General features: G+C 43.6%; 34 protein-coding genes, 2 pseudogenes and 4 riboswitches. Of the genes and pseudogenes, 3 read left to right on the top strand and 33 right to left on the bottom strand.

Annotated elements, in window-relative coordinates; genetic code table 11:
• The 20 genes and pseudogenes from JL57_RS16075 to JL57_RS16175 form a co-directional block, all read right to left on the bottom strand.
• The coding region (locus JL57_RS16075; protein WP_034143032.1) for a DNRLRE domain-containing protein at positions 1-3932 on the bottom strand (3932 nt) is incomplete at its 3' end.
• Positions 3933-4098: 166 nt separating this feature from the next.
• Positions 4099-9699 (bottom strand): S8 family serine peptidase, encoded by a 5601-nt coding sequence (locus JL57_RS34635; protein WP_291300167.1) that lies wholly within the window; start codon positions 9697-9699, stop codon positions 4099-4101.
• Between the two features lie 344 nt (positions 9700-10043).
• On the bottom strand, positions 10044-10481 hold the full coding sequence (locus JL57_RS16085) for a hypothetical protein (protein ID WP_291300168.1): 438 nt from the start codon (positions 10479-10481) through the stop codon (positions 10044-10046).
• A gap of 93 nt (positions 10482-10574) precedes the next feature.
• Positions 10575-11276, bottom strand: coding sequence for an ECF transporter S component (locus tag JL57_RS16090; RefSeq protein ID WP_291300169.1), 702 nt, complete (start codon positions 11274-11276; stop codon positions 10575-10577).
• Positions 11258-12931: an ABC transporter ATP-binding protein gene (locus JL57_RS16095; protein ID WP_034143033.1), complete on the bottom strand. Its 1674-nt coding sequence runs from the start codon at positions 12929-12931 to the stop codon at positions 11258-11260. The genes JL57_RS16090 and JL57_RS16095 overlap by 19 nt, the downstream gene beginning before the upstream one ends.
• Entirely contained in the window at positions 12904-13791 is an 888-nt protein-coding gene (locus JL57_RS16100; protein ID WP_034143062.1) for an energy-coupling factor transporter transmembrane component T, read from the bottom strand. Before JL57_RS16100 ends, JL57_RS16095 begins: the two co-directional genes overlap by 28 nt.
• Before the next feature lie 53 nt (positions 13792-13844).
• The gene (locus JL57_RS16105) at positions 13845-14609 is read right to left on the bottom strand and encodes a DUF4430 domain-containing protein (protein ID WP_034143034.1); all 765 of its coding nucleotides are present in this window, start codon (positions 14607-14609) and stop codon (positions 13845-13847) included.
• A gap of 189 nt (positions 14610-14798) precedes the next feature.
• A complete protein-coding gene (locus JL57_RS34640; protein ID WP_291300170.1) occupies positions 14799-19064 on the bottom strand; it encodes a X2-like carbohydrate binding domain-containing protein in 4266 nt (1421 codons plus the stop codon).
• 155 nt (positions 19065-19219) lie between these two features.
• A riboswitch (cobalamin riboswitch) is annotated at positions 19220-19405 on the bottom strand.
• A gap of 4 nt (positions 19406-19409) precedes the next feature.
• On the bottom strand, positions 19410-19610 hold the full coding sequence (locus JL57_RS16120; protein ID WP_034143035.1) for a hypothetical protein: 201 nt from the start codon (positions 19608-19610) through the stop codon (positions 19410-19412).
• Between the two features lie 136 nt (positions 19611-19746).
• Positions 19747-19936, bottom strand: a riboswitch (cobalamin riboswitch).
• A 214-nt stretch (positions 19937-20150) separates the two neighbouring features.
• Entirely contained in the window at positions 20151-20825 is a 675-nt protein-coding gene (locus JL57_RS16125; protein WP_034143036.1) for an anaerobic ribonucleoside-triphosphate reductase activating protein, read from the bottom strand.
• Positions 20822-22468 (bottom strand): annotated as a pseudogene (locus JL57_RS16130) (ribonucleoside triphosphate reductase); the annotation flags it as partial. The gene JL57_RS16125 and the pseudogene JL57_RS16130, both read right to left, overlap by 4 nt.
• Positions 22469-22564: 96 nt before the next feature.
• A riboswitch (cobalamin riboswitch) is annotated at positions 22565-22752 on the bottom strand.
• 116 nt (positions 22753-22868) lie between these two features.
• On the bottom strand, positions 22869-23228 hold the full coding sequence (locus tag JL57_RS16135; protein ID WP_291300171.1) for a hypothetical protein: 360 nt from the start codon (positions 23226-23228) through the stop codon (positions 22869-22871).
• Between the two features lie 111 nt (positions 23229-23339).
• Entirely contained in the window at positions 23340-23870 is a 531-nt protein-coding gene (locus JL57_RS16140) for a cob(I)yrinic acid a,c-diamide adenosyltransferase (protein WP_034143037.1), read from the bottom strand.
• Positions 23871-23900: 30 nt separating this feature from the next.
• A complete protein-coding gene (locus tag JL57_RS16145; RefSeq protein ID WP_034143038.1) occupies positions 23901-24968 on the bottom strand; it encodes a DMT family transporter in 1068 nt (355 codons plus the stop codon).
• Positions 24969-25002: 34 nt separating this feature from the next.
• On the bottom strand, positions 25003-25728 hold the full coding sequence (locus tag JL57_RS16150) for a precorrin-6A/cobalt-precorrin-6A reductase (RefSeq protein ID WP_034143039.1): 726 nt from the start codon (positions 25726-25728) through the stop codon (positions 25003-25005).
• A 26-nt stretch (positions 25729-25754) separates the two neighbouring features.
• Positions 25755-26609, bottom strand: coding sequence for an energy-coupling factor ABC transporter ATP-binding protein (locus JL57_RS16155; protein ID WP_034143040.1), 855 nt, complete (start codon positions 26607-26609; stop codon positions 25755-25757).
• Positions 26610-26614: 5 nt separating this feature from the next.
• A complete protein-coding gene (cbiQ, locus tag JL57_RS16160) occupies positions 26615-27385 on the bottom strand; it encodes a cobalt ECF transporter T component CbiQ (protein WP_034143041.1) in 771 nt (256 codons plus the stop codon).
• Positions 27382-27678: an energy-coupling factor ABC transporter substrate-binding protein gene (locus JL57_RS16165; RefSeq protein WP_034143042.1), complete on the bottom strand. Its 297-nt coding sequence runs from the start codon at positions 27676-27678 to the stop codon at positions 27382-27384. The genes cbiQ and JL57_RS16165 overlap by 4 nt, the downstream gene beginning before the upstream one ends.
• Complete coding sequence (locus tag JL57_RS16170; protein WP_291300172.1) at positions 27675-28460, bottom strand: energy-coupling factor ABC transporter permease; 786 nt, start codon at positions 28458-28460, stop codon at positions 27675-27677. Before JL57_RS16170 ends, JL57_RS16165 begins: the two co-directional genes overlap by 4 nt.
• Before the next feature lie 373 nt (positions 28461-28833).
• Positions 28834-29015: riboswitch (cobalamin riboswitch) on the bottom strand.
• Between the two features lie 91 nt (positions 29016-29106).
• Positions 29107-30771 carry a ribonuclease J gene (locus JL57_RS16175; RefSeq protein WP_034143043.1) on the bottom strand — a complete coding sequence of 555 codons (1665 nt, stop codon included), beginning with the start codon at positions 30769-30771 and terminating at the stop codon, positions 29107-29109.
• A gap of 337 nt (positions 30772-31108) precedes the next feature.
• Between JL57_RS16175 and JL57_RS34645 the strand changes: the two genes are divergently transcribed.
• The gene (locus tag JL57_RS34645) at positions 31109-31246 is read left to right on the top strand and encodes a DUF1540 domain-containing protein (RefSeq protein WP_291300173.1); all 138 of its coding nucleotides are present in this window, start codon (positions 31109-31111) and stop codon (positions 31244-31246) included.
• Positions 31247-31411: 165 nt separating this feature from the next.
• Complete coding sequence (locus JL57_RS16180) at positions 31412-31930, top strand: DUF6125 family protein (RefSeq protein WP_034143044.1); 519 nt, start codon at positions 31412-31414, stop codon at positions 31928-31930.
• 144 nt (positions 31931-32074) lie between these two features.
• Here JL57_RS16180 and dapA read toward each other — a convergent pair whose 3' ends face one another.
• The 13 genes from dapA to JL57_RS16245 form a co-directional block, all read right to left on the bottom strand.
• Complete coding sequence (dapA, locus tag JL57_RS16185; RefSeq protein WP_034143045.1) at positions 32075-33031, bottom strand: 4-hydroxy-tetrahydrodipicolinate synthase; 957 nt, start codon at positions 33029-33031, stop codon at positions 32075-32077.
• A gap of 89 nt (positions 33032-33120) precedes the next feature.
• Positions 33121-34347 carry an aspartate kinase gene (dapG, locus tag JL57_RS16190; RefSeq protein WP_034143046.1) on the bottom strand — a complete coding sequence of 409 codons (1227 nt, stop codon included), beginning with the start codon at positions 34345-34347 and terminating at the stop codon, positions 33121-33123.
• Positions 34348-34575: 228 nt separating this feature from the next.
• Positions 34576-35565: an aspartate-semialdehyde dehydrogenase gene (locus JL57_RS16195; protein WP_034143047.1), complete on the bottom strand. Its 990-nt coding sequence runs from the start codon at positions 35563-35565 to the stop codon at positions 34576-34578.
• 278 nt (positions 35566-35843) lie between these two features.
• The gene (locus JL57_RS16200; RefSeq protein ID WP_034143048.1) at positions 35844-36434 is read right to left on the bottom strand and encodes a dipicolinate synthase subunit B; all 591 of its coding nucleotides are present in this window, start codon (positions 36432-36434) and stop codon (positions 35844-35846) included.
• Between the two features lie 4 nt (positions 36435-36438).
• Positions 36439-37356 (bottom strand): dipicolinate synthase subunit DpsA, encoded by a 918-nt coding sequence (dpsA, locus tag JL57_RS16205; protein WP_034143049.1) that lies wholly within the window; start codon positions 37354-37356, stop codon positions 36439-36441.
• Between the two features lie 84 nt (positions 37357-37440).
• On the bottom strand, positions 37441-38244 hold the full coding sequence (gene dapB / locus JL57_RS16210) for a 4-hydroxy-tetrahydrodipicolinate reductase (protein WP_034143050.1): 804 nt from the start codon (positions 38242-38244) through the stop codon (positions 37441-37443).
• 111 nt (positions 38245-38355) lie between these two features.
• Complete coding sequence (locus JL57_RS16215; protein ID WP_034143051.1) at positions 38356-38625, bottom strand: YlmC/YmxH family sporulation protein; 270 nt, start codon at positions 38623-38625, stop codon at positions 38356-38358.
• Positions 38626-38637: 12 nt separating this feature from the next.
• The gene (locus JL57_RS16220; RefSeq protein WP_034143052.1) at positions 38638-38943 is read right to left on the bottom strand and encodes a hypothetical protein; all 306 of its coding nucleotides are present in this window, start codon (positions 38941-38943) and stop codon (positions 38638-38640) included.
• A 115-nt stretch (positions 38944-39058) separates the two neighbouring features.
• Complete coding sequence (gene dut / locus JL57_RS16225; RefSeq protein WP_034143053.1) at positions 39059-39511, bottom strand: dUTP diphosphatase; 453 nt, start codon at positions 39509-39511, stop codon at positions 39059-39061.
• A 70-nt stretch (positions 39512-39581) separates the two neighbouring features.
• Positions 39582-40850, bottom strand: coding sequence for a pitrilysin family protein (locus JL57_RS16230; RefSeq protein ID WP_034143054.1), 1269 nt, complete (start codon positions 40848-40850; stop codon positions 39582-39584).
• A 5-nt stretch (positions 40851-40855) separates the two neighbouring features.
• Entirely contained in the window at positions 40856-42034 is a 1179-nt protein-coding gene (locus JL57_RS16235; protein ID WP_034143055.1) for a D-alanyl-D-alanine carboxypeptidase family protein, read from the bottom strand.
• A 25-nt stretch (positions 42035-42059) separates the two neighbouring features.
• Positions 42060-42812 (bottom strand): polysaccharide deacetylase family protein, encoded by a 753-nt coding sequence (locus JL57_RS16240; protein WP_034143056.1) that lies wholly within the window; start codon positions 42810-42812, stop codon positions 42060-42062.
• A 67-nt stretch (positions 42813-42879) separates the two neighbouring features.
• Positions 42880-45033, bottom strand: a complete 2154-nt coding sequence (locus JL57_RS16245; protein ID WP_034143057.1) for a polyribonucleotide nucleotidyltransferase — start codon at positions 45031-45033, stop codon at positions 42880-42882.
• Between the two features lie 492 nt (positions 45034-45525).
• Between JL57_RS16245 and JL57_RS16250 the strand changes: the two are divergent.
• Positions 45526-45659 (top strand): annotated as a pseudogene (locus tag JL57_RS16250) (IS110 family transposase); the annotation flags it as partial.

The raw sequence follows: 45659 nt of genomic DNA on the forward strand, positions 1-45659 counted from the left end.
GGATCGGTGACATGCGTCAAATTGCCACTTGTATCATATTGCATACCCACTGATTGACCCAAGGCATTGGTTACGGCAAGGGGATAATTGCCTGAGGGATCATATTGAATCTCTGTGCTGTTTTTTCCTTCCTGTAAACGGAGGCTGTCAAACCAGACATAACCGTTCTGGTTATCATATTTGCATTTGATGGTTATCCCTGAGGCTGCTTTGGTCAGGTGGATATTTCCTACTATTTGTTCCCAGGCATGAACCCCTTTATTAGAGCCAAAATCAAATGTTTCAGTGGTGCTGTCGGCATATTCTACTATGGCCCTAAGTCCGTAAAAACCGCCATTTGGCTCAGCTAAAAATGCCTGGGACCATCCTGATAAGGTGAGATCGCTATTGGCCGACAGGAATAGGTTAACGTGCTGGGATAGATAAATATCCGGATAGGTTCCGTCATTTATTAATCTGACACTGGAATTCCCGGAAAAACCGGTCTGACTTATTTCATGAGGGGCAAATACCGTCCAGTCATCGGGTGCTCCATCGGCGTTGGCATCTCTTTCAAAGCTGCTGTTACTTAAATAATTATAGGCGCTTTGGTTGGCTCCCTCTTCCAGCTGAATTCCATCGAAGCAGGCGGTACCTGATGCAGCGTCCATGGCTAGCGCTGGTTTTATCTTTGCGGTCCCTACCGGAACCTGGTCCGGTGTCAGAACAAGGTTTAGTCTCGTCCAGTCATTGGCCGTTTTAAGCTGAGGGCTTTTCACTTCGCCCAGAAAACTGCCGCTGCTGTTATAACACTTTATTTTGAGATGTGCCGCATTTGTAGAAAGATTGGTTGTCTTTATATATCCGCTTAAAGTATATGTTTTGGCCGGATCATAGGTAAAAGCGCTATTGTTATTGGTATATTCTATCCAGCCGCTGGGATTGGTTATCTCTAATGATTTTTTGCCAAATTTATATGAACTGACGGAAATAACTTTGGTGGCACTGTTTCCAGCTTGCATGGCTAGATCCCAATTTGTAAAACCTTCTTCAAAGCTGGAATTGGTTACAAGATTATCTGTCCCGGATAGCTTGTCTGTTTCCCGTGTAATATTTCCATATTGATCATAAGCGAACGTATTTCCTTGTTTTAAGCCATCTATGGTGTGAGTGATATTACCGTTACCATCGGATACTGACTGTGCCGTACTCTCACCAGATGAAACTGTATGATTTGTCCCTCCATATTCTATCGAGGTGCTTTCATTAAGAGGGTTGGTTACCGAATCGACTCTTCCGAATTCATCATAATGTAATCCATAGGAAACTGTACCGCCCGCTGCAACTGTATTGGGATTTGCTACTGACTCAAGTTCATCTTTATCTGTATTATAATTTATGAGAGTACGATAGTTTAAATTATCCGGGTCCTGGGCAACCTTGACTAAATTACCCATATCATCATATTCATAGGCTATTTTTCGACCATTGGCATCCGTAACTGTTGTCCGTTTATTGGCCGGATCGTAGGCTATCACAGAGGTTGCTGTGGTTGGTGTACCGTTAACGGTGATTGTCCTGGTTACCGCAGTTGCTCTGTCTTGGTCGTCATAACCGTAGCTAATGTAATTGCCCCTGGGATAAGTAATCTTGGTTAAATTATGATCTGCATTATATTCATAGGCAAGAATCTTGTTCTCTTGATCGAGACACGAGACTAAACGGTTATTCCCGTCATATGTGTAGTGCACCGTCTTACCGGCAGGATCCGTTGCCTGTTCTATGTTTCCGTTGGCATTATAGGAAAAGGTAATAGCCCGCCCGGACGGATCGCTAATGCTTTCCAGTTTTCCTGTACCGGTATTGTAGTTATAGGTTGTCAGATTATTGTTTTTATCTGTAATGCTGATTATTTTTCCTGAAGAATTAAAAGTAATTTTCGTACCACTAATTTGAGTGATCGTGTAAGTACCGTTACTTTCTTTTATTATCCTTTCCTGCTTGGCCCCACCCCCTGTAGCAGCTCCCGGAGTAGTTTCGGAAATATAGCTATTATCTATCAAAGTACCTATCCAAGGTAAAAAAACACGTTCTGTCCCGTTGGCATCGTAAAGAAAAATGGCTTCCCCTTCAACATCTTCCACTCTGACCTCAAGATTGGATGTCCAACCTTTTCCAAAAAGCCCTTCACGATTGGAACGACTATTATAGGTCCTGGTTATATTAACCGGTTCTCCCCGGCCTGGAACAAACATATCTACTGCCTGTTCCAGTAAATTTCCGTTGTATACATTCGTTGATTCATCAGTGAAACCCCAATTATTGGCATAACCCAAAGAATCCAGATCGTAAAAAACCGTTAGCCAAGGTCTTTCCGCTATAGAGTATTCTTCACTGGAGTGGAAAATAGCTACCCCCGTATTATTATCGTCACCGGTCAGGGCCAATCCATAATTAGGTTGTGTCCCTTGATACCAGTCTCTAAACAGTGGCGTAATATTCACACTATAAACACCGTTTTGGTATGTATCTAACTGGTAGTTATTGCCCCAAAAATCTTCAAATTCATAAATTCCCCATTGTCCGCCTTGTAGTTGTGCCGCAGCTTCAACCGAACCATAGGCCGGTTTGGTATTCCAGGTAACCTGGTCATCATCCCAGGCAGAATTAATTCTGTGCAGATTAATATTTCCTAAACTTTGATTATAACCCCAACTATAGTAATCCGAGGCTAATGCGTTAAAATTCGCATATAATATTCTTGCTCCGGAAGGCAAGACAGGTAAATTAAATTTAAGGTAGGATTCACAATCATCGTTAACACAAAATGGCGTATGAAAAAGATATTGTAATTCTTCATCAAATGTGACCTTATTACATCCTGCTTCTAACGAATAACTAGTGTAGTATTGGTTAAAATTAACATCCTCCATATATCCTGATCTTACATAAGTATCTTCCGGCAGAGAATTAAAATAGTATAAAATCGGATCAATAACTACAGGATATGCTCTTTTTTCATCCTTGAGCCAGTCTTCGTCCGCTATTACATCTACATAACTTTTACCGTTTTCTTGTCTTAATTCTAATGCCAAATTTTTGGATATATTATTTTTGGAGTCTTTCATGAAGGGAGCTTGAAAACTTGCGATTAATTTATCTGTTCCTTCTTTTTTTATTAAGATAGTATTTGGGTTATCTGCTTTTTCCAAATATAGATTCTCTGTATTTACCTCAAATGAAAAGGTATTGTTATCTGTATATTTATGAATAGTAATATCTTCTTTTAACATGCTCTCTTTTACTGTATAAGAGAAATCTACATCAGAAAAAATTCCCTCATAATTCAGTTTATTATCTGTTTCAGACTTAATATTTTTAATTGCTGAAACTTGTTTTGCCTTCTCCGGTTTTTGAGAAGCTTTCTTTTCCAGATCTTCTTTCTCAACTGTTTGGGATTCAATGGCTTTATCTTTAATTTTAGTTTTATCTTTTTCGAACTCTTTTTTTACATATTTTGTTTCAACCGGACTAATATCAATAGCATTTTTCCCTTTTTGAAAACGGATGAAATCCTTCCCCCCGGAAAGCTCAGAAAAATATAATTTGAATTCGTTTGCTTTATTCTCATACTTAAATCCGTTTTTCTGGGTTTCTACCAATTCATTATCTATTTCCTGCCAGCTTTTGTTTTCATCCAAATAATGGATCGGGCCTTGATAGATTTGGCTGGTAAACGTTCTCCCATCTTCATTAAGATAAGATTTGGAATTCCTGGTTCTTTGGGATGTAATTTCTTGTTTAATTTTCGTTTTCGCCTGACTTGTATCAGTTTTTGCTTCTGCAGTATTACCTGGAAATGGGAGTACCAAATTTATTAGTACCAGGACCATTATTAGGAAAAATGATATTATTCTTTTATATATGTTGCTTTTTTTACTAGAGAATATCATAATAAGCCTCCTGACTTTATAATTAAATAAATTAAATTAAATAACTAAACAATAAATATCGTTATCTTTTGAAAAACCGGGGTCATTAAGTAAATCCCAGATTATTTCTTGGCTAATACTTACTAAGCGATTACTTTACTGCTTGGCAAGTATTATTTAAGATTTATCAAGGAGACGAATACCTTTTCTGAATCAAGTTTCCATTATTGTCATATATGAAATCCAAGATAATTGTATTTTCTAATTGGCCATTGATATCTTTATAATAAATAATACTACTTTTCGTACATAAACTTACAATTAACAGTGTGCTCCAATCACCTGCACCACTGGCGTCCTTTGCCCTATACCTGTAGGTATGAGTTGTATTCGGCAACAAGCCGCTGTGCACATACATAGTATTTGTACCATTATTAATTACCGTACCATCTGCTTCAATATCATAGCCGGAGGCATTATCTACTGCGGGCCAGGTCAGGGTTATTGTTGTAGATGTAGCTGTTGCTGTTAGATTCTGAGCATCCAGGGTTGAACCTAAAACCCAGACTGGGTAACATTTGTACAATGGATCACCCAACCCAAGGGCACCATTGCTGTTAGAGCCCCATATCCAGACAGTGCCATCATTTTTCAAGGCGATTGTGCGGCAACTTCCACCTGCAATAGCCATAACTCCTGTCATTCCAGACACCTGTACAGGGGTAGACTTATCTGTTTTTGTACCGTCTCCCAGTTGACCCACGTTGTTATATCCCCATGTCCAGATAGTACCATTATTCTTTAATGCTATGGTGTGATAATCTCCACCTGCAATTGCCGTAACCCCTGTTAATCCTGACACCTGTACCGGGGTTAGCCTAGTTATAGTTGTTCCGTCCCCCAGCCGGCCATTGCCGTTACAACCCCAGGTCCAAACCGTACCATCATTCTTTAACGCTATTGAGTGGGAATTGCCACCTGCCATAGCTGTAACTCCCGTTAATCCTGATACCTGTACCGGGGTAGACTTGCTTATAGTCGATCCATCTCCTAGCTGGCCGAAATAGTTATATCCCCATGACCAGACCGTGCCATTATTTTTCAACGCTATTGTGTGGTAGTCCCCACCGACAATTGCCGTAACTCCGGTCAAGCCAGTCACCTGTACCGGGGTTAGCCTGTTCGTTGTCGTTCCATCTCCCAGTTGGCCATTACTGTTATATCCCCATGTCCAGACTGTGCCATCATTCTTCAAGGCGATTGTATGATAATTTCTTGCTGCAATTGCCGTTACTCCCGTCAATCCGGGTACCTGCACCGGGGTAGACTTCTTTGTTGTCGTTCCGTCTCCCAGTTGTCCAAAACCGTTATATCCCCATGTCCAGACCGTACCGTCATTTTTCAATGCTATTGTTTGAGAATTTCCACCTGCAATTGTTATCACGCCTGTTAATCCAGTCACCTGTACTAGGGTGGACTTGCTTGTTATCGTTCCGTCTCCCAGTTGTCCATAAGAGTTATCTCCCCATGTCCATACCGTGCCATCATTCTTCAGGGCGATTGTGTGACCATTTCCACCCGCAATTGCCGTTACTCCTGTCAATCCAGGTACCTGTACAGGATTAGATTTGTTTGTAGTCTTTCCGTCCCCCAGCTGGCCATTACCGTTATACCCCCATGTCCATACCGTGCAATCATTCTTCAGGGCTACTGTGTGACCATAGCCTCCTGCAATTGCCGTCACTCCCGTTAAGCCTGGCACCTGTACCGGGGTTACCTTTTGTGTAGTCGTTCCGTCTCCCAGTTGACCATAATAGTTATATCCCCATGTCCAGACAGTGCCATCATTCTTCAAGGCTACTGTGTGACCATAGCCTCCTGCAATTACCGTCACTCCCGTTAAGCCTGGCACCTGTACCGGGGTTACCTTTTGTGTAGTCGTTCCGTCTCCCAGTTGGCCATAATAGTTATCTCCCCATGTCCAGACAGTGCCATCATTTTTCAACGCTATTGTGTGACTATATCTACTTGTAATTGCCGTAATTCCCGTTAAGCCTGGCACCTGCACCGGGGTAGACTTGTTTGTTGTCGTTCCATCTCCCAACTGGCCATTACTGTTATATCCCCATGTCCAGACCGTGTCATCATTCTTCAACGCTATGGTATGACCATATCCACCTGCAATTGACGTCACACCTGTTAATCCTAGCACCTGTACCGGGGTAGTTTTGTTGGTAGTCGTTCCGTCTCCCAGTTGGCCATTATTGTTGTATCCCCATGTCCTGACCGCACCATCATTCTTCAAGGCGATTGTATGATAATTTCCTGCTGCAATTGCCGTTACTCCCGTCAATCCGGGTACCTGCACCGGGGTAGTTCTGTTTGTATACGTTCCGTCTCCCAACTGGCCATATCCGTTAGAACCCCAGGTCCAGACCGTGCCGTCATTCATTAAGGCTATTGTGTGTGAACCTCCACCGGCTATGGCTGTGATTCCCGTTAATCCAGGCACCTGTACTGGGCTAGACTTATCTATAGTCGTTCCATCTCCCAGTTGACCATAACTGTTAGAACCCCAAGTCCATATTGTACTATCATTCTTTAAAGCGATGGTGTGACTAAATCCACTTGCAATTTTAATAAAGCTACCCGTCGTACCCGGCAATGTAGCTGTTTGACTTTTTCCCAAAACCCATGCCGGTGATTCTCTATAGCCTTTAACATTGTTGCCTAGCTGGCTATACCAGTTATATCCCCAGGTCCTTACCGTATCATCATTCTTTAACGCTATTGAATGAGCATATCCGCTTGCAATTGCTGTCACTCCTGTCAAGCCAGACACTTGTACCGGGGTAGTTCTGTTTGTTGTAGTTCCGTCCCCCAGCTGACCATAATAGTTATATCCCCAGGTCCTTACCGTACCATCATTTTTTAGTGCTATAGTATGATAATATCCTCCTGCAATTGCTGTCGCTCCTGTCAAGCCAGACACCTGTACTGGAGTAGATCTGTTCGTTGTCGTTCCGTCTCCCAGCTGACCAAAAGTGTTATCTCCCCATGCCCAGACCGTACCATCATTCTTCAATGCTATGGTATGATAATATCCTCCGGCAATTGCAGTAACTCCCATTAATCCAGGTACCTGTACCGGGGTTGATTTTTTTATAGTCGTTCCGTCCCCCAGCTGGCCATTACTGTTACTTCCCCAGGTCCAGACCGTGCCATCATTCTTCAATGCTATTGTATGATAATATCCTCCGGCAATTGCTATCATTCCTGTCAATCCAATTGCGTTCACCGGGGTAGTCCTATTTGTGGTTGTGCCATCCCCCAACTGACCATAATAGTTATATCCCCACGTCCGGACCGTGCCATCATTCTTCAACGCTATAGTATGATAAGATCCTCCTGCAATTGACGTCACACCTGTTAATCCTAGCACCTGTACAGGGTTAGTTTTGTTGGTAGTTGTTCCGTCTCCCAGCTGGCCATAATAGTTATATCCCCATGTCCAGACCGTGCCATCACTTTTCAACGCTACTGTGTGTAACCTTCCACCTGCAATTGCCGTAATAATAACTCCGTTTAAGCCAGACACCTGTACCGGGGTAGTTCTGTTTGTTGTCGTTCCGTCCCCCAGCTGGCCATAATTGTTATATCCCCATGTCCATACCGTGCCATCATTTTTTAAAGCTATTGAGTGACTATATCCCCCTGCGATTGCTGTCACTCCTGTTAAACCAGGTACTTGTATCGGGAATATACTGTTATTATAGGAGCCATTACCAAGCTGACCATAACTGTTATTCCCCCAAGTCCAAACCGTTCCATCGTTTTTTAAAGCCAGTGTATGATCACTACCGCAAGCAACGCTGGTAAACTGTCCGGTTGCTGCAGCTGCGGCATATAAACTATAATCTTCTTCCGAGATTTCCGTTGTTTCGTTGACATTGGGAACATAATCTCCCTGTATCTCAATAACCTCGTCAGGGTAGATCTCATTTAGGGCATTGGAGCAATTGATTTTTCGCCCTTGAGAGGTTTTTTGGGCAAGTGTAGACAATCTATCGGAAGAATTTATGATCCTCTGTTTTAGATCACTGATATTTGAATCGCCAAATTTACTGATCAGTAGGGCAGCTTCCCCTGAGACAAAGGCAGCCGCCATGGAGGTTCCACTGTTGGCTCCATAGGTATTGCCGGGTGTTGTGCTGATAATATTTTCTCCTGGCGCTGCTACATCGACAGCTGTTTCGCCGTAATTGGAAAAGCTGGATAAGTTGCCTGTATTGTTTATTGAGGCTACTGTTATTATATTGGGACAGTCGAAGGCTGCCGGATATACCGGGGTATTATCGATGTTTGAACCGCTGTTGCCAGCTGCACAAACAAACAGCATATTGGAACCTTCGATGGCTTCTTTAAGTGCCGGGTTGTCATTGCTTGAGCCCCAACTGCAGTTTGCTACCTTGGCACCCATTTCCTCTGCGTAGTTGATGGCATTGATGATATTGCTGGTATAGGCTTTGCCATTTTCGAACACCTTCAATGGCAGTATTTTAGCCGCTGGTGCAACTCCGGCGATTCCTTGCGAGTTATCTTTAACTGCCGCTATGATTCCGGCTACCTGTGTTCCATGCACCTCGTCACTGCTCAGACTCTCTTGATGAACCAGATTATTGTCTGCAGAGAAGTTCCAGCCGCTAACATCGTCTATATAGCCATTTCCGTCGTCATCGATTCCATTGCCGGGTATTTCCGTACTGTTGGCCCAGATGTTCCCTGCCAGATCTTCATGGGTAATATCTATGCCGGTGTCTAAGACTGCTACCAAGACCCCAGCACCTTCGGATAGATGCCAGGCTGGGACTACCCCGGCATCTACCTGATAGCCGGTTTGAGTTTGACCTTTGTCTTCGAAGAGAATATCTGCCATATCTTTAGGTAGTGAATTTTTAAACATTTCCAGGTAGGTTGGGTTTGTTATTATGTAATCATTTAGGAGATTGTACAGGGTTTCTTCATTGATTGGTTCCTGCTGGAGATTACTATGGGTTATATTATCCAGTATGCTTCTGTATTGTGGATCCTCAATTGGTAGATTTTGTAGTACATGTACTAACATTTCTAGTTTTATTGGATCACCAATCAGACTGATTAATAAATCCTTGTTAAATTCCGTATCATTTTTATTGGATGGGTCATCTTGTAAGAGTTGCTTTCCGGTTGCTACCAGCGAACTATTACTTAATCCCCACTGGCTTTCAAAGCAGGGATCGTTGGAGGATATTTCCAATTCATAGTCCGGTTGGATATATTCGATATTACTATCGGCCTCTTTTTGTTTGAGCAAGGCGCTGAAATCTTCTTTTTTTAGTTTTTCCGAAGTTATATAAACGTCTAATTTATTGTTCTTCGTAAGTTTTCTTTCTTTGAGATTTCCTTTTACTTTATTGACTAATTCTTCTTTTTGGTTTTCGCTTTTGTATTTAACGATGAAACGATCTGTTTTTTGATCTTCCAATGAATTATTTGGATCAGTTTTGCTAGAACTAGGATTATCTAGTATTTCATTAACACTTTTGGAATCAGATTCTTTCTGTTGATCCGGATCGGCTATTTGTTTATTAAGCGTTTGAATCAAGGGCATAGAGTTAGAACTGTTATGTTCTGTTGTTGCTGCTTCTGCCTTAGGAAGAAAAGGCGAATAGCAGAGTATGGATGAAATGAGCATACTTGAGATTACAGACCCGGCGATAATCTTTCTCAAAAACTTCTTAATAATCAAAATATTTACCCCCTTCATAAAATAAGATAAATTCAACTGCAAAATCCTGCATAATTTCCACAAAAAGGCATAGTTAGTGCATACCTTTTTAATATTATCATAATAATAATGGATGTTTTAGTTAAAATTGCCTAGTAGGCTTAAGTCCTGTTTGTCCGATAAAAAATTTGCGTCGACCCATTTGTCGGATAATGACGGACTCGAAGACCGGCATTGGTTACCTGGGCATGGCATTATTGATTGGGTTATGGTAGCCCAACACTTTCCAACTGGTTATCGAGGGTGTTTGACGCTAGAAGCTTATCCGACGACTGAGGAACGCGAGGAGTCTCCTGAGATCTTTCTTAAAAGAGCCCTTCAAGAAGTAAAAAATCTGCGCGATCTATTAGATATAAAAGGCTTACCCAGATAGCGAGGATGCACATATTGCCATTGTCTTCATACATCTCACCCCCGAGTGTTCTAATCATACGTGTGCCATTTATCGTCTTAGCCTCAGGTACACCGAAAAAGGAATTGGTTAACTGAGTAAGTACAGTAATTACTCGATTTTTTCTCACAATGAGCACGACCTGATGACCCTCTTGTGTAGGATCTGGGGCTAAATAGTACTTAGTGCATCTTTTCATTTTGTTCAATATACAAGCTACCTCATTAGCTTCCTCAAACGAAACCTCGTGTGCAGTTTGTAACCACTCCTCCATAAAGCGGTTAACTATGAGTGGGTCTAACCCGAGTCTGCAGATAACACCTTCTAGACTATGAACAGTGGCTGTAATCATGACATTTCACTCCCATCCACTATGTTATTTACACATATGTACTCTTTAAAAATGCACTTTCGAGTGAGCTCTCACAGCTCCCTTAGCATATGCTCATTCCATCAAGCCAAATTTAACTTTTATCCTCTCTAGCTTTTTTAGCCAAGGTTTCGCCAACACAAGAAGGAAGATTAGGGTTGATACTGCATGTGTAAAATCAAACCAGAAACTTGATATGAACGCTGCTACTATAGCCTGCCAGGTAATAGGGTTGATAAATCCGATAATATACCAGAGATTCATGACCCAGCCAAAGGCAAACCCGGATAAGAGTCCATAGGCGGATAAGCTGAATTTCCGTTTGAGGAAACCTGCATTCCCCAATATCCCTGCGCCAAAACCGATCATCCCCCAACAAAACATTTGCATCGGGGTCCATGGACCTTGTCCGAAAAATAAATTTGAGGCTACTGCCGCTGTAGCACCTGTTAAGAACCCTGCCTCAGGTCCGAACGCCAGAGCTGTTATGATGATAATAGCGGAGGTTGGCTTGAAATTGGGAATCGGGGCAAATACAACCCGCCCTAAGGCCGCCAAAGCAGCCATTACAGCAATAACCACCAATTCTCTGGCCTCTGGCCGACGCTTTTCAAACCTTAGGAAGAACGGAACCATCGCAACGATTATAAATATCAGACTTAATAAACCGTAGTTCTTATCCCCACTTAACGAAGATAGCACCATCAATAACGGTAATAAAATGATCAACATGATTCTGATTATTTTTGTATACCTGCTTAGACGCTTATCTTGCACAGTTCAATCACATCCTCACAAGTCACGGCATCGGGGAAGATGCCTCTTGCCATCCGATTGGCAGCTGTCGTATAAAAATTGTTTCCTGCAAAAAACTCATTAGGTTTTCCTTCTGATACAATATCCCCGTCAAACATCATGGCACATTGATCTGCATACTCCGCAGCAAATTCGATATCATGAGTCACTATAACCATCGCAACCTCTTTACTGCATAACCTTTTTAGGATTATCCCTAATTCCTCCTTAGACTCGGCATCCAGCCCCTTGGTCGGCTCGTCTAATAACACTATTATGGGTTCCAATAGTAACAACTTAGCGAGGGCCACCTTTTGCTGCTCTCCACAACTTAAATCATACGGATGTCGTTCAAAGAATTGAGTGATTCTCAATTCTTTGGCAATCCTGTCAATTTCAGTTCTTATACTATCATTATCCAGTCTAAGTATAGTTGCCGCCTCTTTCAGATCCCCTAGGACGGTATCACAAACAAATAACGCTCTCGGATTTTGAGGTAAGAGAGCTATATTGTTGCGATAAAGCTCTTTCGCTTGGAAAGTTTCTATTCTTTTACCGCTAATTTCAACCTTTCCTCGATACTGTTTTAGTAATCCTGAAATCACGCCGAGCATGGTCGTTTTACCGGTTCCGTTGCCCCCTAACACACAGAGTATTTCCCCCGAGTAGGCCTTAAGCGAAAATCCCCGCAAAATGTCATTTCCGTCCTTCGCATACTTAAACCATATTTCTTCGGCTTTGATGACAGGCTTTTGCTTTTGAGCTTGATCATTCACTGGATCATTGAAGACCCTCCCGACTGGGGTCATAAATTCATCGAGCCATTTTCTCCCGTCCCTCACGCTTAAAGGACAATCATTGCCCAACCTTATCTCGCTATAAATTCGAATTGCAGAAGGCAATCCTTTAAAGATCGTCTGTTGAGCCTTCCTATCCGCTAAGAGTTTGGCGGTTTGCTCCGGTGTATCAAAACAAACTATTTTCCCTTTTTCCATGACCACAATTCTATCCGCCATTAGGAATACTTCTTCTAGTCGATGTTCTGTCAAAATGACGGTTACCGCTAAGTCTCGATTGATTTTGGCGATCGTTGCTAGGAAGTCTTGAGCCGCAATCGGATCTAGCTGGGCCGTCGGTTCATCTAAGATTAGTAGCTTGGGTTGCATGGCCATCACCGAGGCTAGGTTTAAGAGCTGTTTTTGGCCGCCGGACAATTCATCCACCGATTTTCTAAACCAGCCATCGATACCAAAGAAGCTCGCCATTTCGGCCACCTTACGACGAATTTCGGACGTGCTTAGCCCTAAATTTTCAAGACCAAAGGCCAATTCATGCCAAACGGTATCTGTCACTAACTGAGTTTCAGGATCTTGCATCACAAATCCAATTTCAGAGGCTGCGATTTTTCGATCTAATTTTTCAATTTCTAGACCTCTATAGAGTACCGTACCCCTCTTACGACCATGCGGCGTAATCTCACGTTTTATATGCCGTAAAAGGGTGCTCTTGCCACAGCCTGACACCCCACAGACTAAAATAAGCTCGCCTTCCTTAATCTCTAAGTTCACACTTTGGAGTGCTCTTGCCTCGGTCTTAGGATAGGAAAAGCTCAAATTTTTGATTTGTAAAAACGCCATTTGTAGCTCTCCTTTACTTCGATAATAATCGGTAAAAACGCTAACACAGCAAATACTAGGTATAGGACGATAGCCGGGGTTGATAAATCCATAGGCCTGATTGACGGATAAAATTGCATCGTCCCGTATCCTGCGAAATATCCCGCAAAGCATATGCCCCCTAGTACGCTAATCACGCCTAATACTAAACCATCCCGCTTATCAAAGTTAAAAAGTGAAAATGTCGTTCGATTTTTCAGCCCATATCCTCTAGCCTTCATGGAATCCGCCGTTTCAATCGCATCCTCCATAGACCAGCTCAGCAGTATGGATATGACTCTCATTCCTTTTTTTACTCTCTCGATTAGATTTCCTGTACTATGATCTATCCCTATCGTGTGTTGAGCATTCGATATTGTCTTCAGTTGATATTTTAGTTTAGAAGTCATTCGAATCGTCATTGTAATCAGCAAGGCCACCGCCGGAATCATCTTGGCAAACAAATACAAAAACTTATCCGAGGTAATGACTTTATTGTAACAAGAGAACCAGGCCATAATGGCGATCAGAGACGCCGCCGAACATATTCCAAAAAAGATGGCCTCTAACGTAATGGGATTGTCCATGAAGTAAAACAACATTGTTCTTCCTCTATGATTGAATAAGGGGTTAATGATGGCGATTAATAAGAACATGGGGAGATAGAATAAGAGACTTAGCTTCACGCCCCTTCGCCCATTCAAAATTAAGGAGAAAATAAGGGCTGAAGTTAAGGTTAAGCCCAAAAAAATCGGATGCATAAAAAGCATCGTAAATGCTAAGATAATTGCAAAAAATACAAAGTTCACTGATGGATGAAACGCTGAGAATGCTCTGTTCAAGGCTGTCTCCCCCTTATTTCCGTAACCACTTTCGTCCTTCTTCACTCCCCCGGTCACTTATTCCCTATATCTCTACCCATATCACAGGTATAGTTCCATTCAATGACGTCACCATTTTTGAGCTTAGCTTCATTACACCCATAGCTTGCATTCACTTCGTTGACACTATACATCCACCCGCTTAAAGGTCCGCCGTCAAACTCATAAAGATTATTAATCCCTTTTATATAGGGTGTTCCCTTGGAACCTTCATACTGCATCTGAATTTTATTTTCGCGAACAACCAACTTCAAGGCATCAAACACAGTTTCTCCCTCTTTAAACTCAACTGTTGTGGCAGGCAAAATGATCCCATTAGCCGGAACGACATCTTTGAATTTTTCCTGCTTGTCGAGACCTTTAGCTACTGCAGTAGCACAGTTAATGGCGATAGTTACTGCTTTCTTATCTGAGTTTTCAGGTTTGACAGGAATCGGAACTTGAATTGCCGGTGTTTGCGAGGAAGGATTAGCTTCAATAAGCGTCGTGGATGCCGCGGCGACTTTGGTGGTATTTCCTTGACTTAGGTCGTTCTCGGTTGTTTTGGACACATCTGAGTTAAGGGGTTCAACTTGGGATTTACCGCTATCTGTTGAATAATTTTTGTTGTCTGATCCAAGAGCGGTATCGTTTAATTTGGTTTCTTCAATATTGCTTGATACCTTCGTCACGCTGTCATTAGACGACCCTGATGCAGCGTTCTTATCTGCACCGCAGCCCGTCAAAAGAAGGGCCACTATTAACAGAACCACGGAAAGAAACGATGCTATCTTTTTCAAATTCTATTCCTTCCTTCAAACACTTTTTGTCTATGAGGGTCCGTATGGATCAGAGATTATCTAATCGTTAACAGCCCCTCCCTCTACTGAACAAAATTATCTCTCAGACAAAGCCCCTCGCAATAGAGTGAGCATGAGCATGGTTCAGTCTCCTGCATTAACAGAAGAGGTCTGAACAGTCAGGCTCTACTAGGGGCGAAAATCATATAAGGAATTCTTTCCATCCTTAAATCTTACATAAGATGCTAAGGCAAGCAATGCTTGCTGGGACGCAGTGTTATCCGATTTCCCCATTAAAAGATGTTTAAAACCACCGTCCGTAGAGCTAAATCGAAGCAAGGCACTCAAGAGGGTCTTGTTATTTTTAATAAACAACGAGTTGGTATCAATATCAATCCCTAAAGACGACAATGCAATAATTGTTTGACTAACGCTTTCACTGCTGTCGATGCCCCCGGATTTGAATCCTCCCTCTGAGTCCTGCTGCGCGGCTAAACAAGCTATCGCCTTCTTCACAACCGCCTGCACTTCCGGATGGCTGTCTGTGTAGTAAGGGGCTAAGGCCTGAAGAGCCATCGCCGTAATATCTGGATCACTATCCCCGGCTCCGTCCAGGGAAAATCCGCCATCCGTTAGCTGCTTGTTTAAAATGATTTTTAGCAATTTTTCCGGCGTCCATAGAGCCGTCGACGGTAAATCGTAATCACTGCTGTTCAGGGCAATCAGGGCAAAAATCGGTCCATTGATGCCCTGTGCTTCAACATCAGAATAGTTAGCTATCTCAGCAATCAAGTCCTTACCACCGAAATTGCGAGGATCTCCTTTGGCAGCTCCTACAGCCAAGCTTATTCTGGCCAAGTTAGTCACTTTCCGTGTGACGGAGTTCCAATCTTGGGCAAGGTACTTCTCGTTTTCTGCCAGATAATAAGACAAGCCGTCGTAGCGTTCCAGACGCCCCAGTCCGACAGTGGGCCAATTATAGACCGTGGGATCAAGGATTTCACCCGAAGCCTTTTGAGTGAAGGCGGCTTGGATATAGGCCTTTTCCCAGCCTGCCAAACTTTTGATTGTTTCATTCACCTGCTGGCGTGTTGAAACGCCTACCTGGGACTGGACTGGGTTCGTAACGATCGTTCGCAGCTGGTTTTCTTGATCCGTGCTGATAATCCCTTCTCCTCCAACAATGACCAGGTCGGAGATTGTGTCTTTGTGGACGGTTAGGAAACTTGAAGCGGCTTCCGGTATGGTAGTATCCACCATAATAACCGGGGAAAAAGAATGCGCAGCCAAATTCCCAGCGGTTAAGGCATCAGCAAAATTTAGACCTGTCACTACATACACCCGGTTCGTATTAAGACTTAACCCCTGAGCGATGGCGGTTGCTGTCGAATAATGGTCGCTTCCAGCGTAGCGTACCACTCCCGGTAAACTCTGAGTGATTTCTTCCGGTATGACGTAACTGCCGCCCACCACAATTGTGGAGGTGACTTTTTGCGCAGTCAGAGCCTGAACTGTGGCTGCTGGGAGAACCGTTCTTTCTGTGAAAAGAATAGGAATTCCCTTGTAGGCAGCATAACTGGATACAGCGAGAGCATCGGCATAGCTATTTTCACCACCGTTGGCAATGATCGCCTTCCCTGTCGTACCCAAGGCAGTGGCAATAACAGCAGCCGTGCTATAACTGTCCGGCCCACCGTAGCGCAGCACATTGTCCGCTCCGTAGACTTTTTCCAGCTCAGCTTGAATAGCCTGGGAAATGACGGCTGTACCTCCTATTAAGGTAATTTTTTTCGGTGCTAGCTTCTGTATTTCTTCCAGTGTCGACGGGGTAAGCGTTTCTTTCTCCGTTAACAGGATGGGAGCGTTGAGCTTAAAGGCTAGGGGAACCGCAGCTAGGGCATCGAAAAATGCGTAGGCGTTAACCAATACCACATTGTCTGCTCCGGCTTTCCAGCCCTGTGTTGCTACCGTGTTGGCTGTATGGAACCGGTCAAGACCGGCTAAACGCTTAGGAACACTAGAGCCATCTGCCATTACTGCAAACGTGGAGAAGTGATACGTCGGCACGGACAGGGTCTTGGTGACCGGGTTATAAACGCCACCCAATTTAACCCAATCAGTTTTGACCGTATCCCACCAATAGATGGCCAGTTGTTGGCTCGTGATCCCGCTGGGAAGATCTCCTAACGCGATAGGGAAACTAATGTTAACGGGAGCATTAAACTGAATAGGCTCTTCCTGAACCGTTCCTGAAGGGTTTTTAATGCCAAACTGGCGCTGGTACTTAAGAGGATCGATTACTATGGCACCTGTATCGGCCTTAGGTGGAGTCATCACGTTGCCGATTTCAACTGTGAAGTTAACCGGCGCACTCTGATTACTTAGTGCTCCCGTAGGTATGATTAGTTGAACTCCGTCCACGGTCTTCAGTGCCACCTGTTCAGTAGCCGTCGGACTGACAGAGGGAGTGGTGTCTAGCAGTCTAGCATCGGACTTCTGCTGTGCCGTGGCATTATTCAATCCTGCTAATACTTCTTGGTTACTTAGGCCGGTTGAGCCGGTTGAAGCAGCCGGGGTGGCAGGGCTAGTAACGGTTGTAGTTCCTGTACTGCTGTCACCTACGTCTTTGCCCAGATTGGTTGTATAGCGCCATGCCACTACATCACCATTTTTTAAAGAAATTGAAGCAGCACCTACACTTGGATAAACACCATTTATTGAATACATCCAACCGCTTGTAGCACCATCATCCCCTGCATTTAGCCCATTGATCCCGCTGACATAAAAGGAAGAACCTGATCCGGTAACCGTCACCTGACCCTGACCTAGCTCCCTTATCAGAACGGAATAAGCCGTATCCCCACTTACTAATGACATAGTAGCTGATGAGAGAATAGTTTGTCCGTTCTTTCCGACAACCTCTAAAGTAATATTACTTTGGGCAGGCTGCTGCGTAGAAGACGAAGTAGTATCAGAAATCGTGATCTGCAAAGCCTGAGAATTGCCGGCACTGAAAATGAAATTCAGTGTTGTTGTTCCTGTCGCCTGGTTGGCAAGGTAGTTTTTACCAATGGTTACAGTACTGCCGTCGTTCGCAACCGTATAGTCGCTCCCTGCCGTCAGCGTAGTCTCGCCATTGGTTATACTGTTTAAAGTATTTCCGTTAAGAGTCATTGTTATTGGCACATCGGCTTGATTCGCAGTCTTTTTGTCAAAAACAGCCGTCACTGGCGTGATTGTACTGTCACTTGTTTCTTGAGGACTGCTTTCTTGCAGCCTCTGCCAGACCGATTCATGGGCATTTATATCCCCCAACGCAATCAAGGACTGATACGTTGCCATATCATCGGTTACTCCTGGACTATAGGGAGAGTAAAATGACCCGTCGTCTAACTGAAACCTGAGCAGATCATCCAGCATAGTTTTCCCATTCTTTTTCCAGCCATCCGCTACGGGATCTTCACCGATAGCTACTAAACCCGAAATTACAGTAGCAACACTGTTAGGATTATCGATTCCCCAGGAAGCAAATCCTCCTGTATTCTCTTGTATCCCCTTAAGATAAGCCTTGGCTTTAACAATAGAATCTGTAACACCAGTCAGCGTTTGATGATTGGCCAGAGCCAGCAGGGCCATCCCCGTTTGGTCAGGATCACTGGTGTTGTAATCAGTCGAGTAGAAAAAAGCGCCATCCGAATTTTGATACGTCAATAAATTTAAGACCGCTTTTTCTTGGTCATATTCTGTTTTAGCAGCATCCAGAGCTACCATAGCCCAGATTTGGTCGCCTGAAGTTAGACCATAGGAACCGGGGAAAGCACCTGTACTACTATTCTGCGTCGCCTTTAGTTCAGACAAGAGGTTACGTCCGTTGAGAGTATTGCTCGGATCTCCCCCCTTGGCCAGTGTTCCCAAAATATTTCCATAAAGACTGGTTTGACTGGTGTCCCAACTGGTTTTTTGTGTATTCCCGGCGCCCCAGAGTCCTGCCATATCCCACCAGGTAGTGGCATTACTATAATTTTTGCTTTGATAATAGTTAAGCACTTTTGTTAAAGCCGGTGTAGAGTCAGAAACAGTTATCTGCAAAGCCTGAGGATTGCCTGCACTGAAAATAAAATTCAGAGTGGTTGTTCCTATCGCCTGTTGGGCCAAATATCCTTTACCAATGGTAATACTACTGCCGGTTGTTACTGTATAGTCGTTCCCTACCGTCAGCGGAGTTCCACCATTGGTTATACTGATTAAATTATTACCATTAAGAGTCGTCGTTATTTGCACATCGGCTTGATGAGCAGAATTCTTGTCAAAAACAGCTGTCACAGGCATTATAGTACTGTTCTGATCTAATGCCGCATAAACCGGTTTAGCCAAAGGCATTTGCATAACCAACATGGAAATCGTCATTACAACTATCAGTAGCCATGAATATAATTTTTGAAATTCTCTTTTCATTTCTATTCTTCCCCTCTATATACCTATCTAACATATCCCCTTGGTCACTTTGAACATCAAAAAGCCTCTTAACCGATTGGTCAAGAGGCTAAAAATACTGATAATCATAGATTGATGCCAGCACTTTAACAACTTCCCCTATCGCTCGTAGAGTCGTTGGTGTCTAAAATACAGGCAGGTCTTCTGACTCTGGATCATCAATGTTTCGCACCTTCCCAGACTAAACCAGTGGCCTTTACGAAACATCTCCCCATCACAGCGGCGGGACCGTGCAGGAATTACACCTGCTTCCTTTTTAACCGAAGCACTCATACTCCGATACCTGAATTCCAATGTTATTCGATTTTACTCAATCGTCAATAAGTTCACCCATTGGCTTTGCCGTCGGGATAATTCTTCGAGTTCATCTTCAATATCAATAAACTTCACTAGCCACTGAATCCTCTGCTCCTTTTCCGAATTATACCTCCCCAAGATTTCCCCTCGCGCATCAAGCAACGCTTGCCTGTGCTCTTCCATCTCCTTATTCTTCTCTCGGTCTCTCACCCGTCAGGCCTCCTTCAAGAGAAACAAAAAAAGCCTCTACAGAATACCTGTAAAGGGATATAGTGACTCCGGTTAGCCGGATAATATACGCTGACTTCCCGACATAAACGACACCTCCCCTATCTTCCGTAGGTTCCTGTGTTGATCTGAAATGAGCAGGTTTCCTGGCTTTAGTTCATCATTACCCCACGTCTTCCCAGATAAAATCCAGTGACACTTTGTGAGGCAACTCCCTATGACAGTGGCGAGACCGCGTCAGATTTTAACTGACTTCCCTTTTAAATTCTTTTCCTTAGAAAAAAATCACTCATTACCTAATATTGAATTGTTTTCATTATAACCTTAATTCTAAATTCTTGTAAACCCTTTCAGTACATAAATTTACAATTATTAGCACTGATTGTCAAACTAACTGATGTATTCACTGGGTATTTCTATCCCCTATCTGACATAGTCATATCAAGGATGGGGGTGGGTGAGTGATAATATTGACTCAATTCCTCCTTCGAAAAATAAAAGAACCTCATTTCTTAATCGACTTCAAAACCCTCGAAAAGAGAGAGGCAAATTCTTTTCAGTCCAATGAGTTAATCTCTTCAAATCCTGCTTGTTCCTTGATACTTTTTTCAGATCCGTGCTTCTGCAGCTCTGCACCACATAGTTTGCAGCTATTTCAAAATCTAAAATAATGCTCGGTATATCATCTGCTTCAAGTTCAGGGCAAAGTGTTGTTCTGAACTCATGCTCAAGTCCACTATTTTTAATGATTTCCATACTTTCCCGAATTGACGATAACTCCAACTGGCTTGTCCCTGTAATATGCTCATATTTGCTGAGCGGAGCCTTTAAGTCCATGGCGATAAAATCCAGCAGCTTATCATCAATCAACGCTCTCAAACTATCTGGATTTGTTCCGTTTGTGTCAAGCTTTACGAGCAAACTCATTGCTTTCAATTCTTCGATAAAAACGTGAAGATTCTTTTGCAACGTCGGTTCTCCTCCGCTTACAACCACTGCATCGATCATTCCTTTTCTTTTAGAAAGCCATTCGAAAATTTCTTCAGGCAGAATAGCGTTTGAAGTGTCGTTAGTGTCTAGTAGGCTGACGTTGTGACAATAACCACATCTTAAATTGCAGCCCTGGGTAAAAACCACAGACGCTATCTTCCCTGGATAATCCACAAATGACGTCTTCACAAATCCTGCAATATTCACGCTACCACCTCTGGCATCATGAATTTTTTTCTCTGAGTGTACTCTTCTTTCTTGCCAAGATTATAGTTCTTGACCGGTCTAAGGTATCCTGTCACTCTGGACCACACTTCGGTTTCAGCACCACACTCAGGGCAACTGAAATGTTCCCCGCTGATGTATCCGTGAGAGTCGCAGATACTGAAGGTTGGAGTAATCGAGATATAGGGGATTTTGTGTTTGCTAAATATTTTTTGAATGAGCCGCTTGCAAACCTCAATATCTTCAACCGCTTCGCCGAGATAGAGGTGCTGGACCGTCCCTCCTGTGTAAAGAGACTGCAATTCGTCCTGTAGCTCTAAAACCTCAAAAATATCATCCGTATAACCTACCGGAAGTTGGGTTGAGTTTGAATAATAAGGAACCTCATCGCCAGCAGTAATAATTGAGTCATACCTTTTAGTATCCAACATGGCCAGACGGTAGGAGGTTCCTTCTGCAGGTGTCGCCTCTAAATTGTAGACGTTTCCTGTCTCCTGTTGAAATTTAACCAGCAGCTCCCTCAAATAGTTCATGACACGCACCGAAAACTCGCGACCTTCTTCCGTTTCAATCCCTTTTCCCATGAAATTGAGTAAGGCCTCATTCATGCCGACAATACCAATCGTACTGAAATGATTGTGCCAATAGTGCCCAGTCCGCTCCTTAGAATGTCTCAAATAATAACATGAATAGGGATACAGTCCCTTTTCGGACTGCTGCTCAATAATTTTACGCTTAATTTCCAAGGCCGTGCGCCCGATTTCAGCCATTTGTTTCAGACGTTCCATAAATTCCTGTTTTGTCTGGGACAGATAGGCTAATCTGGGTAGGTTAATGGTGAATACACCAATCGATCCTGTGAGAGGATTGCTTCCAAACAACCCCCCACCTCTTTTTCTAAGTTCGCCGGTATCCAGCCTTAACCTACAACACATAGATACTGCATCTTCGGGAGACAGATCAGAGTTTACATAATTCGCGAAATAAGGAATTCCATACTTACAAGTAATTCTCATAAAGGCATCCGCTACAGGACTCTCCCAATCAAAGTCTTTAGTAATATTTAGGGTTGGAATTGGGAAGGTAAACACTCTTCCCTTAGAATCTCCTTCCAGCATCACTTCGCAGAAAGCCAAGTTGAACATATCCAGCTCTTCCTGAAAATCTCCATGTTTAGCCTCAGTATAGGTTCCGCCAATAATGACCTGCTCATCTCTCAACGTGGAAGGCACCTTGATGTCAAATGTAAGGTTAGAAAAGGGACACTGAAATCCAACCCGGGTTGGAACATTGATGTTGAAAACAAATTCTTGCAAACACTGTTTGACTTGAGTAAATGTCAATTGGTCCTTCCTAATAAACGGCGCACAAAAAGTGTCAAAGCTTGACCAAGCCTGTGCTCCGGCAGTTTCCCCTTGGGTTGTAAAGGTAGAATTTACGATTTGCCCAAGAAACGATCGTAAATGTTTGGCTGGACCGCTTTCCACCTTGCCAGGTACTCCTCCGAATCCGTCCAAAAGGAGCTGTCTCAAATCCCAGCCTGCACAATAGGGTCCAAAAAAGCCCAGGTCATGGATGTGGCAGTCGCCGCTTTCATGCGCCTCTTGTACTTCCCGAGGGTAGAGTCAATTTAAAAAGCCCCTCGACGCTGAGCGCCAAGAGGCTGTGTATATCCCTGAATACAACACTTACTTATAGAACCCCCCTATCGCTCGTAGAGTTATAGTTCATTAAACAAAGGCAGGTCTTCTGACTTTGGTTCATTAATGCTTCACGCCTTCCCGGTATCTACCAGTGGCCTATAGTATGAAACATCTCCCCATTACAGTGGCGGGACCGTGCAGGACTTTTACCTGCTTCCCTTTTAAGCTGTACTCTTAGTACTTGCACCTTTATTTTCCAATATTCAATTGCTATCATGTTATCGTATATTAACCTAATATGTCAACCATGAAGATATTATTTTATACCCAAGTTTGACGCAATATTTTTCCATCTCTAGGCGTAACTATATTGTAACAGGACCTATGCACTTAATGCTAGGCCTTGGAAAATTGGATAACCTTTACCCCAAAATATACGGATTTCATCCGGGTAAAATTCATCAAAAAGCCTTGCAAATCTATGCACAGTTATGTCAAACTGGATATGGACCTGTTGAATCCCTTTCCGGGCTTTCAGCTGGATCTCGCAACGAGTGTGGTAAAGGCTGCTGACCATTTCGCCGTGGGTGAAGCCTTCTCCATCACTCGTTTTTCCTTTATTTTCATACCACTGAGCATAATTAAGTAAGGTTTCTGTCGTGAAAATCAGCTCTAAATTGGCGTGCTGGTGAATCTCAGCTGTAGAATGATAATCGCCTAAGTCGGCTAGAACCTTATCCATGTTTCCTGATTCCACTCCTTCTACAACGCATTCACGATTTCTGGGCTAAGAAAAATCGCTTGCTCTTCTATTAAATTGTTAAATTAAACATATTACAAAAGCAATACATGGTTAATACTCTATTCCCACTCGCGCCAATATGCCCTTTTCCATGGGATGTTTACGGGCAGTTATTTCCGAGACATAATCCGCTAACTCGATCAGCTTTAATGGGGCATCCCTCCCTGTCAGAACGAGTTCCAATTTTAGTGGCTTGATCTTAACAAGCTCGATTACTTCCTCCAGAGGCAGGAACCCGTAATTCACAGCGGCCATAATCTCGTCCATGATGATCAAATCCCATTCCCCGCTCATGACGGCCTCAAAAGTATAGTTCAGACCAATCCGCATTTCCCCTTTTAGTCCTCCCATTTCTTCTTCTGTCATTCCCCAAGTGAATTTATCGTTTTCTTTATATTGAAAGAGTTGAAAGCACGGACCTAAGCTGGCGATGACCTTCATTTCTCCCGTAATCCATCCTTTTAAAAATTGAACCATGAGGACCTTAAGTCCCTGTCCATACGCCCTGATCCCCAATCCGACTGCTGCCGTCGTCTTCCCTTTCCCTGCACCAGTATAAATATGGATGAGCCCTAGTTGCATGCTTATTTCTCCCTCATTGAATATTTTCTATTAGTGAATATGCCGGTGATGAATATCCGGGGTATGCGGATGTCTATGCTCTGTTGTTTTGTGCAGATGAATGTGCGAATGATATCCACTCTTTGGTAACTTGTCACCCTGACGAAAATGTGCATGATGCAGATCATTATGGCAATGTCGGTGTTCGTGCTCATACTCTGTATGTCTGTGTAAATGAATATGTCCCTCTTTTAACAGCAATACAGCGCCAAAAATCATAACAGGCAAAGATACAATAAACTGAATCCCCTGGGCTTCTCTGAATAAGAAAACGGATAAGATAGCGCCCAGGAAAGGCGCAATACCAAACAAAGCACTCGTTCGTGCTGAGCCTAGTTCTCTCATCGCCCGAATAAAAAGGACAATACTAAACCCATAACTTAAACAACCTAAGATCATAGCTCCAACTACATAGATCAAATGCGGAAAGGGTTGACCTATAATCAAGGCCAATACTAAGGAAAACGCTCCCGAGCTTAGCCCTTTGATCGTTACGATTGAAAGCGGATCTTTGGCCGAGACATTGCGCGTAAAATTGTTGTCTACCCCCCATAAAACGCAAGCTGCAAGTACCCCTAGCGAGCTAAGAGAAAAACCCCATTGACCGGAAGTATTCCAGGAAAGCAATATGCTGGCAATGGTTATTAAGAGAACTGCACTCCAGATACGCTTGCCAATATTCTCTTTAAATACAACTCCCGCTATGATGGTTGTAGCTACTCCTTCAAAATTTAATAAAAGCGAGGCGGTAGAAGCAGATGCATTCTTGAGCGAAAACATCAGAACTATCGGGGCCGCAATTCCGCCGGCCAGTATTGCACCAATAATCCAAGGCATATCACTTCTCACGATCCTAGCTTCATTACTATAACGCTGATCGGCTTTTTGCAGATATCGCCAGAGAAACAGTCCGATTCCACTTCCTAAGTACAAAAGCGCTGCCATAGGAACAGGAGCAATTTCCCCTAAAAGAAGCTTAGATATAGGAGCACTTACCCCAAAAAGGATGGCGGCCGCTATGGCCTGTACTATTGGAAAAGCAATTGTTCTATCGTTCATTTACCAGCACCTCCGGCAACAGCTGTTAACTGTTTTACTTTGGAATATTTGCATCTACCCAATCCAGCAGTTCATTGACACTATTCACAGTCAATCCGGTATTAGCCTTGGTTCGTTTGACAAGGACAGTCTCTAACCCTAATTCTAAGGCTGCCGAGATTTTCGTATCTGTCCCACCGGCGGACCCACTGTCTCGGGTCAAAAGAATATCTGCTCCATAGAATTTAAAAAATACTCTGTTCACCTCTTTGGAAAATTGCCCTTGCATAGCAACGATATCCCTGGGCGGAATGCCCATATCCTGGCATTTTTGGACCAAACGTCCTTCCGGTAGAACCCTGACAACTAAACGAGCCAATCGGGCAAAGGGGCTTCGCACAATGCTTTCCAGTTGGTGACTTCCTGTCGTGACGAAAACCGTTACAGGCTGCCCTTTCTCTTGATGCAAAGCACCTACGCGTTGTTCCAATTGGAGCAACCCTTCCTCCCAACTAAAGACTGGATAAATTAACGGGCTGGCAGGAATTATTGTCTCAGGTCTTTCTAACCTAAGATAAGGAATGCCCCGCTGTTCACACCATTGGCGCAAAGGGGCAAACTTCACACTGCTGGAAGGAGGGCTGGCATCAATGACTAATGAAGGCGATTGGAAACATATCTTTTCGCTCCATGATTGTATTCTCATTAGCTCAAGCCGTTTGAGCTTGAGACATTCACTAATCTCACGCGCCGCTGCTGTTTCTCCTAAAAGTAAAATCATTGCTAACCTCCATAGAGCTATACGTTCTAAGCGCTTTGCTGACCGCTCTTAGCTGGAATATTCTGAAATAAATCTTCTTTTGTTTTTGGTAAAGGGGTAGATGGAGGCAGCCATCCTTTTTTCACCAACTCACCATGCATTTCTATCAGCCATGGAATCGTCAAATCAGCTCGTTCCACAATCTCCGGGCGCATAAATAGTTCGCCTGGTACTCCATGCGCAATGACCTCTCCACGGCACATTATTGCTAACCTATCTGACCAGCTATAGGCTAAATCGACATCATGGGTCGATAGAATAATCGTTTTACCCTCAATGCTCAATTTTTCCAGAAGCTGCATGAACTCCTGGGAGTGACGAGGATCCATACCGGCGGTTGGCTCATCAAATATAATGACTTCCGGCTCCATTGCCAATACTCCCGCGATAGAAACCCGTTTTTTCTGTCCGTAACTTAATAAGTGAGTCGGTTTATCTTCCAGTTCTGTAGTCTCAGTATCTATCAAGGCTTGTTTAACTCTCTCTGTCACTACTTCTTCTGAAAGTCCGAGATTGAGAGGGCCAAAGGAGATATCCTGCCAAACGCTGGCGGAAAATAACTGACTATCTGGATCTTGAAAGACAATTCCCACTTTCTTGCGTAATTCGATCAGCGCCTTGTTTTTATAGGAAATATCTTGTCCCTGGTATTTTATTGAACCTGAACTAGGACGATAGATTCCATTAAAATGCATAAACAAAGTGGATTTTCCAGCTCCGTTTGATCCCAGAATAGCTAACCTTTCTCCCTTTCGAACTTGTAAATTCACTTTACGCAAAGCATTTGTACCATCCGGATAAGAATACTCTAAATCAACGGCTTCAAGTATGAACTCTGACAAACATATTACCTCCAAAGCAAATTCAATAAGATTAAAGGGATCTCGAGACCAGTTATTATGAGATAATTTTTGAGGCTAACGGGACGTTTCTTGGTAAGCACATTAATCTCTCCCGTGTAACATCGCGCTGCCATGGCATTGAAAAGTTCTTGGGATTTCACAAAAACTTTTCCAAAAAGAGCAGAGAAGAGCCGACTCATAGAACGGAAAGAACTTTTCTTGGAGACATAACCTGAACGAGAAAACTGGGCACGGCGAATCGTGGTGGCTGTTTCCATAAAGACAAAGATAAAGCGATAAATTAGCACCATTAATTCGGTAATTATAAAAGGAACTTTCATCTTGTGGAGTACTGCAATAAGTTCAGTGAGAGGAGTGGTCAAGGCTATAAAGTAGAGACATGATACAGCCCCTAACGATCTTAGAAAGAGATTAACTGCTGTGATCAGATCTGGGTAACGCATTCCTATGGTTAAACCATTAACCGTTTGAGCTAGCCAAAATCCAGCAGGATTGGTCGAAACTGAAAATGCAATCGTTAATACGCTTATCAGAAGAAACGAAAGAGGAACAAGCATAAGCTTTACAAAAACTCGGGCGGGGATGCCTGCTTTGATGACTATCCCCCCCGCCATTAAAGCTAAGACGATTAGAGGGGTGATTACCGCGGGAGCGGTTAGACACACTACCATGGTAATCATCGCAAAAAGTAGCTTTTCCGTGGGATGAACGGTTTTTAGATTATTGCTGTAGGCGAAACTATCTATGGCAATCACGCTTGATCCCTCTTATTTGCACTGTGTTTACCCTTCGAATAACCTAAATAATAAAAGACGAATCCGCTTCCGAGGGCAGCCTGCAAGGCAAACAAGAACGATTCAACTTCTCCGCTGGGTGGTTCCCAAAATGATTCAAACCAAGGTGTATAATCGGCGTTAAGCGCGCTGATCGCTTCTGATGCCTGAGCATCAGCACCAGCGAATTCAGCATCACGCGCAATATAAAGTGGGAAAAAAGCCAAAACAGCTACAAATACCAGAATTATCATGTTCTTAGAAAAGAGTTTCATGCTTTCACCCCCCGTTTAATGGAAGATAACGTTTTGCCAGTAAAGGCAGTTAAAATCTGTAACTCTTTTTGACTATAAGCTGTAAGGATATTAAATACCATTACCGTAAGTAAACCTTCGCTAATGGCTAAAGGCACCTGAGTGAACGCAAAAATGCCCATGAATTTGAGTATGGCAGCCGTTACTCCGCCTGAAGCCGCGGGAAAAGCTAGCCCCAACTGAATGGAGGTTGTAACGTAGGTCATTAGATTTCCCAAAGTTGCCGCCATAAAAATTGAGAGCCATTGGGGAGCCCCCAGCTTTTTTAAGCCTTTGTAAATTCCATAAGAGACAAAAGGGCCAACAATACCCATAGAAAACGTGTTTGCTCCTAAGGTTGTTATTCCTCCATGAGCCAGCAAAAGGGCTTGGAAGATTAAGACGATCATTCCTAAAACGGTCATAGCCGTAGGACCAAACAGAATGGTGCCTAAACCCACTCCCGTAGGATGCGAAGAGCTACCGGTTACTGACGGAATTTTCAAGGCCGACAAAACAAAAGCAAATGCACCTGCCATACCGAGCAGCATTTTTAGATTAGGGTAGAGTGTCACCGTTTTTTTAATGGAACGCACCCCTGCAATAACAAAAGGAATCATGGCGATCCACCAGAAGGCTGCCCAGTTAAAGGGTAAGAATCCTTCCATGATATGCATAGCATAAGCATTATCTGGAAAAAGGATGTATACAGACATAATGTAGGCTATTAATAAACCGAAATTCTTCATAGTGCGAAGACCCATAGTATTAACAACTCCTTTTCATACTATATGTTAAAAACCTAAATCTACTGTTTATCTACTTAACTATCTTAGATAATCTTTATCCACTAACTCCTATAGTTTTTCTCCATCACTTCCTATCTAAAAAAATAAAGAGACAACCTCACATCACTAATCTTATAAAGACAGCAATGTATCGGTTGTCTCGGACGGTGCGTTCTCTTCCACTTTCAAGTCGCATTCGCATTTTTGAAAGCAGATCCCGCTTGAACAAGACAGTTACCCTGCAGGTCAGTTTCCCTCGGGAAACCTTTTATGTACACTTAATCATATATAAAAGCCCTCCATAAAATGAAGGGCTGAAATAACAAAATTCCTGCCACCCATCCATCGTGGGTAAAGCATGTGAGCAATCAGGTTTCCTGGCTCAGGTTCCTCGTTTACTGCCTCCTTCCCAAGTTTCCTCAGTGGATTGTGGCAGAAACTCCCCGTTACAGTGGCGGGACCGCGCCGGATTCACACCGGCTTCCCTGTTTTGATTCTTCTGCTAAGAAAAATCACTTGCTCAACTATTTAACTTTGAAATAAATTTAACACGAAAAATCATCACAGTCAACAGAATCTTACCTTCACATGAACGTGAAGGGGAAGGCTCTTAAACGATCTACTATTCAACTTCTTGGATAATCGGCAAAATCACAGGTCTCCGACGAGTTTTCTCGTAAAAATGTTTACTCAAAGTATCTCGAATTTGGTTCTTTAAGACCGCCCATTCTGTGACGCGATTCTCCCGACACCTCGCCATTGTCTGCCGTATTTTTTGTTTAGCCTCGTCTAACATGGTCTCGGACTCCCGGACATACACAAACCCCCGGGTCACAACATCCGGTCCTGCCACGATGGCCCCGCTTGCACGGCTGATTGTTAAGACGACGATTAGAATACCATCTTGGGAGAGTTGTTTTCGATCCCTAAGCACAATGTTGCCGACGTCTCCAATCCCCAATCCATCGATCAACACCTTACCTGCCATAACCTTGCCACCTAGTGCAGCACCATGGCGGGTAAACTCAACGACTCCACCGTTTTCAGTGATAAAAATATTTTCCCGTGGAATACCCAGTTGTTCCGCTAGTTGAGCATGTTTGATCAACATGCGATATTCTCCGTGCACGGGCATAAAATATTGTGGTCGAACCATACTCAGCATTAATTTTTGCTCTTCTTGACTTGCGTGACCGGATACGTGCATTCCTTCTGCCGATTCATAGATAACATTGGCACCCAGCTTGAAAAGCTGATCCACTGTTTTGGCCACAGATTTCTCATTACCCGGAATTGGGCTCGCTGAGATAATCACCGTGTCTCCTGGTTGAATGGCCACATGCCGATGATCATGGTTTGCCATGCGGGTCAGTGCAGACATCGGTTCACCTTGACTCCCTGTAGTCAAGATACAGGCTTGATTCCCTGGTAAACTGATAATTTCGTCGATATCCATAAGGGTTCCCTCTGGAATATCCAGATATCCGAGTTCCTCGGCAATCCCTACAATATTCACCATACTTCGCCCTACAACCGCTACCTTACGGTTGGTATTAACAGCCGCTGTGATAGCCTGTTGAAGACGATAGACATTCGAAGCAAAGCTAGCAAGGATCACTCTATCCTTAGCATTACGAAACGCTTCATTAATCATTTCCCCCACATGACTTTCGGACGGCGTAAATCCAGCTCTTTCCACATTCGTACTGTCTGATAAAAGGCATAAAACCCCCTTATCACCGAGTTCCGAGAATTTATGAATATCTAGGATTTCCCCGGATACTGGAGTATGGTCGAGTTTAAAATCCCCGGTCACAATAATAGTTCCTAAGGGCGAATGAATAGCAATTGCTACTGCATCTGGGATGCTATGGTTGACACGAATGAACTCAATTCGAAACACTCCCAGCTTAATCACATCGCGGGGTTGTACAACAGTAGCATTAATATTGTTCAAATTATTCTCTTTCATCTTGGACTGAATAATCCCTAAGGTCAAGCGAGTTCCAAATAAGGGTACATTTAAGTCCTTCAACATATAGGGTAAGGCACCGATATGATCTTCGTGTCCGTGTGTAAGCAAAACTCCCAGCAGCATTTCTTTGTTTTCAACCAAATATGAGTAGTCAGGTATCACAATATCAATACCGGGCATGTCATCGTCAGGGAATGCTAATCCGGCATCAACAAGCACCATTTGATTATCATAGCGGATCACTGTCATGTTCTTTCCGATTTCTCCAAGTCCGCCCAATGGAATAATTTGTAACTTATGCTCTTTCGGCAAATAAATCCCTCCTGTTTAATTCTATCTCTCGCATTGTGCCTAAAAAGCTAAGGCATCCCCGTGATTTCTTTCGAAGCCCCAAAATAAAGACAACAAAAAGACGCGAAATAACATAACGAACACAATGACGCCCAAGCATTCGCCAGTATTTCGATTATCATCTATGAAACTAGCCGCACAATAAAGATAATATATTATAGCGCGAAAAACGAGGGCTGGCAAGTTACTTCAATTTCACTTAAAACATCTACATTCCTCTATCTGACAGATACTACGTATAAATTTCTAGAATTCGGGAACTATAGAAACAATGCTGTCTAGAAAGGTGGATAAAATCATGACCAATGTTGTTTGTTCTGCAATCAAATGTAGCCATAACGAGGATGGACACTGTCAGCTGGAGACCCTTAGTGTTACTTCAAGCTTGATGGACCGTGAAGCAGAGTGCGCTTTCTACGAACCTGGCAATCAATGATTCAGCGACTTTTTAAGCTTAAAACTTCATCGTTAAAGTCATCGCCCTTCAAGGTGATGACTTTAATTATTTTAGAAGCAGGAATTTCAAGGCTAGCAGAGAATGCTTTTTATTATAAAACATGTCATTTTTTCTACCTAAGGTAAAGGAAGAAGGGTGAATCGAATGTTAAACTCTAAAGAAGACCTTACCCTAGAACAAGCTCAAACGCTCTTGGAGGACTTTGCAAAGCGTTGGTTGGCCCACGATGGGCTTTGGTTCCAAGCCATTGAGCAAGCGCGCGGAATTGAAGAAGCGGTTGAGCGTGATGTTGAAGCATGGCGAAGGTTTACAGTCCTTGAAGCTAAACGCGTTATGGCCTTTTTGGGGTTAGCTGAGAATGGGGGGCTTGACGCACTGGAAAGAGCCTTGAGATTTAGACTGTATGCCTTTCTAAATGAACAAGAAAGCTTTAGACCAGATGATCATACTTTGATATTCCACATGAAGGATTGTCGTGTCCAGTCAGCCCGGAAACGCAAAAATCTTCCCGACCATCCTTGTAAACCAGTGGGAGAGGTTGAATACTCGTTATTCGCTTCTACGATTGACCCTCGAATCAAGACAACTTGTATTGCATGTCCACCAGATCCCCACCCTGAAGAATTCTATTGTGGATGGAAGTTTACTCTCAGCGAAGATTAACCAGTAACCGAGATAGAACCCCTGCTTCTTGTAGCAGAGGTTCTATCTCATTATATATAACGGGTCTTTTATAGTTTCTTTGTTACCTTGAAACGACTATCTAGTCATGAATTTGATCACCTTGTCTATACATTTTAGACAGCTCTAAACGATTGGGTGAACTGATTCAGAGGCTACCTTCAATTCAGAAAACGCTTGTGCTTGTTTGTTAGTATTACTTACTTTTATCTTCTTATGATCATTCATTAACTTTTCAAGAAACTTGATCTCTTCGTTTGTCGCATCGACAAGTGGTAGGCGGACTCTACCAGCTTTAATCCCGACCATATTCAGAATCGTTTTGATAGGGACAGGGTTCGATGTAATAAATATGCCTTTGAAGACTGGAAAGAGTTCAAGATGAGATTTTGTTGCTTGGGCCGTATCTCCAGCAAACCAGGCATCCACCATTTCTTTCATCTCATCTCCAATGATATGAGCTGCGACACTAATGATTCCGCTACACCCTAAGGCTAACATGGGTAGGGTCATAGAGTCATCCCCACTGTAGACCGCAAAATCTGAAGGCAACAATCGCTTTAATTCACTAACTTGATCGATTGAACCCGCTGCTTCTTTTAATGAGGTAATGTTGGGGATTTCAGATAGCCTTTTCACAGTCTCAGGCAATAAATTGGCTGAGGTCCTGCCTGGTACATTATAGAGCATCAAGGGTAGAGACGTTACCTCAGCGATCGCCTTAAAGTGCTGATACATCCCCTCTTGAGAAGGTTTGTTGTAATAGGGTACAACGGCCATCAGTCCATCCACGCCCGTTGTCGCAGCCTTGCGGGCGAGGGCAATACTGGAATTGGTGGAATTGGACCCAATCCCTGCAATGACGGTCGCTTTTGAGCCCAGAGCCCCTTTCACGGCCTTAAATAGCTCTATTTTTTCCTGATCCGTAACCGTTGGAGATTCTCCCGTCGTTCCACATACCACAACTCCATCTGATCCATGGGCGATTAAGTGCTGAGCTAAGCGTATGGCTTCTTGATAATCGACCTCTAACGCTTCATTCATGGGAGTTACCATGGCTGTCAAGATTCTTCCCAAAGACATCTTTCTCATCCTTTCTTCCCACTTATACTTTTATTCTAAGCAATTCCGAGACACCCACCTCTATAAGTGGGTTTTTCTTCTTCTGCTTTCTAAACTTCTAATTTGAACTTTTTATGCAAGGACTGTACTGCTGTCACCATATCTTCCTTATGAACCAGTACCCAGATCGTTGTATGTGAATCAGCCGATTGCAAGATGGTCACACCTGCATCGGATAGTGCTTCAACCATATCAGCCATGACACCTGGTACGCCAGCTATTCCCGCTCCTACAATAGAAACTTTAGCACAACTGGCAACAACGTCCGGTTGAAAACCCATATTCTGTAGAATACTAACTGCCTTGGCAGCGATCTCGTCTGAAACCGTATACAGCACTGCTTCCGGTTGTACACTGATAAAATCTACGCTAATGTCTGCTAGCGCCATTGCTTTAAAGATTCGTTTATCCGTAAGATGTATGTCAGGATCATTCACCGTTAAAACTCGAAGTTGAGTAACACTTGGCGTGTGGGCAATTCCCGCAATAATCCGGTCACTGGTAATATCCGTTCCAACTTCTCGATCGGGATGCATATTAGTAACCAAGGTTCCCGGTGCATCCGAAAAGGTCGATTTGATTCTCAGAGGAATATTTCGTTGCATTGCGATCTCCACAGCACGTGGGTGAATAACCTTAGCCCCTTGATAAGCCAACTGACATATTTCGTTATAGGTGACTGTATCTAAAATCCGAGCATCGTCAACAATTCGAGGATCTGCGGTCATAATTCCCTCAACATCAGTGTAGATATCGATAGTTTCCGCATCGAGGGCGACTCCCAGTGCTGAAGCCGTCGTATCGCTTCCTCCTCGTCCAAGTGTTGTAATCTGACCACTTTCCGTGACTCCTTGGAATCCAGTCACGACCACCACTTTACCTTCCGCCAATTGTTCGAGTATCTCGCCTGGCTCAACCCTAATAATTCGGGCATCCCCAAAATCATCATTCGTAATAATTCCTGCTTGCCCTCCTGTAAAGAGAACTGCTTTTAATCCCCTACTATTTAACGTGCTCACCAAAACGGTCCCTGAAATCACTTCTCCACAACTCATTAGAAGATCTAACTCTCGTTTTGGCAAATCCGGATGTATCCCTTTTACCATGTTTAGAAACGTATCCGTCGAATAGGGATCTCCAGAACGGCCAATTGCTGAAACGACAATCACCGGAGAATATCCGCTATGAACAGCCTCTGAGACTTTGGAAGCCACCAGGGCCCTTCGCTCTGCAGTAGCCAGGGAGGTTCCGCCAAATTTTTGGACTACAATACGCAACTCCAACCCCCCTTTTCGAGGTTCGAGGTTCGATATTCGTGGTTCGAACTTAGCCTCGAACTTTTATCGTTTACTTGTAACTTCTTTCTTCTACTTCTAATCTCTAAACAAAGAACTTTACCCCTAAATCTGAGCTTCTAGCCAGATGATCGTGTTTGATAGCCTCAAGCACAGGCCTTTCGGACTTGATTCTCGAACCACGTCCTCGAACTACGAACTACGCCTCTGTTAAAGTAGAAGCTCCGCAATTTGCACGGCGTTCGTTGCCGCACCTTTACGTATTTGATCTCCTGCCACCCATAAATTGAAACCTTGAGGGATGGAAAAGTCTTGACGCAAGCGCCCTACATAGACTTCGTCCTTATCCGCACTAAACCAGGGCATGGGGTATTGGTCCTTCCCTGGATCATCGATTACAATAACGCCGGCAGCTTTACTCAAGGCCTCCCGAACTTCTGAGACACTGACTAAGCGATCCGTCTCCACGTTGATGGACTCTGAGTGACTACGGAATACCGGCACCCGTACCGTTGTAGCAGTGATCGCCATATTGGGTACGTGGAATATCTTTTGAGTTTCCTTGACCATCTTCCACTCTTCTTTGGTATAGTCTCCCTCTTGAAATACATCAATCCGTGGAACAAGGTTAAAGGCAATTTGATAGGGAAAAACGGAGGATTTGAGTTCTTCTCCATTAGACCAAGCCTTAACCTGTGCTTCCAGTTCCTCAATGCCTTCGCGTCCGGCTCCAGACACTGCTTGATAAGTTGAAACAACCACCCGACGGATACCAGCTAAATCAAAAATCGGCTTAAGTGCCACTGCCATAATAATCGTGGAACAATTAGGGTTGGCAATAATCCCTTTGTGACTGAAGACATCTTCTGGATTAACTTCAGGTACGACAAGCGGCACTTCTGGGTCAAGCCGAAAGGCACTGCTATTATCTATCACCACTGCTCCACTCTCCACAGCAGAACGGGCATATTCTGTACTCGCTGATCCACCGGCAAAGAGAGCAATGTCTATCCCCTTAAAACTCTCGTGAGTCGTCTCCTGAACCTCAAGTTCCTGACCCTGCCATGTAATGCGTTTTCCTGCAGAACGCTTTGATGCTAACAACCTTAGTTCAGTAACCGGAAACTTTCGCTCAGCAAGGATTTTAAGAAACTCTTGTCCTACTGCGCCTGTGGCGCCAACAATTGCTACATTAGACATTACTTATGTTCCTCCTTAAATTTGTCTGGAATCAGGCCTAGTGGGCAAGGCGCCTATATAGAAAACTTGGCTGGCGCCCGAAGACACTGTCTTCGCACGTATTAATCATTCTATCAGCCTTGGCGAAGGCGGCAGCCTTAGTTGCACTTATGCGCTGGCCACGGATGGCCGAGTGTCCCTGTAGCCAAGGATGGCGAGAAGGGACCTTCAGAAAGTATACAACGAAGTTATACTTTCTGATTAGTACGAAATGGCAAGGCACCTTAAGCTGCTGCATGTTACACCCGGTAATCCACGAGGACTGGTTGAATTTGCTTTCCCTCACAGGCCATGAGGATTGTTTCTGGAACTCGATTCATATGTGCCACTAGAGAATTTGCTTTAACGACCGGATTATCTTGCCCAAAGGGTACCAAGTAAACATTTTTCGTAATGAGTAAGGTCCCAATATTACGAGCATTTAACCCAAGCCCATCGTTGGTCGAAATCGCCAAAACTACAGGTCTCTGATTTCGAAGATGAGATTTTGCTGCCATGAGCACGGGTGTATCTATAATTCCGTTAGCCAATTTTGCGAGGGTATTTCCTGTACATGGAGCAATAACCACACAATCAAACATCTTGGTAGGCCCAATCGGCTCCGCTTCAGGAATCGTATGAATCAATTCCTTATGCGTAATCTCCCGAAATTGCTGCTTCCATTCTTCTGCTTTTCCAAATCGTGTGTCAACGTTATCAACGGAATAGGAAATGATTGGCGTTAGTTCTGCCCCTTCTGCCATTAAACGTTTCATGACTTGAATAATTTCATGGATTGTACAATGTGATCCTGTGATAGCAAACCCAATTTTTAACCCCTCAAACTTCATCCTTTCACACCTCCACTTTACAAATAGTGTTCACTGTGGTCAAGTGACGAAGAATAAGTTGCGGATAAATTTGAGCTAGAATTCGTCCGGCAGTTTTCGGAGCTACTATACCCGGAAGACCCGGAGCAAGAAGAGCTTTAATACCCAGCATCTGGGCGTATTCGAAATCTGTCCCTCCCGGAATTGATGCCAAATCCACGATGACTGCATCCCGCGCGACCTTCTCTAACATCATGCGATCTAAGATTTGATAAGGAACCGTGTTGAAAATTAGTTCCGCACGACCGATCTCATCCATCAGATCGACTAAATGTACAGCATGAAGTCCCATCTCTGCAGCGCGTGCTAAATCCGAAGGCTTTCGAGCAACCCCGGTAACATGTGCTCCAATTCCTTGTAGCATACGTGACAGAGTCCAACCACACCGCCCTAATCCAATGACGAAGCTTTGACTACCATGAATCGTAATCGTTGTAGCCTCCATTGCCATTTGAATGGCTCCTTCTGCGGAAGGAATAGAATTAAGGATAGCCAGTTCATTTAGGTTCACGGTTTCTATTAATTGGATACCTAAATTTTCTGCAATTGCCCGCAAAGCTGGTCGCGCGAAACCTATGATCAGTGGTACCTGCATTGGTATAGATTCCAGAACTTTTTTGTTCAAGACAATCGGTGAAGCAGAGTATTTGGCTTTGACAACCCCACGTTCGTCAGTGCCGAACATCGGAAAAAGCAACGCATCCACTTGACCGACTGCCTCTTCAAGCGATGGTGCAAGTGTCAATCCCGAAATGGGAGAAGCCTTTTCGAATCCGACCCCAACTATGTAGGCTCCCAGTTTCTGAAGTTCAGAAATTAAATAAAGTTCACGCTCGTCTCCTCCGATTACCCCTAAACGAATTCCTTTAAGACCCGCACTCATTTTATTGCCCCCTTTGAGACAGTGTCCCATTGACTACTATCCATTATATGAGGGTATGCAGGCTGCGGTTACGCTCAAAATAATCTAATCGAGGAAATTATCGAGCCCAATCACGAGATCCGTTAATTCTGCCGCTTTGCGAATACTCAATATAATCCCTGGCATGTAGGTCTCTCTGGAGAATGCATCATGTCTAATGCTTAAAGCTTGACCTAACCCTCCAAATAAAACTTCTTGATGAGCGATTAAACCCGGCAAACGCACAGAGTGAATATGAATTCCACCAAGATCGGCACCTCGAGCTCCAGGGAGTTTCTCGTACTCATTCGGGTGTCCCTGGACCATGGGTTTACGGACTTCTAATATCCCTTCAGCTGTTTTCAAGGCCGTCCCCGATGGGGCATCGAGTTTTTGATCATGATGCATTTCAATAATATCAACATTGGGGAAAAACTTGGCCGCTTCCCTAGCAAATCGCATCATTAAAATTGCGCCGATAGAGAAATTGGATGCGATGAACGCCCCCACCCCTTCTTTTTCAACAAGGACGCGGATTTCCCCGATCTCTGCTTCATCCATACCAGTTGTTCCTACAACTGGTACCACTCCTGCCATAATTGCCATTTTTGAATTTTTCAAGACGGATTGGGGATTTGTAAAATCAACCAAGACATCCGCCCGTGTCGAACGTAAGATTTCTTGATCAAGGGGGCCAGTGATATCCACACCCACTCGAGGAGCGCCAATAACAAATCCTATATCCATTCCCTGATGTCTGGTATCAGAAGCTCCAACCAGAAGGAAATCATCTTCTTTTAAGAGCGAGCGGATCAGTTCTTGACCCATTTTTCCACATGCTCCAGATACGAAAACCCGAATTTTTTTCAATGAAACCCCTCCTGCAATGATAAGGCAAAAACCCCGTTGCATAATGCAAGGCGGGGTTACAGCTTTTCCATTCATTTTATTGGGTATCCGGTTCTCTGTCAAATTGAATTTTTAACGAATCCTTTCGGATCTATTCTGTAAATCGATGATAATGACCTCAGACCCTACTTTTTTAATCGTTTGCCAAGGGATCACCAGAGTTTCACGTTCTCGGTCTCCTTTTGATCCCCAAAAGCCTGAAAACCCTCCCCGTGAAGTAAGAATAATCGCCTCTACAGAGCCACTTAAGGAAATATCCAGATCCGCATCGCCCACTAAGCCTAGTTTCGCGCCATCATACAAATTAATAATTTCTTTACCAGCAAGATCACTTAAAAGCATCCTATCCTCTCCCTATTTCCGAAATCTCGTCCAAGCTTTCAATCCGAATGGTTGTAGAATGGCCAGCAATAAGGAAAACGCCGCTAGTGGCTCAACGAAAAATTCGGATTTACTCCACCAATCTTCCGGTATTTTCAAGAAAGAGAATAAAAGTTCTAGTGATAGGTAAATTCCACCTGCCGTGCCAACTAATTGGCTTAAGACAGTTGCCAGTTGATTTGGTGTAGTCTGAGATGATCGCCACATCATCCTATACTTTCGTTCCCTTACCGAAAGGACAATTCCAATGATCAAAAGCATAACCCCAAGGGCTTGCATCTTCACTCCCCCTCAGGGGATTGTATGAACTGACAAACTTGCGTAGAACACGAAATTCTAAAAAATGAAGTTAAAACTCCCCCTCAAGTAAGTTTTCCTATACCTCAAGATATCATTATATTCCCGTCGAGCCAAACCCACCCGCCCCTCGGGGTGTTTCCTGAAGTTCAGCAACGTCTTCAAAGTTAGCGTGGAAAATCGGCATAAATAGCATTTGGGCTATCCTATCCCCGGGCTTAATAGTCACAGGTTGGGTTCCCAAGTTTTGAATCAAGACCTGAATTTCTCCACGATAATCCGAATCGATCACACCCACACCGTTTGTTAAACCTATGCCGTGTCGACTTGCTAAACCACTCCGCGCAAAGACCAGTGCTACAACAGACTGACTTGGGAGCTCAATAGCCAGTCCTGTTGGAATTTTAACATTTTCTCCTGGGCTCACAGTAATGGGTTCTCTGAGATCCGCGCTAAGATCCACACCTGCGGAGGCAGCCGTCGCGTATGTCGGAAGGGCCAAGGAATTATTAGCCATTCTTTTTACCTTGACCGTGATAGAGTCTGTCATTAAATAATCCTCCTTGACATAAGCGAAGTTCGATGTTCGCTATTCGAATCACGAACTTCGAACCACGATTTTACTCCCAGCCAATTTTCTCTAATAAATCGGAAAGTACCACTTCATGCCCCGCTGGACCTAGTGTCATGACACTAATTTTATCTTTTTGCCAGAGGCGCCCTACGACGCGCAAAACATCTTCCAAGGTTACCCGACTGAGTTTTTCCACGACTTCCTCCGGGGAAAGTACGCGGTTATAGGTAAGTTCTGTCTTGCCCAGTCGACTCATCCGACTGCTTACTGCTTCTAGACCAAGATATAGGCCGCCTTTAATTTGCGCTTTTGTCCTGACTAATTCCTCTGCACTAATCCCTTTTTGTTTTATATTCATTAGTTCTTCCAGAATACACTCGATGACTTCTTTAGTATTCTTGGGACTCGTACCCGCATAAACTGCGAATAACCCCGTATCAACATACGTAGAATGATACGAATATACGGAATAGGCTAATCCACGCTGTTCACGAATCTCTTGAAATAGGCGGGAGCTGAGCCCTCCACCTAAAATATTGTTAAAAATATGCATGGCATAGATATCCTCATCATCTTGGCTGAGACCTGGTACTCCCAAGATAATATGCATCTGTTCTGTTTCTTTCTGTTGATAATGTTCCACTTTCAGACCTGAGGGAGTTCCTTCAATTACCCGACGTCCACCTCTCTCAAATGTTCCGAATTGAGGGGATAGTTTCTTCACGACTTCATCATGCTTAATTTTTCCCGCCACAGCGATCACGACATTTTCGGGGGCATAGTGTTCTGAAAGGAAATGCATGATTTTTTCTCGACTCAAAGACCCAATGCTCTCCACTGTCCCTAAGATTGGTTTTCCTAACGGATGATCATTCCAAACATGTTCTGAAAAGATATCATGAATTAGTTCATCCGGGGAATCCTCATACATCTTTATTTCTTCTATTACTACGTTCTTCTCTTTTTCGATTTCCTTTTCATCAAAGAGCGAGCAAAAGAACATGTCGCTTAAAACATTAATGGCTAGATCAAGGTCCTCGTCCAGAACTTTTGCGTAGTAACAAGTATATTCTTTCGTCGTAAAAGCGTTTAATTGACCACCAACGGCCTCGAGGGATTCCGCTAAGGCGCGAGCACTTCGATTTTCAGTGCCTTTGAAAAACATATGTTCAATAAAGTGTGAGATTCCTTCATATCCTTCAAGTTCATCCCGAGAACCAGCTCCCACCCATATCCCAAAGGCGGCGGAACGCACATGTTCAATTTCTTCGGTAATGATCCTAACTCCATTAGGTAACAGTGTTTTTTGATACAACTAATTCACTCCCTCTTATTCCCTTGACTGTAAGGAAATAATCGAATTAAAGACCGTTCTTCAGCTACTTCATTTTCACTGAGCAATGGCATACTGTTTAATTTTTGTTCTCTAAGCCATATCTCTAAACGTCCAAGACGTTCTCCTGCTCGAACTGGAAGATTGGTCGTTTTTTCCCACACAACACGGGTTTGTAGGTTCTTACGTTCAACTTTAGATAGGCTGACATCGATTGGATCCTTAATAAAGACTGATACGGGTTCGATGACACTGGGAAATTCGCTCATAATCTGTCCTGCATTAGCCAGATGAACAGTTTCAGTGTTCTGAAAACCCCACTCTAAAAGTTTCTTAGCATCTCCAAACCGATCTGGTGCATTCAGAACAACGACTAAGAGTTGACGCCCCTCTTTTGTAGCGGAGGCAACCAGGCATTTTCCTGCTGCAGTCGTTGTGCCAGTTTTAACACCATCAGCATAAGGGTAGTTCCAGAGCAATTTATTCGTATTGCGCAGATCCATCATCACGTCAGGCTCAATAAAATGAATCTCAGTTTCTTTAAGACGGGTAATGGAAACAAACTGAGGAATTTGCAACCCATAGCGTGCCATCAAGGCCAGATCATAAGCCGTAGAATAATGTTCCTTCCGAGGCAAGCCATTGGTATTTACGAAGTGTGTATTCTGTGCTCCTAGAGCCAAGGCTTTCCTATTCATCCACTTGAGAAACTGCTCTTCACTTCCAGCGATATGCTCGGAAATTGCAACACATGCATCATTTCCTGAACGAACCAGTGCCCCGGTAATAAGTTCATAAAGATTGATCTTTTCTCCTGGATCGAGATACAAGGATGATTCTCCAACAACCGCCGCTTTCGGACTAACGGTCACAATTTCGTCTGGCCGCCCTAACTCTAACCCTAAAATTGCCGTCATAATCTTAGTTGTACTTGCAGGAGGACGCTGTTTATGGGCTTGCTTACTAAAAAGAACATCCCCTGTAACGACATCCATTAGAACAGCTGCATCCGCTGTTATCCTAGCAACTCCGACTGTATCCGCAGCAGGTTTTTGCACAGATTTTTGGGCTGGGGCACTATAGACTGGGTTCACCGACATTAAACTAATAACTATCGTACAAAGAACTACGCAGCACCAAGCACGCGTCCACTTTAGCCTGATCATTTAACCACCTCGACTTTTTAATTTGTCATGAGGTAGTATCTCCGCTCTGGTGATATGTTATTAGTTCGTCAAGAGATTGGAAACTATATCCTTGCAAGGCTAATTGATGGAGAATAACAGGTAAAGCTTTGACAGTATTCGCTTTGGGATGCATTAAAACAATGGCACCAGACTTGTTGGGTTTGATTCCAAACCGGATTGCAGGATTAATAATCCGCTTGGCAATAATTTCCGGCGTACTGTCTGTACGCCAATCCACTGTATCTAATGTCCAGAGAATCGTCTGATAGCCTAATTCTTTGGCAGCTCTTAGTCCCGAAGCACCTTTTTCACCGTAAGGAGGTGCATATAAATGTGTTTTTTGTCCGATAATTTCTTCTATAATAGTTTCCGTTTTTTTGATTTCTTCTTGGTTTGCGCTGACGGAAAGCCGATCTGGATGAGGATGAGAATAGCCATGGTTTTCAATTTGGTGGCCGCGATTGGAGATCATTTTTAATGTCTCTGGGTTCTTTTTAGCCCAGCGACCAGTGACAAAGAAGGTTACACGGGCTTTACCCTTATCCAACTCGTCCAGGATAGCTGGGATATATTCCTCGCCCCAATCCACGTTAATCGTTAAAGCCATGATCAATTGATCCGTATTAACTTGCTCTATAGGCTTTGTAACTGAAGCATTCGACCCTATAAACCAACGCTCTGTGATACCCACAACCAACAGAAAGAAAATCCCGACTAACGAGAGGATTCGTCGCGAGATTTTTAAGTTAATGAACATATGCGTCCCCCCTTCCTTAACATTTATGCGGATAGGGGAACTCACAGACTGGTCATCAATTATTATATTAGGATTTAGGAATAGTCGGGTTTTCCTTACGAACGTTTGGCATAGCTTCCTTACGCGAAAGATTTAAGCGACCTTGTTTGTCAATGGCAGTCGCTTTGACCATGATCTCATCCCCGACTTTAACAATGTCCTCCACTTTTTCCACGCGTTCATGAGCTAATTGAGAGATGTGAACTAGGCCTTCCTTGCCTGACAGTCCCATGACTCCAGGAATGACTTCTACAAAAGCCCCGAAGTCCATAACCCGAGTGACTTTTCCTTGGTAAATTTTACCGACTTCCACTTCTTGAGTTAAAGCCTGGATAATCTTTAAGGCTTTCTCCCCACCTTCGCCACCAACCGAAGAAATAAAGACGCGGCCATCATCTTCGATGTCAATTTTAACACCGGTTTCCTCCACAATCTTCTTAATCGTTTTTCCACCAGGTCCAATAACATCGCGGATCTTATCGGGATGAATCGAGGCAGTGATTATTCTCGGTGCATAGATTGATAGTTGTGGGCGAGGTTTAGCCAAAATTGCCACCATTTTATCGAGAATCAAAAGACGGGCAGCTTTAGCCTGGGTCAAGGCTTTCAATAAAACTTCTCGGGACACACCCATTATTTTAATATCCATTTGCAAGGCGGTTATCCCTTTAGTGGTTCCAGCCACCTTAAAATCCATATCTCCAAAGTGATCTTCTAAACCTTGGATATCGGTCAGGATCGCTAAATTATCCCCTTCCTTAACGAGTCCCATGGCAATGCCTGCAACTGGAGCTGAAATGGGAACACCGGCATCCATTAGGGAAAGAGTACTTCCACAAACAGAGGCCATCGAACTAGAACCATTAGATTCCAACACCTCAGAAACGAGACGAATGGTATATGGAAATTCATTTTCATCGGGAAGAACTGGGATCAACGCTCTTTCTGCAAGAGCACCATGACCAATTTCTCTGCGCCCTGGTCCCCGCATCGGTCGGGTTTCTCCAACACTATAGGGCGGGAAATTATAGTGATGAATATAGCGTTTAGATCTTTCAAGACCTAAACCATCTAGAATCTGTTCATCTCTTGCAGCCCCTAGAGTCGCCACTGTCAACACCTGAGTTTGACCACGCGTAAAAAGGCCTGTCCCATGGGTACGGGGTAGAATTCCTACTTCAATACTGATCGGACGAACTTCATCGACTGCCCGACCATCCGGTCTAATTTGCTCATTCGTGATCAATTTACGAACAATCTGATGGACAATGTCCTCAAGCACATTCTTGATCACTTTCGTGTCATCTGGAAACTCTGCTTCGAAGTAGCTCAAGGTTTCAGCTTTAACTTCGTTGATTGCACTTTCCCGTGCTTTCTTCTCCTCAACACGGATAGCCTGATCTAACTTGTCGTAGGCATAGGTATTTACCGCTTCGACAATGTTAGCTGGGGTTTTTACAAATATTACTTCAAGTTTTTCTTTGGCTAACCCGAGGGCCAAAGCTTCCTCACGATAGTCCGCAATAAATTGGGTAATCTTTTTAATTTCGGCATGTCCAAACATAATCGCTTCCAAGATTTGATCCTCTGGTACTTCGTGAGCACTAGCTTCCACCATCATAACCGCTTCTTCTGTTCCAGCCACAGTAAGAAGCATCTGACTTTTTCCTGCTTGTTCGATGGTCGGATTAATAATGTATTCATCTTCTATCAGTCCAACGGTCACTGCCGCAATAGGACCTTCGAAGGGTATATTTGAAATCGTCAGGGCTGCTGAAGCTGCATTAATGGCCGTAATATCTGTCGCACTATCTTGATCGACGGACATAACCGTGGCAACCACTTGAACTTCATTTCGAAATCCTTCCGGGAATAGCGGACGAATTGGACGGTCAATTAAACGAGCCGACAGGGTAGCTTTCTCGCTGGCTCTTCCTTCACGTTTAATAAATCCCCCTGGGATTTTACCGGCAGCGTACATTCTTTCTTCAAACTCAACGGTCAAGGGGAAGAAATCAATTCCCTCCCGGGCTACAGCACTGCAGGTTGCGAATGCAGTCACCACAGTATCCCCGTAACGGAGAAAAATAGTGCCTCCCGCTTGTTTACCAAGCTTACCAGTTTGGAAAGTCATCGTTCTCCCACCGACTGAGAGTGACTTTTCGAGTATTTCCTGTTTCACAATGGAACCTCCTTAAATTTTCAATCCTTCTCAACTTGTTTCCTCTTCGACATATTGTTATTATTTCCTGCAATTTGCATAAATAAAACTAAATTAAGAATAAACCCCTAAATCGAAGTTCGAGGCTCGATGTTCGAGGTTCGAACTTTGCAACGGGGGCTCGATACTAAGAATCACGCTCCCTAAAACATCTCTTTCTCGCATCTTGAATTTTGCACTCGTACCTCGCATAAAGAAACAATCATGAACCCCGGCGTTCACAAATTAGAATGAAAATGTTTTCCAGTCATGCGAATTCCATAGTCTTCCATTTGGAATACTCTTATTGGCGGGAGTTAAATATCCGCAAGTTTATTGGTGGAATTTCCCCCGTTAAAGAAACTGGTTTCAGTAACCTTTGAGTACAAATTAGTGTGCCTTGAGCACGTGTAAGAAATTTCTTTTAGTTTCAGGTTACTGAATCTCCCGCCAATTAATTAAAGGAGGTTTCAAATGGACGCTATTTTGGAATCATGTGCTGGCTTGGATGTTCACCAGGAAACAGTTGTAGCTTGTATACTCACTGGTTCTCTTGATCAAAAGCCTAAGAAAGTAGTTAAAACGTTTTCTACTACAACGACCGAACT

The sequence above is a fragment of the Desulfosporosinus sp. BICA1-9 genome (assembly GCF_000802135.1).

Excerpts from the sequence above, each read along its gene's own strand:
- JL57_RS16200 (WP_034143048.1), bottom strand. The coding sequence starts at position 36,434 with ATGAAGTTTGAGGGGTTAAAAATTGGGTTTGCTATCACAGGATCACAT.
- JL57_RS34645 (WP_291300173.1), top strand. The coding sequence starts at position 31,109 with ATGACCAATGTTGTTTGTTCTGCAATCAAATGTAGCCATAACGAGGAT.
- JL57_RS16240 (WP_034143056.1), bottom strand. The coding sequence starts at position 42,812 with ATGTTCATTAACTTAAAAATCTCGCGACGAATCCTCTCGTTAGTCGGG.
- JL57_RS16180 (WP_034143044.1), top strand. The coding sequence starts at position 31,412 with ATGTTAAACTCTAAAGAAGACCTTACCCTAGAACAAGCTCAAACGCTC.
- JL57_RS16140 (WP_034143037.1), bottom strand. The coding sequence starts at position 23,870 with ATGCAACTAGGGCTCATCCATATTTATACTGGTGCAGGGAAAGGGAAG.
- JL57_RS16220 (WP_034143052.1), bottom strand. The coding sequence starts at position 38,943 with ATGCAAGCCCTTGGGGTTATGCTTTTGATCATTGGAATTGTCCTTTCG.
- JL57_RS16215 (WP_034143051.1), bottom strand. The coding sequence starts at position 38,625 with ATGCTTTTAAGTGATCTTGCTGGTAAAGAAATTATTAATTTGTATGAT.
- dapA (WP_034143045.1), bottom strand. The coding sequence starts at position 33,031 with ATGTCTTTGGGAAGAATCTTGACAGCCATGGTAACTCCCATGAATGAA.
- JL57_RS16170 (WP_291300172.1), bottom strand. The coding sequence starts at position 28,460 with ATGGGTCTTCGCACTATGAAGAATTTCGGTTTATTAATAGCCTACATT.
- JL57_RS16235 (WP_034143055.1), bottom strand. The coding sequence starts at position 42,034 with ATGATCAGGCTAAAGTGGACGCGTGCTTGGTGCTGCGTAGTTCTTTGT.
- JL57_RS16145 (WP_034143038.1), bottom strand. The coding sequence starts at position 24,968 with ATGAACGATAGAACAATTGCTTTTCCAATAGTACAGGCCATAGCGGCC.
- dpsA (WP_034143049.1), bottom strand. The coding sequence starts at position 37,356 with ATGAGTGCGGGTCTTAAAGGAATTCGTTTAGGGGTAATCGGAGGAGAC.
- JL57_RS16150 (WP_034143039.1), bottom strand. The coding sequence starts at position 25,728 with ATGATTTTACTTTTAGGAGAAACAGCAGCGGCGCGTGAGATTAGTGAA.
- JL57_RS16085 (WP_291300168.1), bottom strand. The coding sequence starts at position 10,481 with ATGATTACAGCCACTGTTCATAGTCTAGAAGGTGTTATCTGCAGACTC.
- JL57_RS16135 (WP_291300171.1), bottom strand. The coding sequence starts at position 23,228 with ATGGATAAGGTTCTAGCCGACTTAGGCGATTATCATTCTACAGCTGAG.
- JL57_RS16195 (WP_034143047.1), bottom strand. The coding sequence starts at position 35,565 with ATGTCTAATGTAGCAATTGTTGGCGCCACAGGCGCAGTAGGACAAGAG.
- JL57_RS16095 (WP_034143033.1), bottom strand. The coding sequence starts at position 12,931 with ATGGCGTTTTTACAAATCAAAAATTTGAGCTTTTCCTATCCTAAGACC.
- JL57_RS16165 (WP_034143042.1), bottom strand. The coding sequence starts at position 27,678 with ATGAAACTCTTTTCTAAGAACATGATAATTCTGGTATTTGTAGCTGTT.
- dut (WP_034143053.1), bottom strand. The coding sequence starts at position 39,511 with ATGACAGACTCTATCACGGTCAAGGTAAAAAGAATGGCTAATAATTCC.
- JL57_RS34640 (WP_291300170.1), bottom strand. The coding sequence starts at position 19,064 with ATGAAAAGAGAATTTCAAAAATTATATTCATGGCTACTGATAGTTGTA.